49 protein-coding genes and 2 CRISPR repeat arrays (1 of these 51 only partly in view) are annotated in these 57,671 nt (G+C 56.1%); of the genes, 24 read left to right on the plus strand and 25 right to left on the minus strand.

The genetic code is table 11. From position 1 onward, the window contains the following. From sfsA to panD, 8 genes are all read left to right on the plus strand, one after another. Window positions 1–315: the 3' end of a DNA/RNA nuclease SfsA gene (gene sfsA, locus OXR04_RS08140; RefSeq protein ID WP_058957914.1), read on the plus strand. 390 nt of this gene lie to the left of the window's left edge; only the last 315 of its 705 coding nucleotides appear in the window; the start codon falls outside the window, past its left edge; the stop codon is at window positions 313–315. Between the two features lie 247 nt (window positions 316–562). Beyond that, a complete protein-coding gene (dksA, locus tag OXR04_RS08145; protein ID WP_008925615.1) occupies window positions 563–1,018 on the plus strand; it encodes an RNA polymerase-binding protein DksA in 456 nt (151 codons plus the stop codon). Between the two features lie 73 nt (window positions 1,019–1,091). Next, complete coding sequence (gene gluQRS, locus OXR04_RS08150) at window positions 1,092–1,970, plus strand: tRNA glutamyl-Q(34) synthetase GluQRS (protein ID WP_267369816.1); 879 nt, start codon at window positions 1,092–1,094, stop codon at window positions 1,968–1,970. Window positions 1,971–2,058: 88 nt separating this feature from the next. After that, the gene (pcnB, locus tag OXR04_RS08155; RefSeq protein ID WP_208971008.1) at window positions 2,059–3,477 is read left to right on the plus strand and encodes a polynucleotide adenylyltransferase PcnB; all 1,419 of its coding nucleotides are present in this window, start codon (window positions 2,059–2,061) and stop codon (window positions 3,475–3,477) included. Further along, window positions 3,474–3,959, plus strand: coding sequence for a 2-amino-4-hydroxy-6-hydroxymethyldihydropteridine diphosphokinase (gene folK / locus OXR04_RS08160; RefSeq protein ID WP_058957912.1), 486 nt, complete (start codon window positions 3,474–3,476; stop codon window positions 3,957–3,959). The genes pcnB and folK overlap by 4 nt, the downstream gene beginning before the upstream one ends. Before the next feature lie 83 nt (window positions 3,960–4,042). Then, window positions 4,043–4,837 carry a 3-methyl-2-oxobutanoate hydroxymethyltransferase gene (gene panB / locus OXR04_RS08165; RefSeq protein ID WP_046101245.1) on the plus strand — a complete coding sequence of 265 codons (795 nt, stop codon included), beginning with the start codon at window positions 4,043–4,045 and terminating at the stop codon, window positions 4,835–4,837. 15 nt (window positions 4,838–4,852) lie between these two features. Then, complete coding sequence (gene panC, locus OXR04_RS08170) at window positions 4,853–5,707, plus strand: pantoate--beta-alanine ligase (protein WP_046101244.1); 855 nt, start codon at window positions 4,853–4,855, stop codon at window positions 5,705–5,707. A gap of 47 nt (window positions 5,708–5,754) precedes the next feature. Continuing rightward, window positions 5,755–6,135 (plus strand): aspartate 1-decarboxylase, encoded by a 381-nt coding sequence (gene panD / locus OXR04_RS08175; protein ID WP_009092050.1) that lies wholly within the window; start codon window positions 5,755–5,757, stop codon window positions 6,133–6,135. Between the two features lie 55 nt (window positions 6,136–6,190). Here the strand turns inward: panD and OXR04_RS08180 are convergent, their stop codons facing one another. From OXR04_RS08180 to OXR04_RS08190, 3 genes are all read right to left on the minus strand, one after another. After that, window positions 6,191–7,204, minus strand: a complete 1,014-nt coding sequence (locus OXR04_RS08180) for an acyltransferase family protein (RefSeq protein WP_009092052.1) — start codon at window positions 7,202–7,204, stop codon at window positions 6,191–6,193. Window positions 7,205–7,623: 419 nt separating this feature from the next. Beyond that, window positions 7,624–8,394 carry an ABC transporter permease gene (locus OXR04_RS08185; protein WP_009092055.1) on the minus strand — a complete coding sequence of 257 codons (771 nt, stop codon included), beginning with the start codon at window positions 8,392–8,394 and terminating at the stop codon, window positions 7,624–7,626. Then, window positions 8,391–9,320, minus strand: coding sequence for an ABC transporter ATP-binding protein (locus OXR04_RS08190; protein WP_009092057.1), 930 nt, complete (start codon window positions 9,318–9,320; stop codon window positions 8,391–8,393). Before OXR04_RS08190 ends, OXR04_RS08185 begins: the two co-directional genes overlap by 4 nt. 108 nt (window positions 9,321–9,428) lie before the next feature. Between OXR04_RS08190 and can the strand changes: the two genes are divergently transcribed. Next, a complete protein-coding gene (gene can, locus OXR04_RS08195) occupies window positions 9,429–10,085 on the plus strand; it encodes a carbonate dehydratase (RefSeq protein WP_033736612.1) in 657 nt (218 codons plus the stop codon). Window positions 10,086–10,165: 80 nt separating this feature from the next. On the opposite strand, the gene hpt is transcribed toward can, so the two are convergent. Continuing rightward, window positions 10,166–10,702, minus strand: a complete 537-nt coding sequence (gene hpt / locus OXR04_RS08200) for a hypoxanthine phosphoribosyltransferase (RefSeq protein WP_009092060.1) — start codon at window positions 10,700–10,702, stop codon at window positions 10,166–10,168. A 235-nt stretch (window positions 10,703–10,937) separates the two neighbouring features. On the opposite strand from hpt, the gene OXR04_RS08205 reads away from it, so the two are divergent. Continuing rightward, window positions 10,938–12,221 carry a cystathionine gamma-synthase family protein gene (locus OXR04_RS08205; RefSeq protein ID WP_267369815.1) on the plus strand — a complete coding sequence of 428 codons (1,284 nt, stop codon included), beginning with the start codon at window positions 10,938–10,940 and terminating at the stop codon, window positions 12,219–12,221. Here the strand turns inward: OXR04_RS08205 and cueO are convergent, their stop codons facing one another. Beyond that, on the minus strand, window positions 12,222–13,853 hold the full coding sequence (gene cueO / locus OXR04_RS08210) for a multicopper oxidase CueO (protein ID WP_267369814.1): 1,632 nt from the start codon (window positions 13,851–13,853) through the stop codon (window positions 12,222–12,224). It abuts the gene before it with no gap. 181 nt (window positions 13,854–14,034) lie between these two features. Between cueO and OXR04_RS08215 the strand changes: the two genes are divergently transcribed. The 3 genes from OXR04_RS08215 to speD all read left to right on the plus strand — a co-directional run bounded on the left by OXR04_RS08215 (window position 14,035) and on the right by speD (window position 16,184). After that, on the plus strand, window positions 14,035–14,382 hold the full coding sequence (locus OXR04_RS08215) for a YacC family pilotin-like protein (protein ID WP_009092068.1): 348 nt from the start codon (window positions 14,035–14,037) through the stop codon (window positions 14,380–14,382). 100 nt (window positions 14,383–14,482) lie between these two features. Then, entirely contained in the window at window positions 14,483–15,346 is an 864-nt protein-coding gene (gene speE, locus OXR04_RS08220; protein WP_046101240.1) for a polyamine aminopropyltransferase, read from the plus strand. 22 nt (window positions 15,347–15,368) lie between these two features. After that, on the plus strand, window positions 15,369–16,184 hold the full coding sequence (gene speD, locus OXR04_RS08225) for an adenosylmethionine decarboxylase (RefSeq protein WP_009092072.1): 816 nt from the start codon (window positions 15,369–15,371) through the stop codon (window positions 16,182–16,184). A 47-nt stretch (window positions 16,185–16,231) separates the two neighbouring features. On the opposite strand, the gene OXR04_RS08230 is transcribed toward speD, so the two are convergent. Genes OXR04_RS08230 through OXR04_RS08240 form a run of 3 tightly spaced genes read right to left on the minus strand, consistent with a single transcriptional unit; the run spans window position 16,232 to window position 19,229 of the window. Further along, on the minus strand, window positions 16,232–16,993 hold the full coding sequence (locus tag OXR04_RS08230; RefSeq protein WP_267369813.1) for a DeoR/GlpR family DNA-binding transcription regulator: 762 nt from the start codon (window positions 16,991–16,993) through the stop codon (window positions 16,232–16,234). 6 nt (window positions 16,994–16,999) lie between these two features. After that, window positions 17,000–17,980, minus strand: coding sequence for a D-threonate 4-phosphate dehydrogenase (locus OXR04_RS08235; protein WP_058957908.1), 981 nt, complete (start codon window positions 17,978–17,980; stop codon window positions 17,000–17,002). After that, window positions 17,973–19,229, minus strand: coding sequence for a four-carbon acid sugar kinase family protein (locus OXR04_RS08240; RefSeq protein WP_267369812.1), 1,257 nt, complete (start codon window positions 19,227–19,229; stop codon window positions 17,973–17,975). Before OXR04_RS08240 ends, OXR04_RS08235 begins: the two co-directional genes overlap by 8 nt. Before the next feature lie 187 nt (window positions 19,230–19,416). Here OXR04_RS08240 and OXR04_RS08245 point away from each other — a divergent pair, with 187 nt between their 5' ends. From OXR04_RS08245 to OXR04_RS08265, 5 genes are all read left to right on the plus strand, one after another. Continuing rightward, window positions 19,417–20,565 (plus strand): iron-containing alcohol dehydrogenase, encoded by a 1,149-nt coding sequence (locus OXR04_RS08245; RefSeq protein ID WP_009092080.1) that lies wholly within the window; start codon window positions 19,417–19,419, stop codon window positions 20,563–20,565. An 11-nt stretch (window positions 20,566–20,576) separates the two neighbouring features. Beyond that, window positions 20,577–21,461, plus strand: coding sequence for a dihydrodipicolinate synthase family protein (locus OXR04_RS08250; RefSeq protein WP_154928413.1), 885 nt, complete (start codon window positions 20,577–20,579; stop codon window positions 21,459–21,461). 79 nt (window positions 21,462–21,540) lie between these two features. Further along, window positions 21,541–22,956 (plus strand): sodium:solute symporter family protein, encoded by a 1,416-nt coding sequence (locus OXR04_RS08255; RefSeq protein ID WP_009092082.1) that lies wholly within the window; start codon window positions 21,541–21,543, stop codon window positions 22,954–22,956. Between the two features lies 1 nt (window position 22,957). Beyond that, the gene (locus OXR04_RS08260; RefSeq protein ID WP_267369811.1) at window positions 22,958–24,154 is read left to right on the plus strand and encodes an exo-alpha-sialidase; all 1,197 of its coding nucleotides are present in this window, start codon (window positions 22,958–22,960) and stop codon (window positions 24,152–24,154) included. Between the two features lie 8 nt (window positions 24,155–24,162). Beyond that, window positions 24,163–24,834 (plus strand): SDR family oxidoreductase, encoded by a 672-nt coding sequence (locus OXR04_RS08265; RefSeq protein WP_267369859.1) that lies wholly within the window; start codon window positions 24,163–24,165, stop codon window positions 24,832–24,834. A 63-nt stretch (window positions 24,835–24,897) separates the two neighbouring features. Here the strand turns inward: OXR04_RS08265 and yacL are convergent, their stop codons facing one another. The 3 genes from yacL to OXR04_RS08280 form a co-directional block, all read right to left on the minus strand. Further along, window positions 24,898–25,278, minus strand: a complete 381-nt coding sequence (yacL, locus tag OXR04_RS08270; protein ID WP_009092085.1) for a protein YacL — start codon at window positions 25,276–25,278, stop codon at window positions 24,898–24,900. 190 nt (window positions 25,279–25,468) lie between these two features. After that, window positions 25,469–28,066, minus strand: coding sequence for a bifunctional aconitate hydratase 2/2-methylisocitrate dehydratase (gene acnB / locus OXR04_RS08275; RefSeq protein WP_009092086.1), 2,598 nt, complete (start codon window positions 28,064–28,066; stop codon window positions 25,469–25,471). Between the two features lie 419 nt (window positions 28,067–28,485). Then, window positions 28,486–28,995, minus strand: a complete 510-nt coding sequence (locus OXR04_RS08280; RefSeq protein WP_009092087.1) for a phenolic acid decarboxylase — start codon at window positions 28,993–28,995, stop codon at window positions 28,486–28,488. 105 nt (window positions 28,996–29,100) lie between these two features. Between OXR04_RS08280 and OXR04_RS08285 the strand changes: the two genes are divergently transcribed. Further along, on the plus strand, window positions 29,101–30,000 hold the full coding sequence (locus OXR04_RS08285) for a LysR family transcriptional regulator (RefSeq protein ID WP_267369810.1): 900 nt from the start codon (window positions 29,101–29,103) through the stop codon (window positions 29,998–30,000). 44 nt (window positions 30,001–30,044) lie between these two features. After that, window positions 30,045–32,636: a CRISPR direct-repeat array (repeat unit 29 nt; unit sequence CGGTTTATCCCCGCTCGCGCGGGGAACAC). A gap of 84 nt (window positions 32,637–32,720) precedes the next feature. On the opposite strand, the gene cas2e is transcribed toward OXR04_RS08285, so the two are convergent. The 12 genes from cas2e to pdhR form a co-directional block, all read right to left on the minus strand. Continuing rightward, window positions 32,721–33,014 (minus strand): type I-E CRISPR-associated endoribonuclease Cas2e, encoded by a 294-nt coding sequence (cas2e, locus tag OXR04_RS08290; RefSeq protein WP_267369809.1) that lies wholly within the window; start codon window positions 33,012–33,014, stop codon window positions 32,721–32,723. Between the two features lie 2 nt (window positions 33,015–33,016). Continuing rightward, complete coding sequence (cas1e, locus tag OXR04_RS08295; RefSeq protein WP_267369808.1) at window positions 33,017–33,934, minus strand: type I-E CRISPR-associated endonuclease Cas1e; 918 nt, start codon at window positions 33,932–33,934, stop codon at window positions 33,017–33,019. Window positions 33,935–33,978: 44 nt separating this feature from the next. Next, a complete protein-coding gene (gene cas6e / locus OXR04_RS08300; RefSeq protein ID WP_267369807.1) occupies window positions 33,979–34,575 on the minus strand; it encodes a type I-E CRISPR-associated protein Cas6/Cse3/CasE in 597 nt (198 codons plus the stop codon). Further along, window positions 34,562–35,230: a type I-E CRISPR-associated protein Cas5/CasD gene (gene cas5e, locus OXR04_RS08305; protein WP_267369806.1), complete on the minus strand. Its 669-nt coding sequence runs from the start codon at window positions 35,228–35,230 to the stop codon at window positions 34,562–34,564. The genes cas6e and cas5e overlap by 14 nt, the downstream gene beginning before the upstream one ends. A gap of 1 nt (window position 35,231) precedes the next feature. Further along, window positions 35,232–36,332 (minus strand): type I-E CRISPR-associated protein Cas7/Cse4/CasC, encoded by a 1,101-nt coding sequence (gene cas7e / locus OXR04_RS08310; protein WP_267369805.1) that lies wholly within the window; start codon window positions 36,330–36,332, stop codon window positions 35,232–35,234. A gap of 17 nt (window positions 36,333–36,349) precedes the next feature. Further along, the gene (gene casB, locus OXR04_RS08315; protein WP_267369804.1) at window positions 36,350–36,802 is read right to left on the minus strand and encodes a type I-E CRISPR-associated protein Cse2/CasB; all 453 of its coding nucleotides are present in this window, start codon (window positions 36,800–36,802) and stop codon (window positions 36,350–36,352) included. Then, a complete protein-coding gene (gene casA / locus OXR04_RS08320) occupies window positions 36,786–38,309 on the minus strand; it encodes a type I-E CRISPR-associated protein Cse1/CasA (protein ID WP_267369803.1) in 1,524 nt (507 codons plus the stop codon). Before casA ends, casB begins: the two co-directional genes overlap by 17 nt. Continuing rightward, window positions 38,309–40,948, minus strand: coding sequence for a CRISPR-associated helicase/endonuclease Cas3 (gene cas3 / locus OXR04_RS08325; RefSeq protein ID WP_267369802.1), 2,640 nt, complete (start codon window positions 40,946–40,948; stop codon window positions 38,309–38,311). The genes casA and cas3 overlap by 1 nt, the downstream gene beginning before the upstream one ends. A 364-nt stretch (window positions 40,949–41,312) precedes the next feature. Next, window positions 41,313–43,049: a CRISPR direct-repeat array (repeat unit 28 nt; unit sequence GGTTTATCCCCGCTCGCGCGGGGAACAC). A 162-nt stretch (window positions 43,050–43,211) separates the two neighbouring features. Further along, window positions 43,212–44,636, minus strand: coding sequence for a dihydrolipoyl dehydrogenase (gene lpdA / locus OXR04_RS08330; RefSeq protein WP_046101230.1), 1,425 nt, complete (start codon window positions 44,634–44,636; stop codon window positions 43,212–43,214). Window positions 44,637–44,796: 160 nt separating this feature from the next. After that, on the minus strand, window positions 44,797–46,698 hold the full coding sequence (gene aceF / locus OXR04_RS08335) for a pyruvate dehydrogenase complex dihydrolipoyllysine-residue acetyltransferase (RefSeq protein WP_267369801.1): 1,902 nt from the start codon (window positions 46,696–46,698) through the stop codon (window positions 44,797–44,799). Between the two features lie 14 nt (window positions 46,699–46,712). Beyond that, the gene (gene aceE, locus OXR04_RS08340) at window positions 46,713–49,379 is read right to left on the minus strand and encodes a pyruvate dehydrogenase (acetyl-transferring), homodimeric type (protein ID WP_009092095.1); all 2,667 of its coding nucleotides are present in this window, start codon (window positions 49,377–49,379) and stop codon (window positions 46,713–46,715) included. 103 nt (window positions 49,380–49,482) lie between these two features. Continuing rightward, the gene (gene pdhR, locus OXR04_RS08345) at window positions 49,483–50,247 is read right to left on the minus strand and encodes a pyruvate dehydrogenase complex transcriptional repressor PdhR (protein WP_009092096.1); all 765 of its coding nucleotides are present in this window, start codon (window positions 50,245–50,247) and stop codon (window positions 49,483–49,485) included. Between the two features lie 515 nt (window positions 50,248–50,762). On the opposite strand from pdhR, the gene aroP reads away from it, so the two are divergent. The 4 genes from aroP (at window position 50,763) to OXR04_RS08365 (ending at window position 55,032) form a co-directional block, all read left to right on the plus strand. Next, the gene (gene aroP, locus OXR04_RS08350) at window positions 50,763–52,118 is read left to right on the plus strand and encodes an aromatic amino acid transporter AroP (protein WP_009092097.1); all 1,356 of its coding nucleotides are present in this window, start codon (window positions 50,763–50,765) and stop codon (window positions 52,116–52,118) included. A 124-nt stretch (window positions 52,119–52,242) separates the two neighbouring features. After that, the gene (locus OXR04_RS08355; protein ID WP_009092098.1) at window positions 52,243–52,488 is read left to right on the plus strand and encodes a hypothetical protein; all 246 of its coding nucleotides are present in this window, start codon (window positions 52,243–52,245) and stop codon (window positions 52,486–52,488) included. A 175-nt stretch (window positions 52,489–52,663) separates the two neighbouring features. Then, window positions 52,664–54,076: an MFS transporter gene (locus OXR04_RS08360; protein ID WP_111208295.1), complete on the plus strand. Its 1,413-nt coding sequence runs from the start codon at window positions 52,664–52,666 to the stop codon at window positions 54,074–54,076. Further along, complete coding sequence (locus OXR04_RS08365) at window positions 54,073–55,032, plus strand: family 43 glycosylhydrolase (protein WP_267369800.1); 960 nt, start codon at window positions 54,073–54,075, stop codon at window positions 55,030–55,032. Before OXR04_RS08360 ends, OXR04_RS08365 begins: the two co-directional genes overlap by 4 nt. Here OXR04_RS08365 and ampE read toward each other — a convergent pair. Beyond that, window positions 55,014–55,868 carry a beta-lactamase regulator AmpE gene (gene ampE, locus OXR04_RS08370; protein ID WP_058957895.1) on the minus strand — a complete coding sequence of 285 codons (855 nt, stop codon included), beginning with the start codon at window positions 55,866–55,868 and terminating at the stop codon, window positions 55,014–55,016. The two genes, OXR04_RS08365 and ampE, sit on opposite strands and share 19 nt — an antisense overlap. Window positions 55,869–55,884: 16 nt before the next feature. Then, on the minus strand, window positions 55,885–56,436 hold the full coding sequence (gene ampD, locus OXR04_RS08375) for a 1,6-anhydro-N-acetylmuramyl-L-alanine amidase AmpD (RefSeq protein WP_009092102.1): 552 nt from the start codon (window positions 56,434–56,436) through the stop codon (window positions 55,885–55,887). A gap of 196 nt (window positions 56,437–56,632) precedes the next feature. Between ampD and nadC the strand changes: the two genes are divergently transcribed. Beyond that, complete coding sequence (gene nadC / locus OXR04_RS08380) at window positions 56,633–57,529, plus strand: carboxylating nicotinate-nucleotide diphosphorylase (RefSeq protein WP_009092105.1); 897 nt, start codon at window positions 56,633–56,635, stop codon at window positions 57,527–57,529. Window positions 57,530–57,671: the final 142 nt, after the last annotated feature.

Genomic DNA, 57,671 nt, shown 5'->3' on the forward strand with positions numbered 1-57,671 from the left:
AACTGCTATATTGAGGTGAAATCCGTAACCCTTTTACATGAAGGTAAAGGTTATTTTCCGGATGCGGTGACGATTCGAGGACAGAAACACCTGCGTGAACTGGCGACGGTTGCGGCAGAGGGTCATCGGGCCGTTTTGTTGTTTGCCGTTCTGCACTCGGGGATTGAGGACGTTTCCCCGGCACGCCACATTGATGCGGCGTATGCAGAACAACTGGCTCAGGCGCAGCGAGAGGGCGTAGAGGTTTTCGCGTATCAGGCAGACTTATCCGCGGCGGGAATAGTTCTTAAAACGCCGGTTAACGTAACCTTGTAATATCTTTTGCAATTTTATGTGGTAAGAATGCTCAAAATCGGGGACCAACTACGCTGTTCCTCACAGGCTTGTCAAGGTGTGTTCACGAAGAATTGCCAACCCTGACTGCTTCTGTTATTTATAGCGGCCTGTTTTTTTCCCCAATGGGGGATCGATGTACCCCGCAGATGTCAAATGCAGGCTGGCAGCAACGCCCCTGCGAGACGCAAGTCGAAGGGTATAGTGCGTGTTATCCAGGAGAAGCAACATGCAAGAAGGTCAAAACCGTAAAACATCGTCCCTGAGTATTCTCGCTATCGCCGGCGTCGAACCTTACCAGGTGAAACCGGGCGAAGAGTATATGAACGACGCGCAGCTGACCCATTTTCGCAAGATTCTGGAAGCCTGGCGTAATCAATTGCGGGACGAAGTCGATCGTACCGTATCGCACATGCAGGATGAAGCTGCTAACTTCCCGGACCCGGTAGACCGTGCCGCGCAGGAAGAGGAGTTCAGCCTGGAGCTGCGTAACCGCGATCGCGAACGTAAACTGATTAAAAAGATCGAGAAGACGCTGAAGAAAGTGGAAGATGACGACTTCGGCTATTGCGATTCCTGTGGCGTAGAGATCGGTATCCGCCGTCTCGAAGCGCGTCCTACCGCCGATCTCTGCATCGACTGTAAGACCTTAGCAGAAATTCGTGAGAAACAAATGGCCGGCTGATGCCGCGTCCAGCCTGTTGCCACGCAGCGGTACACCTGTTGTCCTGTCCGCTGCGTGGTCACTTCTGAAACCTATGTCATCCTCCTGTATCGGCCGCTTCGCCCCCTCTCCTTCTGGTGAACTCCATTTCGGCTCGCTGATTGCTGCGCTGGGCAGTTACCTGAGCGCGCGTGCGCAGAACGGGCTCTGGCGGGTGCGGATTGAAGATATCGACCCGCCACGCGAAGTGCCGGGGGCTGCAGATCGTATCCTGCATCAGCTGGCGCACTATGGACTGGCGTGGGATGGCGAGGTGCTGTGGCAGTCGCAGCGTCATGAAGCCTACCGGGAGGCGCTGGCCTGGCTGCAGCAGCATCGTCAGAGCTATTTCTGCACCTGCCCCCGGCGCCGCATTCAGGAGATTGGCGGTTTCTATGATGGCTACTGCCGCGATCGACATCGCGGGCCGGAGAATGCTGCGCTGCGTTTACGTCAGCATGCCCCGGTTTTTGCCTTTGAGGATCGGCTGCGCGGTCACGTTGAGGCGGACAGGGGGCTGGCACAGGAAGATTTTATTATTCACCGGCGCGACGGGCTGTTTGCCTATAACCTGGCGGTGGTGGTTGACGATCACTTTCAGGGAATTACCGAAGTGGTGCGCGGCGCCGATCTTATTGAGCCGACCGTGCGGCAGATTACGCTTTATCAGCAGTTCGGCTGGACGGTGCCCGCCTGGCTGCACCTGCCGCTGGCGCTTAATCACGACGGTAATAAGCTGTCGAAGCAGAATCATGCGCCGTCGCTGCCGGATGGCGACGCCCGGCCGCTGTTAGTGGCGGCGTTGCGCTTTCTCGGACAGCCTGTTCCACCCGGCTGGCAGGACTTAACACAGGACAAACTGCTGTCTGATGCGGTGTCGCAGTGGAATATCGCTTTGATGCCGCAGGAGAACGCCCTGAAACCGGATGCATAGACAACAGCATTCTCAAACGGTTCTCAACAGGCTATGATTAGCCGCTGATTTTACCTACACCCTTTTTATGCCACTGTCGAGGTGTCCCATTTTTACCCGAGTAGCTAATTTTTGCCGGAAAGTCCTGAAGCGTGATGAAGAGGAAGCCCCAGCAGAGGTTGAACCAGAGCGTCTTATGACCATCATCCCTCGTGAAAGCCATACCATCTCACGTAAAGACATCAGCGAAAATGCCCTCAAAGTGCTCTATCGCCTCAATAAAGCCGGTTATGAAGCCTATCTGGTAGGCGGTGGCGTGCGCGATTTGCTACTGGGGCAAAAACCGAAAGATTTCGACGTGACGACCAACGCCACACCTGAGCAGATGCGCAAGCTGTTCCGCAACTGCCGTCTGGTCGGTCGCCGTTTCCGTCTGGCACACGTGATGTTTGGCCCGGAAGTGATCGAAGTTGCCACCTTCCGTGGACATCATCAGGCGGAAGAGATGGCTGAGGATCGCAACAGTTCGCAGCGTGCCCAGAGCGGCATGCTGCTGCGCGACAACATTTTCGGTTCGATTGAAGATGATGCTCAGCGCCGCGATCTCACCATCAACAGCCTCTACTACAGCGTGGCGGATTTCACCGTGCGTGACTACGTGGGCGGCATCAGCGATCTGGAACAGGGCATCATCCGCCTGATTGGCGATCCGGAAACCCGTTACCGCGAAGACCCGGTCCGTATGCTGCGCGTGGCGCGCTTTGCTGCGAAGCTTAATATGCGCATTGCGCCGGAAACGGCAGAGCCGATCCCGCGTCTGGCCTCGCTGCTGCGTGATATTCCACCGGCTCGCCTGTTTGAAGAGTCGCTGAAGCTGCTTCAGGCGGGCTACGGCTACAGCACCTATCTGAAGCTCTGTGAATATCAGTTGTTCCAGCCGCTGTTCCCGACGCTGGCGCGCAACTTCACGGAAAACAGCGACAGCCACATGGAGCGCATGCTGGCGCAGGTGCTGAAAAACACTGATAACCGCATTCAGAATGATATGCGCGTGAATCCGGCGTTTCTGTTTGCCGCGATGTTCTGGTATCCGCAGCTGGAAGCGGCAGAGCGTATTGCGCAGGAAAGTGGCCTGACCTACTTTGAAGCCTTTGCGATGGCGATGAATGATACGCTGGATGAAGCCTGCCGTGCGCTGGCGATTCCGAAGCGCATCACCTCGCTGATCCGCGATATCTGGCTGCTGCAGCTACGCATGTCGCGCCGTCACGGTAAACGCGCCTGGAAACTGATGGAGCATCCGAAATTCCGCGCCGCTTACGATCTGCTGGCGCTGCGGGCGGAAGTGGAAAATAACCCGGAACTGCTGCGTCTGAGCCAGTGGTGGGGCGAATTCCAGGTCGCCGCGCCGCCGCAGCAGAAAAACATGCTGAACAACCTCGGCGACGATCCGGTGCCGCGCCATAAGTCGCGTCGTCCGCGCCGCCGTTCTTCCGCGCCGCGTCGTGACAACCAGAACGCCTCATGACCCGGGTTTACCTGGCATTAGGCAGTAACCTGGCCGACCCGCTGCATCAGGTTGATGCAGCGCTTCGCGCCCTGGATGCGTTGCCGCAGACGCAGCGCATTGCCACCTCGCCCTTCTACCGCACGCCGCCCTATGGCCCGCCTGATCAGCCCGACTTCCTGAATGCCGCCGTGGCGCTGGAGACCGATCTCAGCGCAGAAGCGCTGCTGGACCACACCCAGCGGATTGAGCAGGAGCATGGCCGGGTGCGAAAGGCGGAGCGCTGGGGACCGCGCACGCTGGATATCGATCTGATGCTGTTTGGCGAGGCGGTAATCAACAGCGAACGCCTGACGGTGCCGCACTATGACCTGCTGAATCGGGCGTTTATGCTGGTGCCGCTGCTGGCGATTGCGCCGGATGTTCGCCTGCCGGATGGCCGCGCGCTCAGCACGATTCTGACCACGCTCGACAGCCGCAGCATCACCCTGTGGCCGCGCTGAGCAGACAAACACAACTCTCTGATTCCGCTCTCTGACGCTATCCAGTAAACTGCGCCCATCAGAATTCCTGAGTTGAGAGCGCCATGAAACCCACCACGATTTCACATCTGCGTCAGGCGAAAGCCAGCGGTAAAAAATTCGCGACGCTGACCGCCTACGATTTCAGTTTTGCCCGCCTGTTTGCCGATGAAGGCATTCAGGTGCTGCTGGTTGGCGATTCGTTAGGTATGACGATTCAGGGGCATGACTCAACGCTGCCGGTGACGGTCAGCGACATCGCCTATCACACCGCCGCCGTGCGCCGTGGCGCGCCGCAGGCGCTGCTGCTCGCTGACCTGCCCTTTATGAGCTATGCCACGCCGGCACAGACCTTTGACAACGCTGCGCAGCTGATGCGCGCCGGAGCCAACATGGTCAAACTGGAAGGCGGCAGCTGGCTGGCTGAAACCGTCCGGATGCTGACCGAGCGGGCGGTGCCGGTGTGTGGTCACCTGGGGCTGACGCCGCAATCGGTCAATATCTTTGGCGGTTATAAAGTCCAGGGGCGTGATGAAGCGGGAGCCGAGCAGCTGCTGGCCGACGCGCTGGCGCTGGAAGCCGCGGGTGCACAGCTGATGGTGCTGGAGTGTGTGCCGGTCTCGCTGGCCCGGCGGATCACCGCCGCCCTCACTATTCCGGTGATCGGCATTGGTGCCGGTAACGTCACCGATGGACAGATTCTGGTGATGCATGACGCCCTGGGCGTGACCGGCGGCCACATCCCTAAATTTGCCAAAAATTTCCTGGCGGAGAGCGGCGATGTTCGCGCGGCGATACGCCACTATATCGCTGAAGTTGAAGCCGGCACCTACCCGGCGGCCGAGCACAGTTTCCAGTAATTCGGGAGAGTCACCGTGTTGATCATTGAAACGCTGCTGATGCTGCGCCAGGAAGTCCGTCGCTGGCGTCAGCAGGGTAAACGTATTGCGCTGGTGCCGACCATGGGCAACCTGCATGAAGGGCATCTGACGCTGGTGGATGAGGCGCGGGCGCGCGGCGACATCGTGATTGTGTCGATCTTCGTGAATCCGATGCAGTTTGACCGGGCAGACGACCTGGCTCGCTATCCGCGCACGCTGCAGGAGGATTGCGAAAAGCTGAACCGCCATCAGGTGGATGTCGTCTTTGCCCCCTCTCCGGCTGAAGTCTATCCGCAGGGCGCGCAGAATCAGACCTTTGTTGAGGTGCCGGTGCTCTCCTCTCTGCTTGAGGGCGCGACCCGTCCGGGCCATTTTCGCGGCGTGGCCACCATCGTCAGCAAACTCTTTAATCTGGTGCAGCCCGACATTGCCTGTTTCGGTGAAAAGGATTTTCAGCAGCTGGCTATCATTCGTAAGATGGTGGCCGATATGGGCTTCGACATTGAAATTGTCGGCGTGCCTACCGTACGGGCTGCGGATGGTCTGGCGCTGAGTTCGCGCAACGGCTACCTGACGGCCGATGAGCGTCAGCTGGCCCCGGTGCTGAGCCAGGTGATGCGTCAGATGGCGACGCGGCTGGAAAACGGCGAGCGCCATGTTGAAGAGATTATCGAGGCGGCCAGTGAGGCGCTGGTCGCGCAGGGATTGCGTCCTGATGGCCTGGCGATCTGCGATGCGGAAACGCTGCAGCCGCTGACGGTGGACAGCCAGCGCGCTGTCGTGCTGATGGCCGCCTGGCTGGGCAATGCCCGCCTGATTGACAACCAAACCGTTGACCTGACGCTGTAAGCTCACCCGCTACAGATTACTTTATTTCTCTGACAAGGTTTCTGGCTATGATTCGCACTGTTCTGCAAGGCAAATTACACCGCGTGAAAGTGACGCAGGCGGACCTCAATTACGAAGGTTCCTGCGCAATCGATCAGGATTTCCTGGATGCTTCCGGCATTCTGCAATATGAAGCGATCGATATTTATAACGTCACCAACGGTCAGCGTTTTTCCACCTATGCTATCGCGGCTGAGCGTGGCTCAAAGATCATTTCGGTAAATGGTGCGGCCGCCCGCTGCGCCTGCCAGGGCGATATTTTAATTATCTGCTCCTATGTGCAGGTTGAAGATGCGGAAGCGCGTCAGTGGCAGCCTAAGGTCGCCTATTTTGAGGGTGACAACCAGATGAAGCGTCTGGCAAAAGCGCTGCCGGTACAGATCGCCTGATAAAAAAAGGGCCGCCCGTGATACGGACGGCCCTTTTTCTTTACGGTTATTTCCGTTAAACCGGTTTGGCCGCCAGCGGCTTCGACGGTTTTTTCATCGTAAAGAGGAAATTAAACCAGCCACGCTTTCTCATCAGGCAGAGCGTCCAGGGTAACGCCAGCGCCACCAGGAAAGCTGAAATAAACTTCAGATCGTTAACCCAGGCGGACGGGCTTTCAAATTTCACAATCTTACTGAAGAACTGAATCGCCAGATAATGCGACAGGTAAAAGACGATAGAATTGACGCCGATATAATAAACCAGTTCAGACTTCAGCTTCAGCGCAATCCAGACAAAGAACGGAACCGACAGCAGTGCCAGCGGTGAGAGTAATGCCTGCGAATGACGATCCAGCACAAAAATATTCAGGCAGGAGAGCAGCGCAAAACTGGCCACCGAAATGAGCAGGGTCGGACCGTGCTGCACTTTCTCCGCGATATCCACCTGCTTTCTCACCACGTAATCGCCCAGATAGAAGAAAACAAACAGATAAAGGGATTTATTAATGTGGCTGTTATCGAAACTGGCAAACACGCCGTCCGGGTCAATGGCTGGCAGTGCCCAGCTCAGCGCCATACAGATGCCGAACACCAGCAGGAACGGCAGATGGCGGGCAAAGATAATTACAATAAAGAAGATAAACAGCGAATGCAGGAACCAGGTCATATCGCCGCCACCGGTCAGGTGAGAGAGAATAATATTCATCGGCGATTGCGGCGTATTGGCCATTGAGCTGAACAGAATTTTCAGCCCGCCATAAACCGCCACCCAGACCACAAACGGATAGAGAATACTGCGCACCTTGTTATTAAAAAAAGGACCCAGGCCTTTTCTTAATCCGGCATCGACAAATAAGCCCGACACAAAAAACATCAGCCCCAGCCTTACCGGTGCCAGCATCTCATTTAGCAGGCTGCTGAAGGCGGTAAAATGACCGGCATTGTTATGGACAGCGATAGTACTGTGCAAAAAAATGATTGCGAGAATACTCAATCCCCGCAGATTGTCGATCCACGTTATACGATTCATCTTTTCCTGCCTTTGATTAAAAACTGGCCCTGAATGTGCGACCATTCTTCTTATTACAGACACTCCATTCCCGCCCTTTCGTCCCTGAGCAGAGGAATAACCTTATTCGGCGGTATTCTGATCACTCGCGCTGAAATAAACAACAGTCGGGGCTTAAGGCTAATCTTAAAAAAAATTTAACAGTGGAGAATCATTAAGATAGAAACCGGTTCCACTTTAATATCAGATAATGCTTAGGGTTATTTTTTATCAGGAGGGTGAAAAAGGCGGCTATTTCCCGCAATCGCGTGAAAAAAGAGAGGCGGAACAGAAGAAAGGATCGTTTTTTAAGGCCAGTGACAACCGGAAAAGGCGGCTATTTTTTATCCACAATAAAAAAGCCACGCGCGTTTCGCTGCGTGGCTTCGGTAAAGGTTTCGTCAGGTGCGTAATCCGCGTCCGCGCTGAATCAGCGCATAGACCAGCCCGTAAAAGACCAGAATAAACGCGATCAATACCGAAAGCGTAAAGGCCAGCGGCACGTCATTAATGCCCAGGAAGCCATAGCGGAACCCGCTGATCATATAGACGATGGGGTTCAGCTTCGAAACGGCCTGCCAGAATGGCGGCAGCAGACTCAGCGAATAGAACACGCCACCCAGATAGGTCAGCGGCGTCAGCACAAAGGTCGGGATCAGGCTGATATCGTCAAAGGTCCGGGCAAACACGGCGTTCAGCAGACCGGCCAGTGAAAACAGAATCGCGGTCAGCAGCAGCGTCACCGCCACCATCGTCCAGGAGTGAACGTGAAACGGCACGAAGAAGAGCGAAATGGCCGTGACCAGAACCCCGACGCAGACGCCACGCGCCACGCCGCCGCCGACATACCCCGCAATAATGATGTGGGTCGGCACCGGCGCGACCAGCAGCTCTTCAATGTTGCGCTGGAATTTGGCACTGAAGAATGAGGATGCGACGTTAGCATAGGCGTTGGTAATTACCGCCATCATGATCAATCCCGGCACGATAAACTGCATATAGCTGAAGCCGTGCATCTCACCAATGCGTGACCCGATCAGGTTACCGAAGATGATGAAATAGAGCGTCATGGTGATCACCGGCGGCACCAGCGTCTGGATCCAGATGCGGGCAAAACGGTTAATCTCTTTGGCCCAGATACTTTTCAGCGCCACCCAGTACAAATGTGTCATGCTTTTGCTCCTGTTTTTCCCTGCGTCGTCAGGCCAACGAACAGCTCTTCCAGACGGTTCGCTTTATTTCGCATACTCAGTACCTGCACCCCCTGCGCACTCAGCTGGCTGAAGACGCTGTTCAGCCCCTGCTCACGCAGTACTTCCACCTCCAGCGTGGAGGTATCCGTCAGGCGATACTGGAATCCTTCCAGCGCGGGCAGCGGACTGCGCGGCGCCAGATCGAGGATAAAGGTTTCTGATTTCAGCTTGGACAGCAGCCCTTTCATCGAGGTGTTTTCCACCAGCTCACCGCTCTGGATGATGCCGATGTTGCGGCACAACATCTCCGCCTCTTCCAGATAGTGGGTGGTGAGAATGATGGTGGTGCCTTTGGCATTCAGATCTTTCAGGAACCCCCACATTGAGCGCCGCAGTTCGATATCGACCCCCGCCGTCGGCTCATCCAGAATCAGCAGTTTGGGCTCATGCATCAGCGCGCGGGCGATCATCAGACGGCGTTTCATCCCGCCGGAGAGCATGCGCGCCCGTTCACTGCGTTTTCCCCACAGATCGAGCTGTTTCAGGTACTTCTCCGCCCGCTGATTGGCCTCACGCCGTCCGACGCCGTAGTAACCCGCCTGGTTAACGACGATCTGCATCACCGTCTCAAACGGGTTAAAGTTAAACTCCTGTGGCACCAGGCCGAGCTGGCGCTTGGCATTCACCACATCTTTTTGCAGGTCGTAGCCAAACACCCGCACGCTGCCGCCGGACTTATTGACCAGCGAACTGATAATCCCGATGGTGGTGGATTTACCGGCACCGTTTGGCCCCAGCAGCGCATAAAAGTCACCCGCTTCAACGTTAAGATCGATGCCCTTCAGCGCCTGTACGCCGCCGGGATAGGTCTTGGTCAGCTGAGAAAGTTCCAGTGCATATGTCATTCTGCATCCATACCCTGTTTTGGTGGCATCGTAATGCCGTTTAAATTTAGTCAGCCCTGGCATATAGTACGCGCGCGCACCTTGCGCAGTAACCGGTCGCTCAACGCCATGACAGACATTAACACCCTGATCAGTAACAACCGCGAATGGTCAAAATTACTGATTGAAGAAGATCCCGGCTTTTTTGAGCGGCTCGCCCAGGCACAAAAACCGCGCTTCCTGTGGATCGGCTGCTCAGACAGTCGTGTTCCTGCCGAACGCCTGACCGGACTGGAACCGGGCGAACTCTTTGTTCACCGCAACGTCGCCAATCTGGTGATCCACACCGATCTGAACTGTCTGTCCGTGGTGCAGTACGCTATTGAAGTGCTGGAAGTTGAACACGTCATCGTGTGCGGCCACTACGGCTGCGGCGGCGTGCAGGCCGCGATGGATAACCCGGAGCTGGGGTTGATCGACAACTGGCTGCTGCACATCCGCGACCTCTGGTACAAGCATAGCGTGTTGCTGGGGGAACTCCCGCCGGATAAGCGCCTGGACAAACTGTGTGAAATCAACGTGATTGAACAGGTCTATAACCTGGGACACTCGACCGTAGTGCAATCTGCCTGGAAACGCGGGCAGAAAGTCTCACTGCACGGCTGGGTTTACGGCATTCAGGACGGCTGCCTGCGTAACCTTGATGTCACGGCAGACAGCCGGGAGATCCTGGAACAGCGCTACCGCAACGGCATCGCCAGTCTGCAGATGAAGGTCGAAGCCTGAACCGATCGCGGCGCAAAACGCGACATAGCCTACACCAGTCGGAGGGTGCAGGCCTTGGAAGAATGTGCGGTTATGTGCTGTCAGGATTCCAGCGGCACCACTTTGCCGATGTAAGGCAGATGGCGATAGTGCTGGGCGTAGTCGATACCAAAGCCCACCACAAATTCATCGGGAATGGCGAAGCCAACATACTCAACGTTAACCTCGACTTCGCGGCGTTCAGGCTTATCCAGCAGGGTGCAGATCGCCAGTGATTTTGGCTGACGCAGCTGCAGGATCTCCCGCACTTTGCTCAGGGTGTTGCCGGAGTCAATGATATCTTCGACGATCAGCACATCCTTGCCGCGAATGTCCTCGTCCAGATCTTTCAGGATTTTCACATCACGTGAGCTGGACATGCCGCTGCCGTAGCTGGAGGCGGTCATAAAATCGACTTCATGCGGCACCTCAATGGCGCGACACAGGTCAGCCATGAACATGAATGAGCCGCGCAGCAGCCCCACCAGCACCATATCGCTGCCGCTGTCGCGGTAGTGATCGGTAATCTCTTTGCCCAGTTCAGCGATGCGCGTGGCGATTGCCTGTTCAGGGATCATCACTTCAACAGTGTGTTTCATTGCGTTCAGCCCGGTTACGTCAGAAAAGCCCCGAAGTCTATCACAGACGCCGCCGCGTCGGCTGCGCCGCAGCGCAGGCAAACGATTACGTCGCGAAAATTGTTCACGGTCGTCTGCGGCTGGCTCAAATGCGCATTACCTTAGAACATTACGGCATTTACCAGCATGATTCGCTGCATGGTAGCCTTTATCCAACATATCGTTACCCTACTCGCGCCGCAGGCCGGAGATCACAATGACTTCACCTTCAAGCAAGAAAACGCATATCGGCGACAGGCCGCTGCACCCTGAAACGCAGATGCTGAACTATGGCTACGATCCCCGCCTGTCAGAAGGCGCGGTGAAGCCGCCGGTCTTTCTGACCTCCACCTTTGTCTTCGACAGCGCCGAAGAGGGACGCGATTTCTTCGATTACGTCTCCGGCCGGCGCGAGCCGCCAGAGGGCAAATCGGGCGGGCTGGTCTACTCCCGCTTTAACCACCCTAACAGCGAAATCGTGGAGGATCGGCTGGCCGTCTATGAGCAGGCGGAGAGCTGTTCGCTCTTCTCCTCCGGCATGGCCGCTATCGCCACCACCATGCTGACCTTTGCCCGTCCCGGCGAGGTGATCCTGCACTCCCAGCCGCTGTATGGCGGCACCGAAACCCTGCTCAGCAAGACGCTGCACAATCTGGAGATTGGCGCGGTCGGCTTCAGCGACGGCAATGATGAGGCCAGAGTGCGTGAAGCGGCACAGCAGGCGATGGCGCAGGGCCGCGTGGCGATCATCCTGATTGAAACCCCGGCGAATCCCACCAACAGCCTGGTCAACATTCGTCTGATGGCGCGTATCGCTGATGAGATTGACCAGCAGCAGGGCTCCCGACCCATTATCGCCTGTGACAACACGCTGCTCGGCCCGCTGTTCCAGCAGCCGCTGACCCTGGGCGCGGATCTCTCGCTCTACTCGCTGACTAAATATGTGGGGGGACATTCGGACCTGATTGCGGGGGCGGCGATGGGCAGCAAAGCACTGATGGCAAAAGTTCGCGCCCTGCGCAGCGCCATCGGCACCCAGCTGGACCCGCACTCAAGCTGGATGCTCAGCCGATCGCTGGAAACGTTGTCGCTGCGCATGGAAAAGGCCTGGCAGAATGCGGAAGCCGTGGCGGCGTTTCTGCGCGATCACCCGAAAGTGGCGAAGCTGCACTGGCTGCCCTATCTCGACGCGGAGAGCGCCGAGGGCAAAACGTATCGCGAGCAGTGCAGCGGCGCCGGTTCGACCTTCTCGTTCGATATCGTCGGCGGCCAGCCTGCGGCGTTCCGTTTCCTCAACGCGCTGTCGCTGTTCAAGCAGGCGGTGAGTCTGGGCGGCACCGAGTCGCTGGCCAGCCATCCGGGCAGCACCACCCACTCCGGCGTGCCGCAGGCGGTGCGTCAGCGAATCGGTATCACTGACGCCACGGTGCGGCTGTCGATTGGCATTGAGAACGCGGGCGACCTGATTGAAGATGTGAAGCTGGCGCTGGAGCAGGCGTAATCAGCTCACGGTAAAGCCCAGCATCATGCCGGTATCTTCATGCTCCAGCAGATGACAGTGGGCCATATAAGCGTGTTCGGCGGCGGCGACATAGTTGAAGCGCACCAGCACTTCACTGCGCCAGCCGTCGACATTGACCATATCTTTCCAGCCCTGCCGATGGAGTGCCGGCGGTTTGCCATTCTCGGAGAGAATGCGGAACTGCGTGCCGTGAATATGAAACGGATGCAGCATCGCATCGCCTTCGCCGGAGATCGTCCACTTCTCATAGTCACCCAGCTTCACCGCAAACGACGGTTTCGTCATATCAAACGCCTGACCGTTGATTTTATTGCCGTTTCGGAAATCATAACCCGCTGGCTGCGCCATACCCGCCATACCGTGCATGCTGTGATCCATCGGCGCGGCGGATGAGCCGTGCGCCTGCGCCATCGCCGGATGGTCGCCCGTCTCCCCGGCTTTGCCCTGCCTCTGCGGCATCGCGTGATGCCCGCCTTTGCCCATCGCTTTCTCGCCATAGCGCTGCATCAGCGCCTGCATCCCCTGCTGGTCCAGCTGCGGATCCATCATCAGCTGCAGCCAGCGGGTGTGCAGCCCCTCTGTCGCGGGCAGAGCGGGTAGCGTCGCCAGCCGATCCGGCAGCGTGGCGCTGGCCATCACCCGCAGCGGCAGGATCTGCACCAGCGGCAGCGGCTGATCGAATGGCGGCAGCGTCATCCCCATCTGATCGGTGGGCAGCGTCACCAGATCAAAGGCTTTGCCGTCGGAGGTGTCGATCATCACCTCAAAGCGCTCGCCTGGCAGGATCGGCAGCGCCTCGACGCTGACCGGCTCCGCCAGCAGACCGCCGTCGCTGGCGATCACATAGAGAGGACGTTTATCACTGGCGGCAACGTGCAGCGACCGGGCATTACAGCCGTTGAGCAGGCGCAGACGCAGCCAGCCGCGCGGCACCGCATGCTGCGGATAGTGCGCCCCGTTAGTCAGCATCATGTCACCAAACCAGCCTACCGCCGCGCGCATCACGTCGAGCTGATAGTCGATATGGCGGCCATCCTGAGTCAGCTGCTTATCCTGAAAAATCAGCGGCACATCATCCACGCCCCACTGCACAGGCAGCCGCAGTGTGCCGCTCTCTTTATCTTCCAGCAGGATCAGGCCCGCCAGCCCCTGCGCCACCTGATGCCCGGTTTTGGCGTGCAGATGAGGGTGATACCAGCAGGTTGCGGCGGGCTGATCGGGCGTGAAGGAGACCTGACGCGAGCCGCCGGGGGCTATCGCCGCCTGCGGTCCGCCATCCACCGCGCCAGGGATTTCCAGCCCGTGCCAGTGCAGCGTGGTCGCTTCGCTGAGCCGGTTATGAATGTTCACCGTCACCGGCTGGCCGCGCTGTAGCCGCAGTACCGGCCCCAGCAGGCTGCCGTTGTAGCCCCAGGTCGGCACCGCTTTGCCGTTCCACTGCGTGCTCCCCTGCATCGCGGTGAGGCTGTATGTGCCTCTGGCGTCGGGTTCCAGCAGAGAGGGAATCGGCAGCAGCGGACGGGGTGCCGCCATCAGCGAACGGCTCCAGAGCGGTAACGCTCCGGCTGCACTCAGTGCGGCGGTGAGTTTCAGGAAGTGGCGACGTTGCATGGTGATCATCCTTGTGGCATCAGAGCGCACAGCCTAAACCCTGACCTTATGGGAAGGTCAAGCGCTACCCGTGAGAATCTGACGAAAAAAGGCGACGCAGCGGCTCACCACGGCAAATTAATCGAAAACCTGAGAGCAACTGTGCTAACGTCATTAACAATATCCATTGAAGAGAACGACTATGAAGCAAAGCATCAAGATCCTGCTGCTGACGGGACTCCTTGGCTTCTCCTCCACCAGTTTTGCCCTGAGTGAATCCGAAGCGGAAGATCTGGCGGATCTCACGGCGGTTTTCGTCTATCTGAAAAATGATTGTGGCTATCAGGATCTTCCGGACGCGCAGATTCGCAAAGCGCTGGTCTTTTTTGCTCAGCAGAACCGCTGGGATTTAAGCAACTACAGCAACTACAACATGAAAGCGCTGGGCGAAGAGAGCTATCGCGACCTCAGCGGCATCGCCATCACCAACGACAAAAAGTGCAAGTCTCTGGCCCGCGATTCACTGAGCCTGCTGGCTTACGTCAGGTAACGCCCCCGCCCTCTGCTGCCGGACATTTGACCGTGCAACCACGGTCAGTGTTAGCTATGATGTGCCGCCCATCTTCATGGCGACATCAGAGGAGAGCACCATGGCCCACAATGAAACGTGGCATGAAACCCTTCATGCCGGTTTTGGCCAGTATTTTACGGTAGACAAAGAGCTGTACCGTGAAAAGACTGCGCATCAGGATTTAATCATTTTCGAAAATGCCGCGATGGGTCGCGTCATGGCGCTGGACGGTGTGGTTCAGACGACCGAGCGTGACGAATTTATCTATCATGAAATGATGACTCACGTTCCCCTGCTGGCGCACGGCGCCGCGAAGAGCGTGCTGATCATTGGCGGTGGTGACGGTGCGATGCTGCGTGAAGTATCGCGTCATTCGCAGATCGAAAAGATTACCATGGTGGAGATCGATGCGGGCGTCGTGACCTTTTGCCGCCAGTACCTGCCGAACCACAGCGCAGGCGCCTACGACGATCCGCGCTTTACGCTGGTGATCGATGACGGGGTAAACTTCGTCAATCAGACGCAGGAAAAATTCGATGTGATCATCTCCGACTGTACCGATCCGATTGGTCCGGGCGAGAGTCTGTTCACCTCTGAATTTTATGCCGGCTGCAAAGCGGCCCTTAATGAAAATGGCATCTTTGTGGCACAGAATGGCGTCTGTTTCCTGCAGCAGGATGAGGCGGTAAACAGCCATCGCAAGCTGGGTCACTACTTTGCGGATGTCAGCTTCTATCAGGCCGCGATCCCGACCTACTACGGCGGCATCATGACGTTTGCCTGGGCGAGCGACAATCCGGCGCTGCGCCACCTGGATACCGCCACGCTACAGGCGCGTTTCGAGGCCGCTGGCCTGGCCTGCCGTTACTACACGCCAGCCATCCATACCGGCAGCTTTGCCCTGCCACAATATCTGTTGAATGCGCTGTCTGCCGCGTGCTGACAGCACATTTCTAAGGGGGTGAATGAAATTGCAAAAGCTAAAACTACATGGCTTCAACAACCTGACGAAAAGCCTGAGTTTTTGTATTTACGATATCTGCTATGCGAATACTGAAGCTGAACGCGATGGGTACATCGCCTATATCGATGAACAATATAACGCGAATCGCCTGACGGAGATCCTGACCGAGACCTGCTCCATCATCGGTGCCAACGTGCTGAACATCGCGCGTCAGGATTATGAGCCGCAGGGAGCCAGCGTCACGATTCTGGTCAGCGAAGAGCCGATCGATCCGAAAGATATCGATAACTCAGAACATCCGGGTCCCCTGCCCAACTCGGTGGTGGCCCATCTGGATAAGAGCCATATCTGCGTGCACACCTACCCGGAGAGCCACCCTGAAGGCGGACTCTGCACGTTCCGCGCGGATATTGAAGTCTCAACCTGTGGCGTGATCTCACCGCTGAAAGCGCTGAACTACCTGATCCACCAGCTGGAGTCAGACATCGTCACCGTCGATTACCGGGTACGCGGCTTTACCCGTGACGTGAAAGGGATGAAGCACTTTATCGACCACGAGATTAATTCGATTCAGAACTTCATGTCTGAGGATATGAAGGCGATGTATGACATGGTGGATGTGAACGTCTATCAGGAAAACATCTTCCACACCAAGATGTTGCTGAAAGAGTTTGAACTGAAGCACTACCTGTTTAACACCCGTCCGGAAGATCTCAGCCCGCAGGAGCACAAACGCATCACCGACCTGCTGTGGAAAGAGATGCGTGAGATCTACTACGGCAGAAACATCCCTTCTGTCGGTCTGAAGACGCTGTAATCACCCGGCGCGCAGCGTTACCGGCGGTAACCTGCGCGTGCTGTCTCTCAGGCCGTCAGCGCGAGCGCAATGCCGCACTCGCGCAGCGTGCGGCAGACCGCGTCCTCTAAACCGCTGTCCGTCACCACATCGGTCAACTCATCCAGCGGTGCCGCGCAGAACAGCGACCAGGAACCATATTTGCTGCTGTCCGCCAGCAGAACCCGGCGAGCCGCATTGGCCAGCAGGTCATGTTTCAGCCCCGCTTTCTCCTCGGTCGGCGTGGTGATGCCGCGCTCCAGGCTCCAGGAGTTACAGCTGACGAAAGCGATATCGGGATTGATGCTGCGCAGCAACCGGCGTCCATGTTCCCCCACGCAGGACTGACTGGAGTCATCAATCCGCCCGCCGATAATCGTCACTTCAATCTGCTTAAATTCCGACAGAAACAGCGCAATGTGCAGATCGGCCGTGATCACCCGCAGCGGCAGATGTGTCAGCTGACGCGCCAGTTCCAGCATGGTGGTGCCGGCATCCAGCACGATGGCATCGCCTGCCCGGACAAAGCTGGCGGCGCACTCCGCAATGGCCTGCTTCTCCGCCAGGTGACGCTGCATCTTCTCCAGGGTGGTCGGCTGGGCGGGAATAAACCGATTCAGGGTGACACCACCGTGACTGCGGCTGATCACGCCCTCTTTATCCAGCTTGATCAAATCACGGCGAATCGTGGCGGGTGAGGCGGAGATCGCACTGACCAGTTGCTCAACAGTCACCAGATTATGGCTTTTCAGATAATCCATAATCTGGTCAAGACGGCTCTGTCCCTTCATATTTCCCTATGCGAGCTGCATCGCGAGTTTGATAGAGATCGCCATGCTCTCAGACTTCGCTTTACCTGTCCAGGCGATATCAAAGGCGGTGCCGTGGTCCGCAGAGGTGCGGATAAACGGCAGGCCGGCGGTAATGTTGACGCCGTCATAGAAGCCCAGCAGCTTCAGCGGGATATGCCCCTGATCGTGGTACATCGCGACCACCATGTCATAGTGCCCCTCCTGGCATTGCAGGAACACCGTGTCCGGCGGGCACGGCCCGGCGACATCAATCCCCTGCGCTTTCATCGCCTGAATGGCAGGTGCAACGGTGGTGATCTCCTCATCGCCAAACAGCCCGTTCTCTCCGGCATGGGGATTGACGCCCGCCACGGCGATGCGCGGAGCCTGATAACCGACGCGCCGCAGGAAAGTGTCCGCCATACCAATGACCGTTTTAATGCGCGACTGGTTCAGCGTGTCGAGGAACTTACGTAGTGCAATGTGGGTGGTGACGTGAATCACCTTCAGCTTATCGGTGTAGAGCACCATGGCGTAATCCCGGGTGTCAGTGAGGTGGGCCAGCAGCTCCGTGTGCCCCGGATAGAGATGGCCGGCCGCATGCATCGCCTCTTTGTTCAGCGGCGCGGTGGCAATCGCCTGCACGTCGCCCGCCAGCGCCAGCGCCGTAGCACGTTTCACACAGCGCCACGCCAGATCGCCCGCCTCTTTCTGCACCACGCCGGGTTTCAGCGCGTCGGGGTCAGCCAGCGGCTCGTCAATCACGTTGATGATGCCCGGAGCAAAGCGTGCATCCTGCACCCGGTCAAGAACCCGCAGCTCGGCCTGGGGCGTAATGTTCATCGCCAGAATGCGGCGCAGCGTACTGGCGCAGCCAATCACTACGGCAGGAATGCCATTCAGCTCACCTTCAGAGAGCGATTTAATGATGATTTCCGGACTGATGCCCGCCGGGTCGCCCATGGTGATCGCAATAATTTTACTCACTCGACTTCTCCTCAATAAAATCAATGGCTGCTACCAGGGTGTTTTCATCACCAAAGCCACCCGCTTTGGTCATCACCGGCAGAGTAAATTCACTGTTAAGCAGAGCCCCGTGCGGCACACAGCCCGCCACCAGACCCTGAATGGTAAAGCCGCTGGCACCCAGTGCCCGGGCGACGGCCATCGCCACATCCCCTCCCGACAGATAGAGCGCATGCGGCTGCGCAGTGCGGCAGAGCCGGTAGGTGATCTCGCCGAGAAACTGACAGATCGCCTCCCCCAGCTGCTGGCGCGTCATGCTGAAGTGCTGACAGAGCTGCGCAATCTCGTGCCGCTGCGCCTCGTGCTGGCAGGTGGTGATCACCGTATGGCGACCGGCCCGCAGTGCCGCAGCCGCCTCGTCGATCCAGCGATCCCGATCGGGCCAGGCGGGCTGCCGGAACAGCTGCCGGATATCGACATCCACTCTCGCGGCGTCACGCTGGCTGAGCAGCGTGGCAACCTGCTGCTGCCCGCTCTCGCTCATCGATCCCACCACCGCCAGCACCGGCCGGGGCGTTCGCACCCGGAGCGCGGCACCCAGCGCATCGCTTAATCCGGCGGCACCGACCAGCAGCGGCGTCTCGCGCAGCCGCGCAGCCGCGGCGATCAGTCGCGCCAGGTCCGCCCCGGTTTCGGCATCCACCACGACGATGCCGTGCGCCGCCGCCAGCACCGCATCAAGCCGGTCGCTGCGCAGCGTGGCAAGATCGAGCACGCTGCCGGCGATCTGCATCTGTTCAAGAACGCTGGCGCTGGCGATCGGGGTTTTCGGATCGCTGGCAAATTCGGTGTCCGTGAGCAGACGCTGATGGACCCGGACGTGACCTCCGCACGTGGTGCGGCCCAGTCGGGGCACCGCCGGTGCAACCAGCGCCAGCGTTTTCGCACTGGCCTTCAGTGCCGCCGCCGTTTCAGCGCCGATATTGCCGCGCAGCGTGGAGTCGATCTTTTTGAACAGCCAGCCGTGCTGAAACTGCGCCGCGAAGTGCCGCACCGCCTGCGTAACGCGCTCTGCCGCCTGGGTGGCGCTGATCGCCCGACTCTCCGTGCTGACGACCAGCACATCTGCCGTCTCTGGCAACGCGCCCTGGGTGTCGAACAGCACCTGAACGCCTGCGCCGGCCTGCGCCAGTCCGCTTCCCGCATCGTTGGCACCGGTAAAGTCATCGGCGATGACCAGTACCGGCGTTTTCCATAATGATGAGCCCATCCTCACTCCTGTCAGGCGATTACCGCTGCCATTGATTATATTCAATCATAATTGATTATATGTGAGCAACTTCAAATTAATCGAAATCGATATGCCCTATAAAATGAGCCATACAGAGTGACTGACCTCGCATTGAGATGAGCAAAGTTAATCATCTGCTCAGACGCGATCGATATAAGGGTATGAAATGAACATTAACAGCACGGTGATCAGCGGCTATCAGGCGTTAAACGACATGCGCTATCTGCTGGAGGGGGTTTCATCCGCGGTAGTGGTAACTGACCGGAACATTGAAGCGATTCCGGCTGTGCAGGCGCTGCTGGGGCAACTCCGGGAGCAGATCCCCCACATCAGCGTGGTGAACAGTGTTCCCCCCGAGCCGAGCCAGCATGATGTGGCCGCCCTTCTTGCCGCACTCACGTCACGCAGGGCTGACATGGTGATCGGTATCGGCGGTGGCAGCGTGCTGGATGTGGCAAAGCTGCTGTCGGTGCTGTGCGTGGATGCGGCCCCGTCGCTGGAAGCCCTGCTGGCGGGGGAGAAACCGCAGCACCGCACCCGCTCCATGCTGATTCCGACCACCGCGGGTACCGGCTCAGAAGCCACGCCCAATGCGATTCTGGCGATCCCGGAGAAGGAGACCAAAGTCGGCATTATTTCCCCGATTATGCTGCCCGATGTCGTCGCGCTGGTGCCGGAACTCACCACCAGCATGCCCGCACACATCGCCTCCTCAACCGGTATTGATGCCCTCTGCCACCTGATCGAGTGCTTTACCGCCTGCGTCGCCAATCCGGTCAGCGATAACTATGCGCTGATCGGGATGAAGAAGCTGTTCGCCAATCTCGAAACCACTCTGCGGGAGCCGGAGAATCTGCAGGCACGACTGGAGATGTTGTGGGCCTCTTATTATGGCGGCGCGTCGATTGCCCATGCCGGCACGCATCTGGTGCACGCCCTCTCCTACCCGCTCGGCGGCAAATATCATCTGCCGCACGGCGTGGCGAATGCCATTCTGCTGGCCCCCTGCATGCGCTTTGTCCGTCCGGCGGCGGTGAGTAAATTCGCTCAGGCCTATGACCTGCTGCCTGATGCTGACCACCGTTTAAGTGATGAAGCGAAATCCCATGCGCTGGTCGACTACTTCACCGCACTGGTGGCGCGTCTGCAGCTGCCTGCCAGTCTGGAAGCGCTGGGCATCGGCCCGGATCACCTGCCCTATCTGGTGGAAGCCGCGCTCGACGTGCAGCGCCTGATGAAAAATGTCCCGATGGCGGTCACCGCTGACGATGTGCGCGCGGTCTATCTGACCCTGTTTCCTTCCTGCCAGGCGTAATGAGGATTGTCATGAATAAGAAAATAAGCGGCGTACTGACTGCCATCGTCACCACCTTCGATCGTGACGGCGCTTTTGATCCGGTGAGACAGCGTGAGCAGGTCAGACGACAGCTCCGGGCCGGTAACGGCATCTTCTGCGGCGGCACCAACGGCGAATTCTTTGTGCTGAACGAGCAGGAAAAGCTCGCCGTCACCGCCACCTGCGTGGATGAAGTCAGCGGCCGCGCGGCGGTGGTGGCGCATATCGGCGAAATCTCGACGCGTGAAACGATCCGGCTCGGCACACAGATCGCCCGCCTGGGCGTGGATGCCGTCTCCGCGATCACCCCCTGGTTTGTGCCGCTGAAACAGCAGGAGCTTATCGATCACTACCGGCGCGTGGCTGACGCGCTGACGGTGCCGCTGTTCCTCTACAACATCCCGGCGCGCACCGGCAATACGCTGCAGCCGGAGACGGTGCGCACGCTGGCCGCCCATCCCAACATCATCGGCATCAAAGATTCGGCGGGCAGTTATGACAGCCTGCGCGGCTTCCTGCAGGCCACCGCCGACTGTGACGGTTTTGATGTGCTGAATGGCCCCGACTCGCTGATCCATCAGGGGTTTGTTGAGGGCTGCTCCGCCGCCATTTCCGGGCTGGCCAACGTGGCCCCGGAGGCGATTAACGCTATCTGGGCGCGCTTCGCTGCCGGCGATATTGCCGGTTCGCAGCAGGCTCAGGAGAACGTCACCGGTCTGCGCACGGCGCTCTACAGCATCGGTTTCTCACCGGCCGCCGTGAAAAAAGCGGTCAGCCTGCTGGGCTTTGAGGTGGGCGAAAGCCGCTATGCGGTGCAGTTCAGCGCCGAAGAGCAGCAGCAGATCCGTCAGATCGTCACCCACTACCTGCAATAAACGCCATCGCCTTTGTCTCCTACCGGCCAGATGAGAACGAACCTGATGGTCGCCATCTGCCAGCACAATCGAGGTTATGATGAACGCATTTTCAACTGAGAGCACCTTACTGATCGTAGGCATGGTGGTCGCCTATATCCTGTTCACCACCTGGCTGACCTGGCGGCTGCGCAGTAAAAGCAGCGGTGACTTTATGGAAGGCTCCCGCGCCATGCCCGCCTTTATCGTCGGCATCATGCTGATGTCGGAATATATCGGGGCAAAATCCACGATCGGCACTGCGCAGGCCGCCTTTGAAAATGGCTTCGCCGCTTCCTGGTCAGTGATCGGCGCGGCGATTGGCTTCCCGCTGTTTGGTCTGATCCTGGTGAAGCGCATCTACAACACCGGTAAGATCACCATCTCCGGGGCGATTGCCGAAAAATATGGCAGTTCGACCAAAAACATCATTTCGCTGATCATGATCTATGCGCTGCTGCTGGTGAACGTCGGCAACTACATCAGCGGCGCGGCGGCGATCTCTACCGTGCTGAAGATCGACCTGACCCAGGCGGCCTTTATTACCGCGGTGGTGAGTACCTTCTACTTCGCGTTTGGCGGCATGAAAGGAGTGGCCTGGGTGACGCTGCTGCACAGCGCCATTAAGTACATCGGGATCCTGATTATCCTCTACGTGGCGCTGAAGATGACCGGCGGCGTGGCTCCGATGATCGAGAAAATGCCCGCCTTCTACTGGACGTGGGATGGTCACGTCGGGGCCAGTACCATTGTGGCCTGGCTGATCGGAACCGTGGGCTCGATCTTCTGCACCCAGTTTGTGATCCAGGCGATCTCCTCGACCAAAGATGTCAAATCCGCTAAGCGTGCCACGTGGGTCGCCTTCTTCTTCTGCCTGCCTATCGGCCTGGCGATGGCACTGATCGGCGTGGCGGCGAAGTTTGCCCATCCCGATATCAAGAGCCTCTATGCGCTGCCGGTGTTTCTGCAGGATATGTCCCCCTGGCTGGCTGGCATCGTGACGACCTCGCTGGTGGCCTCGATTTTCGTCAGCGTCGGCACCGTGGCGCTGGCCATCGCCTCGCTGGTGGTGAAAGATTTTTATGTTCCTTACCGTCACCCTACGCCAGAGCGCGAGTTCAAAGTGACGCGCTGGTTCTCGATTGCCATCGGCTTCTTTCCGCTGCTGTTTGTGCTGTTCTTCCCGGAAGTGCTGAAGCTCTCCTTCTTTACCCGCGCGATTCGCCTGTCGATCACCGTCGTGGCGATCATGGCGTTCTATCTGCCGTGGTTTAAGAGCACACGCGGCGCTAACGCCGGTCTGATTGGTTCCTGTCTGGTCACCTCCGTCTGGTTCCTGATGGGGAATCCGTTTGGCATCGATAATATGTATGTGGCGCTGGCCACGCCGGCGATCATTATGGTGATTGATCGCTGCATCCCGTCACGCCAGTCTCAGCCTCAACCGCAACGCAATGCACAAAAGAGTGGAGCCTAATATGACTCAGGAAACCGTCACCGCCGAACGTACCGGTCAGCTTGCGCCGCATCCGCAGGATAGCGCGCAGCAGGTTGCGATGCTGCCCTCCTCCTGCCCGCAAAACCATGCGGCTAACCTGCTGCCGCTGCCGGATGGCGATCTGCTCTGCGTCTGGTTTGGCGGCACCCAGGAGGGGATCGCCGATATCTCTGTCTGGTGTTCACGGCTGCAGAAAGGCAGCGATCGCTGGAGTGAGGCGCAGAAACTCTCTGAGGATCCGACGCGGTCCGAGCAGAATCCGGTGCTGTTCCTCGATCCCGATCAGGTCCTGTGGCTGCTCTGGACGGCGCAGAAGTCCGGTAATCAGGACACCGCCATCGTGCGCTATCGTCAGTCTCACGATCTGGGCCGGAGCTGGGGCGCGATCGACACCCTGCTGGATAAGCCTGGCACCTTTATTCGTCAGCCGATCGTGGTGCTGCCGAATGGTAACTGGCTGCTGCCGGTCTTTTACTGCCTGACGCCGCCCGGTGAAAAATGGGTGGGTAACTATGATGTCAGCGCCGTGAAGATCTCGGAGGATAAAGGCCGGAGCTGGCGCGATGTCAGCGTGCCTGACAGTACCGGCTGCGTCCATATGAACGTCACCCTGCTGGAGGATGGCTCGCTGCTGGCGCTCTACCGCAGTCGCTGGGCCGATCACATCTACCAGAGCCGCTCGTTTGATCAGGGAGAGAGCTGGAGTGCACCCGAAGCGCTGTCGCTGCCAAATAACAACTCCTCTATTCAGGTCACGACGCTGCGCAACGGTCATCTGGCGCTGGTGTTTAACGCCATGAGCGCTGAAGGTGCCAGCGAACGTCGCCTGTCGCTCTATGACGAAATTGAAGATGATGAAGAGGACGATGAGGTGGCGGTTGCCGCCGAAGCGGTGGTTCACAGCGGCCGCACTGCCTTCTGGGGTGCGCCCCGAGCGCCCATGACGCTGGCGATCTCAACCGATGGCGGCAAAAGCTGGCCGCTGCAGCGCAATCTGGACGAAGGCGATGGCTACTGTATGACCAATAACTCGCAGCAGAAGTTAAACCGTGAGTTCTCCTATCCCAGCATCAAAGAGGGTCTGCATGGCGAACTGCATATCGCCTATACCTGGTATCGTCAGGCGATCAAATATGTGCGGATTGAGGAGTCATGGGTGCAGGGAGGTGACGCGTGAATGAACGGATGGCGCTGGTGACCGGTGCCAGCTCCGGCATCGGTCAGGCGATTTGTGACCGCTTACTGAGTGACGGCTGGCAGGTGATCGGCCTGAGCCGTTCGGCGGTCAGCCGCACAGAACCGGGCTGGCAGAGTCATCAGATCGACATCAGTGACAGCGCTGCCCTGCAGGCGCTGCTGGAACAACTGCCTGTGCCGCAGGCGGTGATCCATGCCGCGGGTATGATGCAGGCCGCGCCGCTGGGGGAACTGGATTTGGCGGCCAGCGCCCGTCTGTGGCAGCTGCACGTCGCCGCTGCGGAACAGCTGGCGAACCATTTTGCACCGCGGATGGCGGCAGGCGGGAGAGTGCTGCTGCTGGGGAGCCGTACGTCAGGCGGCGCCGCAGGCCGCAGTCAGTACGTGGCGACCAAATCAGCGATGATCGGCATGGTGCGCAGCTGGGCGGCAGAACTGGCTCCGCGTGGCATTACCGCCAATATCGTGGCCCCCGGTGCGACCGAAACCCCGATGCTGAACCAGCCGGGCCGCGCCAGTTCACCGCCGCGCCTGCCGCCGATAGGCCGCTATATTCAGCCGCAGGAAGTGGCCGATCTGGTGGCGTTCCTGCTCTCTCCCTCAGCAGCGGCAATCACCGGGCAGCAACTGGTGATCTGCGGTGGCGCCTCGCTGAGCTAAGCTGCCTCTGACGCCGGGCGGTTTCACATCCCGGCCGGACGTGAAGCGCCACCTGTCCGGCATTTAGCGCCGGACGGGATTGCCATACTGGTTCACAAACTGGCGGTACGCGGCGATGACCAGCAGAAAATCTTCAATGCCGCAGAATGAGAGGCTCTCTTCGTCGTAGTAGTTCATCCCCTCCTCCATGCCGTCATCTTCCAGCGCCAGCAGGTTGGCGCGAATCATCACCTCCTCCTCATCCACCAGGATGGTGTATTCGCTGCCGATGCGCTGCCACTGTCGCACGCTGCCCTTGACGTCTTCGATAGCGGCTTCGACTTCATCCAGCAGACCCGGATCGTTTTTCACCTCTTCGTTGAACCAGTGGCCGACCGCTTCATGATCCATCGACATGCGGACCTTAATCTGTCCGGTCACATCGCGTAAAAATTCATATTCCATCGCCCGTTCCTCTCAACGTCGTCGCGTCACTCAATGAGTGTCACGGCTGGCTTTGCAGCATAATGTGACACGTCGCGCATTATTACAGGCTGTCAGGCGAAATCCAGCTTTTGATCGTGCCGGTGACCGGCGCGAAGACGAAAAAAAGGGGCGAATCATCGCCCCTCATACATGCTTACAAGGTGAAAGATCAGACTGCGGTCTGGAAAATCACGCCTTCCGCTTTGTCGGTGTACTGCGCCAGCTGGTCGAAGTTGAGATAGCGATAGGTGTCGCTGGCCGTTTTATCGACCTGCGCCATAAATTGCTGATACTCATCAGGCGTAGGCAGCCGGCCCAGCAGTGATGCAACGGCAGCCAGCTCAGCAGACGCCAGATAGACGTTTGCGCCGGTCCCCAGACGGTTCGGGAAGTTACGGGTCGAGGTGGAAACCACTGTCGAACCGTCTGCCACACGTGCCTGGTTACCCATGCAGAGTGAACAGCCCGGAATCTCGATACGCGCACCGCTTTTACCGAAGACGCTGTAGTAGCCCTCTTCAGTCAGCTGTGCGGCATCCATCTTGGTTGGCGGCGCCACCCACAGACGGGTTGGCAGCTGACCTTTGTGGCTGTCCAGCAGCTTACCGGCAGCACGGAAGTGACCGATGTTGGTCATGCACGAGCCGATAAACACTTCGTCGATCTTCTCGCCCTGAACGTCCGAGAGCAGACGGGCATCGTCTGGATCGTTAGGGGCACAGAGGATCGGCTCTTTGATATCAGCCAGATCGATCTCGATCACGGCGGCGTATTCCGCATCCGCATCGGCTTCCAGCAGCTGAGGATCGGCCAGCCATTTCTCCATGCTCTCCACGCGACGCTCCAGCGTACGACGATCGCCGTAACCTTCTGCGATCATCCACTTCAGCAGCACGATGTTGGAGTTGAGATATTCGATGATTGGCGCTTTATCCAGCTTGATGGTACAGCCCGCCGCAGAACGCTCTGCTGACGCATCGGACAGCTCAAACGCCTGCTCAACTTTCAGATCCGGCAGACCTTCAATCTCCAGAATGCGACCAGAGAAGATGTTTTTCTTACCTTTCTTCTCAACGGTCAGCAGGCCCTGTTTGATGGCATAAAGCGGAATGGCGTGAACCAGATCGCGCAGCGTAATACCGGGTTCCATCTTGCCTTTGAAGCGCACCAGGACCGATTCCGGCATGTCGAGCGGCATGACGCCCGTTGCCGCGGCAAACGCCACCAGGCCCGAACCGGCCGGGAAAGAGATGCCGATAGGGAAGCGGGTATGGGAGTCACCGCCGGTTCCTACGGTATCCGGCAGCAGCATACGGTTCAGCCAGCTGTGGATAATGCCGTCACCCGGACGCAGTGAGACACCGCCACGGTTCATGATGAAGTCTGGCAGCGTGTGGTGCGTGTTCACATCGACCGGCTTAGGATAGGCGGCGGTGTGGCAGAAGGACTGCATCACCAGATCGGTCGAGAAGCCCAGGCAAGCCAGATCTTTCAGCTCGTCACGGGTCATCGGACCGGTGGTATCCTGCGATCCCACGGAGGTCATCTTCGGTTCGCAATACGCGCCCGGACGCACACCGGTCACGCCACAGGCGCGGCCGACCATTTTCTGCGCCAGTGAGAAGCCACGGGTGCTCTCCGCAACATCTTTCGCCTGACGGAATACGGTGCTGTGCGGCAGACCCAGCGACTCGCGCGCTTTGGTGGTCAGGCCACGGCCAATGATCAGCGGAATACGGCCACCGGCGCGCACTTCATCAATCAGCACTTCGGTTTTCAGTTCGAAGCTGGCCAGCAGGTCGTTGGTTTCGTGGTTACGCACTTCCCCTTTGTAGGGGTAGATGTCGATCACATCGCCCATGTTCAGGTCGTTGACGTCCACTTCGATAGGCAGTGCGCCCGCATCTTCCATGGTGTTGAAGAAGATAGGCGCAATCTTGCTGCCCAGCACCACGCCGCCGCCTTTTTTGTTTGGCACGTTCGGGATGTCGTCGCCCATGAACCACAGCACCGAGTTGGTGGCGGATTTACGGGATGAGCCGGTTCCGACCACGTCACCGACGTAAGCCAGCGGATAGCCTTTGGCCTGCAGCGCTGCGATCTGTTTGATCGGGCCGATATTGCCCGGCTCATCAGGCTCAATGCCTTCGCGGGCATTTTTCAGCATCGCCAGGGCGTGCAGCGGGATGTCAGGACGTGACCAGGCATCCGGGGCCGGAGAGAGGTCGTCGGTGTTGGTTTCGCCCGTTACCTTGAATACCGTGACCGTGATCTTTTCGGCCAGCTCAGGACGTGACAGATACCATTCCGCATCGGCCCAGGATTGCATGACCTGCTTCGCGTATTCATTGCCCGCTTTAGCTTTCTCTTCGACATCATAGAAGTTGTCGAACATCAGCAGGGTGTGTGAAAGGGCTTTGGCCGCGATGGGGGCCAGTCGGCTGTCGTCCAGCGCCTCGATCAACGGATGAATGTTATAACCGCCCTGCATGGTACCGAGCAGTTCGACCGCTTTTTCAGGAGAGATCAGAGGAGAGGTTGCTTCGCCTTTGGCAACAGCCGCCAGGAAACCGGCTTTGACATACGCCGCTTCATCGACGCCAGGTGGGACTCGGTTGACCAGTAAATCGGTCAGAAATTCTTCTTCACCCGCAGGTGGATTTTTCAGCAGTTCAACCAGCGCGGCCATCTGGGAAGCCTCTAAAGGCTTAGGAACAATTCCCTGGGCAGCACGCTCGGCAACGTGCTTACGGTATTCTTCTAGCACGACGTTATCCTCGCTCTCATTATGTAGGGCTTTCCGACCACCTTGCTCACTTATGGAGAACAACCTTCCCTTTTCTTGTCCAGGTTGAGGTGCCCGGTTTCGCGGAGGGCAGAATAGCAGGATTTCGTCTGTTTGTTAATCTGTTTACAAAAATACAACATAATCGACTACGCCCATTCTGCCCGTCCGGTTCGCCGTCTGCGCGGGCTGACTGTGCGTAAACGGACGGTCCCGAGCGTACCGCATGCCGGGGAAATTAGCCCTGGAAAATGTCTGGTTTATCGCGGTTTAAGAGAAGTATCAGTGCGGAATCGATAACGGACAGGAATAGAAAGGTGCGGTTTGTGGGACTGGCCATCGATGCCACCGGCCAGACACAGCGGTGCAGAAGAGGCCTTAATGGCCTCTTCTGCCTGCTATCAGTTTTTCAGATTTTCCGGGAAGTCAGCGGGCAGCTGATCGGGCGGGCAGTCGATCACGCTTTCGTTATTTTCGCCCACATCGCGGATCACGGTCAGCGTTGCGAACTCGTCAATGACTTCGGTTGGGTAAGCCGGACCCGCTTCGCGGAAGGCAGCCATCTCTTCCAGATGGTCATTCTGGAAACAGACGGTTTTTTCCGGATTGTTCATTACCCAGCGCGGGAAGAAGATGGTGCCGTGGAAGATTTTATCCGCCAGGTTCACGGCCAGGCTGACATCGGTGCCGGTAGGTTCGGTCCAGGAAACTTTATAGACATCCTGCGCCAGACGGACGACATAGACATGCTGGTTTTTAACCCAGCGATTACCCACCATGCCGCTGTGGATGCGATAGTCGATAGTGCTGGCATTTTTGATGTAGAGCTCGTAATTCCAGCCGTTGTCGTAGGTGTAAACCAGGTGTTTGCCAACGATGCCTGACAGATCATGTTTATCAAAAGTGCTCATGGTCAATTCCTCATTTATTTGCCTTGAGGAGATTATTACGCGTTACAGATGAGATGAATAACGCTATTTTTAGCACTTAATAATCCAATTTTTCGATGAGTTGCCATGTATAAAACGACACTGGAACAGTGGGCGCTGCTCGACGCGGTGGTGAATGAAGGAAGCTTTGCGCTGGCCGCAGAAAAGCATCATCGCAGCCAGTCTTCACTGAGCTATCAGCTTAGCCTGCTTCAGCAGCGGCTGGGTCTGACACTGCTGCAACAGGAGGGGCGTCGCGCCGTCCTCACTGCCGAGGGACATCAGCTACTGGCTCAGGTTCGTCCATTGCTGGAGGGGTTCGGCGCGCTTGAAGCTAAGGCGCATGCGCTGCAGCGGGGCGAACGTTCGCGCATCGATCTGATGGTGGACGCGACGCTGCCTAAACCTCTGCTGTTTGATGTGCTGCAGACCTTTCAGCAGCACTACCCCCATGTCCGCATCTGGTTCAGCGAAATCGTTCGCAGCGAAACGCCGGAAAGGCTGGCTGAGCAGCAGGCTGACCTCTGGCTGGTTGCGCAATATGGCGATGCCCCTGTTGCCGGCGAGAGCCTGATGAGCGTCGATTTCGTGGCCGTTGCCCATCGGGATCACCCCCTGCACAGTGAACCCGCCCCACTGAGTGCCGCCACGCTGGCTCGCTGGCCCTGCATCACCATCCTGGATCGGCAGCAACAGCACCAATCCGAAGTCAGTGGCGATCAGGCGGAGAACTGGTCCTTCACGACGCTCTCCGCCGCGATTGAAGCAGTCCAGCATCAGCTGGGCTATGGCTGGTTACCGGAACAGAATATCGCCGGGCTGCTAAAGAGCGGTGAACTGCGCCCTCTGCCGCTGTTGCAGGGCCGCCGACGCAGCAGTTCGCTGGTGATGTATATCAATGAAGAGAGGCTGCCCGGCAACAGCGCCATTGCGGCCCTGGCGCAGATGTTTGTGGAGCGGGTGGCGGTATGGGGAGCGCGTCGCTGAGCGGTGATCAGAAGGTTTACAGGACGCCGTGGAGGAGAGGTGATGGGGTTATTTCCACTGACGCGGGGAACACCTGATCCGTAAACGTCTGGAACAGCGTCAGATCGGTTTATCCCCGCTCGCGCGGGGAACACCATCACCGGCGCAGGATTACGTCGAGAGCCGCCGGTTTATCCCCGCTCGCGCGGGGAACACGGTTGCGGCGTCATAATCCGGCGCGTTTGCGTCGGTTTATCCCCGCTCGCGCGGGGAACACGGAGTGAAAGAGTGTTCAAAAGAGATGCCATCCGGTTTATCCCCGCTCGCGCGGGGAACACGCTGTTAGACAGAATCTGTTCATCTGAAATTTCGGTTTATCCCCGCTCGCGCGGGGAACACCGTCAGTGTCAGCACCATCGTTATGGTGATCTCGGTTTATCCCCGCTCGCGCGGGGAACACTTCACTGGCACCGGTTTCCAGCAGCGATCCCGCGGTTTATCCCCGCTCGCGCAGGGAACACAACAAAGCCAGTACCATCATTTTCGGAGTCGCCGGTTTATCCCCGCTCGCGCGGGGAACACTGCAATCGGGCAGGTACATAAACGCCGTAACCCGGTTTATCCCCGCTCGCGCGGGGAACACGATTTTGTGTTTTTACTAACCATGATAGCCACCGGTTTATCCCCGCTCGCGCGGGGAACACGTTTGTCTTGATGAAATTATTATATTACTTTGCGGTTTATCCCCGCTCGCGCGGGGAACACTCTTTCCTGCTGCTACCGATCCAGATTAGCGGCGGTTTATCCCCGCTCGCGCGGGGAACACCGTGGCGCAAAAAATAAACGTCGACAATATGACGGTTTATCCCCGCTCGCGCGGGGAACACATTTATCGAATCAGGGGGGGTGATTTATCGAACGGTTTATCCCCGCTCGCGCGGGGAACACATTTATCGAATCAGGGGGGGTGATTTATCGAACGGTTTATCCCCGCTCGCGCGGGGAACACAGAAACAGCAACTGCGCATTTTTTTCCCGCGCCGGTTTATCCCCGCTCGCGCGGGGAACACAAATGTGTGAGCTATGGATGGCCGGGGCCGACCGGTTTATCCCCGCTCGCGCGGGGAACACTTTCGGCCTTCTGAGCGCGCTTATCTGTCTCGCGGTTTATCCCCGCTCGCGCGGGGAACACACGCACCGAGAATTTAACGCCCGGAAATTTTGCGGTTTATCCCCGCTCGCGCGGGGAACACTTGCGGATGTTGGCGGGCGTTGCCGCCCAGCCCGGTTTATCCCCGCTCGCGCGGGGAACACGTGTCAAAAAAATTATAAATTTTCTCATTTTTCGGTTTATCCCCGCTCGCGCGGGGAACACTATGGCCAGCGTTCCCGACAGTATCTGGCCAACGGTTTATCCCCGCTCGCGCGGGGAACACAGTACCCGTATATAAACCCGCCTATATAAACACGGTTTATCCCCGCTCGCGCGGGGAACACCATTTCATCGGCACAAAACATCGTGCCACGCTCGGTTTATCCCCGCTCGCGCGGGGAACACACAAGCAAGCTATGACGGTGATCAGGTTGGCGCGGTTTATCCCCGCTCGCGCGGGGAACACTTGTACCTGTGGTTCTTCCACTGGAGCAGGAACGGTTTATCCCCGCTCGCGCGGGGAACACAGATGATAGGGCGTTCACGCATGGTCAGCCTCCGGTTTATCCCCGCTCGCGCGGGGAACACTGTTCACTAGCCTGCTTCTCCAGCTCTGCCAGCGGTTTATCCCCGCTCGCGCGGGGAACACATTCTCCAGATACCCCGATTTACCAAATACACCGGTTTATCCCCGCTCGCGCGGGGAACACTATGAGACTGGCAAAGCAATGCCATCGTCTGACGGTTTATCCCCGCTCGCGCGGGGAACACATACGGGCGGTAAAGCGCAGGCTGTTAACAGCCGGTTTATCCCCGCTCGCGCGGGGAACACTGAACCAGTTTTTCGAAATAATCCATAACCGGCGGTTTATCCCCGCTCGCGCGGGGAACACCACATCGCCATGCTGATAGGTTTTTCCACCAACGGTTTATCCCCGCTCGCGCGGGGAACACTTTTATTCCGGTATGGGAAAAGTGGTGTGTGTCGGTTTATCCCCGCTCGCGCGGGGAACACAAGTTATCAACAATAATTTCTCTCATTGGCGACGGTTTATCCCCGCTCGCGCGGGGAACACCATGCCGCTATCGGTACGGCTTATAATTTTTTCGGTTTATCCCCGCTCGCGCGGGGAACACGTGCTCTCCGTCTCGCCAGTATTCCCGGCAGGCGGTTTATCCCCGCTCGCGCGGGGAACACGACATCAGCTGAGAATCCGAGAAGAGATAGGGCGGTTTATCCCCGCTCGCGCGGGGAACACGACCCTGCCCGAGCGGGTGAAACGTTCGCGGCCGGTTTATCCCCGCTCGCGCGGGGAACACAGCAGCTGCCGTGATGAGAAAAAAACGCATAACGGTTTATCCCCGCTCGCGCGGGGAACACCCAGTAATGCAGCGCCAAAAAAAAGCCGGTCTCGGTTTATCCCCGCTCGCGCGGGGAACACGATCTGGCTGAACGGCAAAATTTGCACACCGTCCGGTTTATCCCCGCTCGCGCGGGGAACACTCTAAATGTATGCATTTGAAATATGATGATATTTTAGTTACTAAAAATTCCACCAACTTATCTGCATTTTTAAAGAGCCATAATCTATTGATTATTAATGGGTTGAAAAGAGACTAAGCGGATACCATCCATCTCCACCGGCAAACGCCTGTTTTCTCCTAGAGTCTGAAACTCAAAACCAGATTCATTATTACTCGCCCATGCCATTACGACATTGCCCGTTTCAGATAGCTTACTAATCTGTTGCCAGATCATCTCTCTGCTGCGACGAGAAACATCACCCACATAAACGCCGGCACGTACCTCCAGCAGCCAGATGGCCAGCCGGCCCCTTAAACGTGGTGGTACATTCTCAGTAACAACCATCAACATACTCATGATCATGCACTCCGATGTCCGACATCCCCAAAGGGAGTCGGTTCAGGAATGGCTATTGGCTGAGCATCCTGAGGAGGCGGTGGCGGTGTAATACCACCAGCAGAAAGCACCTCCTCAATTAAAGGAATAAGCCTGGCAACAGTTTTATTGGTTCGGAAGAGATCACGGCACGCCATCCTGACCTGTTTTTCCACTTCGTCAGGACGGCGGGCTGCTATCTCAAAAGCAGCAGGTACAACAGTTTCAAATTTAATAATATCGGCAATGTCATAGACAAAAGAGAGTGGTTTGCCGCTGTGTAAAAATCCAATCGCGGGTGCATATCCAGCTGCAAGCACTGCGGCTTCAGTGATGCCATAAAGACAGGCAGTTGCCGCGCTGATGCACTGATTAATAATGTCTCCTTTCTCCCAGTCTTTAGGATCGTAACGGCGTCCCTGCCATCTGACGCCATATTGCTTTGCCAGAAGTTGATAAATACCTTTAACACGAACGCCTTCAATGCCTCTCAATTGTTCAACAGAACGTCGGGATGGGGCCTCTTCGCCAAAACGAAGTTCAAACATTTTGCGAACAACTTTAAGCCGCAGATTTTCATCAAGTGCAAGTCGCGCCTGATAAAGTAGCTTATCGGAACGCGCTCCTCCTGGCTGTCCTGCGGCATATAACCGCACACTGGCTTCACCCACCCATACCAGTAATGTGCCGACCATGGCGGCCAGTTTTATCGCAGCATGTGAAACACGGGTCCCAGGTTCCAGCATAATGCAGGCTACATTACCTATCGGGATGTGAGTACGTATACCTGATGCATCGATAAGGACGAAAGCACCATCAAGGACGTCAACCTGACCATACTTAAGGAAAATTATTGAAATGCGATCTTTAAGAGGAAGTGGAACCAGAGGCACATAAGTCATTATCACATCCTGTAAAAGCGGCATTGCGCCGCTTTATCCTTATTTCATATCCGCCCTGGAGAAAGTAGGCCGCATCCCATACTTTTAGCAGGACCAATACCGGAATGGAGCAGCGAAGCAAATGCCTCTGCATCCCTGATGCTGAGGATGCCATCAAAACAGATTGTCTGAATTTTGCCGCTCGTCTCTTTTTTATTGAACACCATCACCGGTTCTTTAACCATTTGAGCCGATTCCAGCTGTGCCGCATGACCGAGTTTGCGTACCAGCCATTTCATGCACTCTTCGTCTCCGAGTAACGGAACCCGACAGTTTTTTATTTCCCCACGTGCATTTAAACGCCCTTGCTCATCTTTAATGCATTTGATGGGATTGGCCCGCAGCCGGAAGCGATATCTGCCATACGGTAAAACCGGATTAAAAGATTTCGTTGCCAGCACCGTGACTGCTTTTGCCGGCTGCAGAGAGTGAGATGATTGCAGTAACACATTGAGACCCTGTCTGGCCTCTCCACTTTCAACTCTGAACAGAAAGTCGCGCTGCTCCTGAGGACGATCAGGAAATAACTGCCACAGCGCACGATGAAGCTGGTAAGGATCTTTAGCCCAGCGCCAGTTAACAAGCACTTTACTCAGGAACATTTTTGTCTCCCTGAATGACAAACCACGATCGTCTGGCGAACTGCCGGGGCAGATCGATGATAGGGTCATCACGTACTGACAAACAGCGTTCATTACCGGTTAGTGGTTCCTCGCTGTAAATAACACCGTCACCAGGAACGCCTGCTGCTAAAGCCGCAAAAGGATTTTTCGCCTGCTGAACAGAATTGAAGAGTGGTCGGGAAAGTGGACAGCACCTTCTTCCAAGATAAGGGGTATAGCAAGGACGCTGAACCGCATCAATAAGCTCAGACAGTGTATAGCATTGCTCTGGTAAACCAGCAGTCCAGACCGCTACTGTAAAGCTGGCGTCATACAGATATTCACGACGGGTGATAATGGTATCATTCATTTTCAGGCTTCCCGGTTTTTCCCTGGCATCCTTGACGGTATGAAAATCGGAGATGTTTACGGGATGATAGCTGGTACGGTTATCACAACGGACAGCAAACCGTGTGCCTGCTGAAAGCTTCTGCAGTGATGTGCGATCGTTGCGCTTAATACCAAGGCATGCGCCAAGTAACCCCAGCAACCCACCACGGCCTGGGAAAGGCGCACTCGGCCGGATGCCCTCAAAGGTAGGTAACCCCCATGATTGCATCGGTCCACTTAGTTGCAAAATCAAAAAATCCTGCATCTCAGACCTCACCGTTATTACCTATCCATTGCTTAAGTGCTTTCAAATCGGGCATCTTCATTACCCCTTCTGCTGAAGCAACGTCATCGAGCACGAACTGAGCCACCGGGCCTGCCAGACCATAACCTCGGGAGACTTTCGTCCAGTAACTGTTAAAAGTTTCAAGGGAAGGACGCAGGAAACCCTCTTTGCTGGCGGGTACCGGTTTTTCAAAAGCATTTGCCATCGAAACTGGCAAATCAGAAAAATTAACCATTACCATGTCAGCTGGGTTAAACGCCGCAAAGCTGTGCTGCTTACCGCCGGGAATCTCTGTTGCCAGCATGTGGGCCAGATGGGCAGCAATCTTCAGCACCTGCTGACGAGTGGCTCCACCAAGGTTTTCCTGAAGCTGAGCCAGGTTCAGGCTGGCATAACGGTAGAACACGCCTGAAGAAAACTCCTGAGTGCCCAGATGAGCCGCACCAGTGCTTTCATGCAGATCGTCAACAGCAGTAAACCAGTCGATGTCAGATTCAACAACATGCGTCGTGATGGCATGTGCCAGTGACATTGCACCATCAACTTTACCCAGTTCGCTCATCAGGCCACTGGTCGCCATCCGGCCGCTCAGCGCGATGTCCACCGCGCTGCTGAGCATGGAACGTAGCCCCGTGATCTGATCTTTTAACGCTTTGGTCCATTTTTTCTCATCTGTACCCAGAGCACTATTTTGCGGGTCATTAATTTGCTGGCAAAACCACTCAATCTCATCCAGTACCCATGGAGAAACGGCTCCTCCGTCGATTTTCTCTTCCTGAGCAATATTTTTGCCACTGAGCAGACTCAGCGTGGTGTTAATGACTTCAGCAGGATATTTTTCTGACAATTTCTGATGCACAACGTCCCGCAGCCGTTCCAGATGAATTGTCCGGATACTGGATTCGCCAATATGACGTTGGTAGTAGCGGCTTTTGCGTATTGCTCTCTTCAGACTCTGGCTGGAGATGCGCACGCGACGTCTGCCGCCAAAGATTGCATCCTTCTGCATGTTCATATCATCGCGGTTAAGACAGGAGGGGCTATGAGAAATCAAAACATGAAAGTTAAGAAAATTATTCATCGGCTATCCTTACACAGTTATTTTTTAGGAGAAGAGAGAACAAAACTTTCAATCAGGTTCCGGCGTTCATGTTTGCCCCACCACTTCAATTGTGCTGCCAGCAAAGGCCAATGCACTACGGGCTCAGCATGAATTAACATGCGTCTTAGCTGAACCATATCATTAGGATATTCCTGCCGGACAAGTTGCATTACGCGCACTAGTGAAATTTTTTTACTTTGTGCCAGCGCCTTACCCAAAGTTAGTGATTCATCATCGCTGTGTTTAATAGCTCCTGTAGCCAGGCAATAGATCATTCTTTGCAATGCGAAACGTTCTTCCGGCCAGCCAAACTTACCTGCTAATACGTAGAAATCAGGGATCTCCAGTAGTTTGTCGGGTGAGTCAGCCCGTCTTAATTTTGCCTGGCTGCCTTTATCCAGGCTGGACCAGGCGTCATAGAGCGCCTTAGTTTCAAGGTGTGGGTTCATCAGCTTGCTCTCCTTGCATTTTTAAAGCGGATAACTGTGCTATTAATACGCGACGGGAAATTGCCAGGGTCTGGATTAATTTCACATGGTGATCATAGGGATCGGTAGCGGCTTCAAACAATGATTGGCATAAAGCGGAAAGATAAAGATGCAGCGATTCCAGTTCTTTTAAAGGCTGCTCATAATTTATTGTCGCCAGCAGCCGGGTAATATAGATGTCGCTTTCACGATAAAAACGACGTTCAGCGACCTCATGAACCGGAATACGCGAGCCAATGATATCGTTATCCTTCATACCCTCAACAAAAAGATAAAGTGCTTTGCGTAGTGCAAGTCGATACCCCTGACCAGTATGGATAATTTCATTGATGATATCCTGATGGCGATCCCAGCCCTGGCTGAATACCATTACCTCATGTCGCCGCTCCACTATTGCCGCCTGATTATTACGATAACCACCAATACTCATATATAGCGGTTTACCGTTAGCAAGTTGTCTTGCCTGCTCAATGACCAGTGCCGCACGTCGACCTTCCTGGTTCTTTTCTAACTGCTGAGAGATTAATAGTCGTCCAACCTGCGTCCAGCAAGGGATCGGTAATGTGAAGCCGATATGACGTTTTTCAGGTATTCTCTTTTTGGTCTGTTCCACGCAAGGAGAGTGCGGGTGCAACCAGAAGCCTTCAACGGTGTAGTTAAATTTGGCTTTAAGAAAGCTCAGATAACGTTTATCAGCCTGGCACCCACAAGCGCTGCACTGCCCTGCTGCCGAGGGAGGTGAAAGTTCAATATGTGCGGGCTGCCAGAACAGACCGCGTGCCAGCCCGATGCTATGCGACGGGATCTTTTCATTACTGACAATCGGTTTTTGCCAGGTAAAACCCTGACAGTGCTGTTTCTGCCATTCAGGGTAATCCCTTTCCAGGCTTTCAGCGTTAAGTACATTGGCCCAGAGTGTCGAGCGCAGGCATCTCTGTTGGATTAGCGTAGTTATGGGCGCAACGCCTCGTAAACCACTTTTAAATCCACCGCCAAATCCAGGCGCATTGCAAGCCTGATTAAATAGTGCGATGGCAGCACATCCGCCACAAAGTGCTTCGCCCTGACCAGGCTGATTCACAAAGGCACAGCTGGTGGAGCCGGTCAGGCCAACCATGAGCTTGTCCATGCCAGTGGTTTCTTTGGCAATGACGCCTTTAACCTGCATAAATGGATGCTCAGGATGATTAAGAATAAAACTCTCTTCCCAGCCAATGAGACCTGCTAAAAACTCCTCTTCTGTAAGCGGAGTTTGTATGCGCTGGATACTCTGTTCCATGTTCGTCGGGGGCCAGAGTAGCTGAACGATGCAAACAAGTAGCTGGCAGGCTGCCATTTCCATGTCATCACGCGGGAGAGAAAGTGCTCGCTGATGGGGTTCACATAGCAATGTTTCCAGGCTTATCTGCTCCACTCCGCAGCCCGCAACCGGCCTGACCGGGATCCAGCGATCCGTAAGTAAATTCATTAAATTCCTCCCTGAAAATTGAACTGAATAAGACTCATCCCCACTTCTTTCGAATAAACCAGATAGTAATCAACCATCTCTGCTGTCCACTGACCATTTTTCAGTGTTCCGGCTATCCACACCATCCCCTCCTCATCTGGCTCAAGCCTGTATCTCCGTTGCCAGCTACCCGGCACATTAACCCGGTTAAGTGCCAGTGCCTCAGGCAGTGAAAACTCAGACAGCTGACTGAGATATTGTCTGTCGCAAAGCTGCTTTCCTCTGGCTGTCTCTACGTAAGGAACGACTGGCAGACTCATTTCACCATCACGGGTAACCGCGCGGATACGTACATCGTCATCAGCAAAGGGGGTGACTCGTGTCGCCTGATTTAATGAAAGTCGGGCGTTATAACGCTTCGATTGCTCCTGTGATTCGAAGCGAGCCAATCCCTCTGCAACCCAGTCAGGTTCTGACTCGTCCGTTTCATCCCGATAGACATGGTCAATCCAAAGTCGGTATGCCTGAGGGAAACAGAGAGCTGACTGGCCCTGTTGCTCAAGCAACTGCTGGGTTCGCCACATGGCACGCGTATTGGTGTAGACGTAATTACTGTTACCATAATCATGACTGGCAGGAAGCAGCACGGTCAGTTTCGGCTGCTGATAGCCTTCAGGTCTGCATTGACGGGAATGACGATGCAGTCGTCCGGCACGCTGGAACAGCAAATCTACGGGACAAAGTTGCGTTATAAGCCAGTCAAAATCGACATCCAGAGACTGCTCCACGACCTGAGTGCCCACAAGGATACGTCCGATGCTGCGATCGCCTGACGCGCCAAAATAGCGCAGCGTCAGCTCTTCTTTCGTTGCCCGGTCGGTCAAGGTGAAGCGAGAATGAAAAAGGATGATCTCAAGCGCTGTGCTGGCGCACAACCGCTGATAAACCTGCTGGGCAACATCCACAAGATTACAGATCAGACAGACCTGAGCCCCCGCCTGAGCGGCAGCGATCATTTGCTCAAGCAGGCCAGCATCAGGCTGCATTTCATTGAGATAACAGCACTCGATATTGAGCTGAACAACTGGCGGTAGATGCTCTGGAGCAGCGCTAAGATCAAAGCAACGCTGGAGATCCTGCTGTTGCCATATGACCAGAGGATATTCATCCGATGGAGAGGTTGTAGCTGAGTGACCGTAAGTTTTAAGTAGGCGTTGTTTTAAAGATGGAGGCAAAGTAGCGGATAACAGTAACGCACTTTGTCCGGCCATGGCCTGCTGTCGTAATACCTCTTCCAGCAGGCTGTGCATGTAGGTGTCGTAAGCATGGACTTCGTCAACCAGCAACACGCTGCGGGCAACACCGAAGCCACGAATGAAGCGATGCTTCACTGGTAACACGGAGATCAGCACCTGATCGATGGTGCAGACGCCAATCTGTCCCAGAAAAGCACGTTTATTACTCCGACTCAACCACTCGCAGCATTGAGCCCAGGCTTCCTGTTCCTGCACACTTTTGCTGCGCGATTTAATGGCATTAAAATCCGAGCTAAAACGTGAGTTGCCGTGAGCAAGAATCAGGTTAGGCTTATCAAATAGCGTTGAAGCCAGCTTCTCAAGTCGATTAAGCATTGCGTTGGCGGTCGCCTGGGTAGGAAGGGCAAAAATTATGCTGTCGGCATAACCACTGGCTAATAGTCGCCAGGCATAGGCCAGTGCAGTTTCCGTTTTCCCAGACCCTGTCGGAGCTTCAATAATTATCAATCCCGGCTCATCCGGCAACGCCTCAACCAGCGTCTGAAGCTGACGTGGCTTATAGCCCTTATTGAGTAAGGCAGCGGTACCCCCCCAGGGGTTAATCTTGCTCAGCAAGCCACTTCGCTTCATTACTACTGGTGCATCAACAGCATAACGGCGCAAATAATAGTCGTGTAAAGGTTCCGGCGTTGACTGAAATTGAAACGTTTCTTCACTATTCCAGGATCCCAGCCAGTCCGATATTGAACAAAAACCTGCCAGTAAGGATGAGCAGGATGGCGGATTATCATCAAGCGATAGCCCGACCGGGTGCAGAAAGAGGACAGCCAGTGCATCAAGCCATGCCAGACGAGCCTTTTTATCTCTCTCGCCCTGAAGCTTTAATTGAACGCTTAACGCTAAATCTGATGTGGTAAGATTGATATGCTGATAAATATAACCATGATGCCCTGTAACGGCCTCCACCCAGGGAAACCATTTCTCTTTAGGATGCAGACTATGCGTAATAAAAGCGCCGTCATAATCGCTATCCTGATCGAAATCTTGTTTAAACCAGTAAAGACCACCCTGACCGTGATCCCACGTTTTACCAATCACATTTTTTCCTGAGGTGACGCTATTTAATGCCTCCCAGGCACGCCAGCATTTAGCCTGGAATCGTATGTCCCATTTACCCAGGTCATGCAGAGCAATAAAAAAAAGTAACCAGCCGCGATATTCTGCCTGGTTCTCTTTCTGAGAAAAGCTCTTTCTTAATGCAGGGGCGTGATCCCACCAATAGGCTGCTACAGCTGCAACATCCAGGCAATGATAAGGTAATAAATGAGACACTGGCGGAGCATTCGCGTCACTGCGATTTGCCTTCCCCCAATAGTGGTAAAGTTCGTCCTTTGCTAACACCATAAAATTCCTTATTCAGGGAATCAGCTAAATTCTTTCCTAAAATACGCCCCAGGAATAGAATTCCAACATTTTTCGAAGATTTTTGTGTTTTTTTTGATTTGAATTCGATTTTGATGGCGATGTTAAAAAACACTCCCTGATAAGGTTAATTTATATTAAGTATTTCTCTGCTTGCCCGGCTGTTACTGTAAAAAACTTGCTTTGAATTTAAAGTTAACGGCGCAACCGATTATGTATCCGGCGTTTTATCCTGCATACGCGGGGGACACTCTGCTGTCATATATCCAGTAAAGATTTATTGGGGGAATTATCCCTGTTCATACAGGGAATACCGTTTAGCCCTCTACCATCGTGAACAGCTGGACGGTTCATCCCCGCTCCGGCGGAGAACACGGTCTCACGGCGAGGACTTCAGAGAAACATCACGGTTTATCCCCGCTGGCGCCGGAAACACTCGTTATTATCGCCAGCATCCGGCTTACGAGCCGGTTTATCCCCGCTCGCGCGGGGAACACCTATGACGGCCTCATTTACAGCCCTGCCATTTCGGTTTATCCCCGCTCGCGCGGGGAACACTTGTTTGGCGTCGAATTGCGTCATCGCGGCGGCGGTTTATCCCCGCTCGCGCGGGGAACACGGTTTTGAAAAAGAGTGCGCGGCGGAAATCAGCGGTTTATCCCCGCTCGCGCGGGGAACACCCAGCAGTTATCGTAGCCAATGGTTCATACAGCGGTTTATCCCCGCTCGCGCGGGGAACACGCAGACAGGCAGTAGCGAGGGGTTACAGATGACGGTTTATCCCCGCTCGCGCGGGGAACACGAATAGCGGGCTTCGCATACGGCATGGCATTACGGTTTATCCCCGCTCGCGCGGGGAACACTGTTGTTGCTGCAATCGCTGCTAAATCTGGCGCGGTTTATCCCCGCTCGCGCGGGGAACACATAATACAAAGAGGAATCATTGGTTGTTGTACAGGTTTATCCCCGCTCGCGCGGGGAACACCAAGTTGCATCACATCAGTATGGCGGTACAACCGGTTTATCCCCGCTCGCGCGGGGAACACAATTTTAGGCTGGCGGGTTCGGTTATGGGTGACGGTTTATCCCCGCTCGCGCGGGGAACACTCCACAATATACAGGCCGGCCAGGCGGCACGCCGGTTTATCCCCGCTCGCGCGGGGAACACTTTCTATGCTTCTTTCGGTACGTGGTTGCCATCGGTTTATCCCCGCTCGCGCGGGGAACACTTAATGAAGAGTCTGCAAACGCTCTAAGTTTTCGGTTTATCCCCGCTCGCGCGGGGAACACACCAAACCCGTATGTTCCTCCGGGGTCACGACCGGTTTATCCCCGCTCGCGCGGGGAACACGATCTGTTTGAGGAGGTGATTTGCAGTGTCCTGGGTTTATCCCCGCTCGCGCGGGGAACACTTCCCAGATGTTTATGTTTTCATTCGGGCCAGCGGTTTATCCCCGCTCGCGCGGGGAACACCGTGTGAACTGGAAAAGTCCGCCAGCGCCAGCCGGTTTATCCCCGCTCGCGCGGGGAACACTCTATCGCGATAACCTAAGGCAAGATCAATCTCGGTTTATCCCCGCTCGCGCGGGGAACACCAGCTCGCCCTCGGCTCGCCCTCTGCGAATGGCGGTTTATCCCCGCTCGCGCGGGGAACACAAACCGCCTTTCCATTTTCCCCCGTCAAAAATCGGTTTATCCCCGCTCGCGCGGGGAACACGTGCTCTCCGTCTCGCCAGTATTCCCGGCAGGCGGTTTATCCCCGCTCGCGCGGGGAACACACGGTGTCCCTCTACTATCCACACACCACCATCGGTTTATCCCCGCTCGCGCGGGGAACACAATCACGAGGCGGCTATAAATGGCGGTGAGGTGGGTTTATCCCCGCTCGCGCGGGGAACACGGCTTTTCGGGTCACCATGTGTCGGCTGAGGCCGGTTTATCCCCGCTCGCGCGGGGAACACTCGCTGTACTGCCGGGCATCAGCCTCCTCGCGCGGTTTATCCCCGCTCGCGCGGGGAACACCCATCAGCACAACACTGATACCCACCGGAGGGCGGTTTATCCCCGCTCGCGCGGGGAACACTCTAAAATTATCTTGATGATTAAAATAGATTTTTTCGGACACCAAAAATCTACCAGATTTTACACCCTGACTTACCCCAGATACATACTAAATATACTGCTCAGAATCCAGGCCAAAAAAAAGCCCCCATAACGGGAGCTTTCTCTTTGCAGCAGCGGAAACTTACTTCTTCTTCGCTTTCGCGTTAGGCAGATCGGTGATGCTGCCTTCGAAGATTTCTGCTGCCAGACCGACTGACTCATGCAGGGTCGGGTGAGCATGGATGGTCAGCGCGATATCTTCCGCATCACAACCCATCTCAATCGCCAGACCGATTTCGCCTAACAGCTCGCCGCCGTTAGTGCCGACAATCGCGCCACCGATAACACGGTGCGTCTCTTTGTCGAAAATCAGTTTGGTCATACCGTCTGCACAATCTGAAGCGATAGCACGGCCAGAGGCAGCCCACGGGAAGGTGGAGGTCTCGTAGCTGATGCCCTTCTCTTTCGCTTCTTTCTCGGTCAGACCGACCCAGGCAACTTCTGGCTCAGTATAGGCAATGGATGGGATCACTTTCGGGTCGAAGTAGTGCTTCAGACCGGAGATCACTTCCGCCGCAACGTGGCCTTCATGCACGCCTTTGTGCGCCAGCATTGGCTGACCGACGATGTCGCCGATAGCATAGATGTGTGGCACGTTGGTACGCATCTGCTTGTCGACGCGGATAAAGCCGCGATCGTCCACTTCCACGCCCGCTTTACCAGCATCCAGACCTTTACCGTTCGGCACACGACCGATAGCCACCAGCACTGCGTCATAACGCTGCGCTTCACCCGGTGCCTTTTTGCCTTCCATTGAAACGTAAATGCCATCGTCTTTTGCTTCAACGGCGGTCACTTTGGTTTCCAGCATCAGGTTGAACTTCTTGCTGATTTTCTTAGTAAAGACTTTGACGACATCTTTATCCGCAGCCGGGATAACCTGGTCAAACATCTCAACCACATCGATCTCTGAACCCAGCGCATGATACACCGTCGCCATTTCCAGACCGATGATACCGCCGCCCATAACCAGCAGACGCTTCGGCACTTCTTTCAGTTCCAGCGCATCGGTTGAATCCCAGACGCGGGGATCGTCATGAGGAATGAAAGGCAGTTCGATTGGGCGTGAACCCGCAGCGATGATGGCATTATCGAAGTTGATGGTGGTCGCGCCGCCTTCACCTTCCACCACCAGGGTGTTAGCACCGGTGAATTTGCCGAGGCCATTAACCACTTTGACTTTACGACCTTTTGCCATTCCTGACAGGCCGCCAGTCAGCTGGTTAATCACCTTCTCTTTCCAGCTGCGAATCTTGTTGATATCAGTAGAGGGCTGACCAAACACAATGCCGTGCTCTTCAAGGGCTTTCGCCTCTTCGATCACTTTGGCAACGTGCAGCAGCGCTTTAGAGGGGATACAACCGACGTTCAGACACACACCGCCAAGGGTGCTGTAACGCTCTACCAGTACGGTTTCCAGACCTAAATCCGCACAACGGAAGGCTGCAGAGTAACCTGCAGGACCTGCCCCAAGTACCACGACCTGGGTTTTAATCTCTGTACTCATCATGACCTCTTATTTGATATCCGGCGGGTCAGACGTTCTTATAATGCCCTTGTTCCACCGGGACTTTCACCGCAAGAGTTTACAGAATTGTTAACAAACTGCCAACCGTGACGCGACGAAACGTTAAAGGAAGGCCGGCATCCGCCGGCCTTCTTCACATTTACATAACTAAACGACGTATGTCAGAGAGCATATTGCCAATAATGGTGATGAATCTTGCACCATCAGCTCCGTCGATCACGCGGTGGTCGAAGGAGAGAGAGATTGGCATCATCAGACGCGGCGCAAACTCTTTACCGTTCCACACCGGCTCCATCGCCGATTTAGAGACACCCAGGATAGCCACTTCCGGCGCGTTAACAATCGGCGCGAAGTGCGTGGTTCCCAGGCCGCCAAGGCTGGAGATGGTGAAGCATCCGCCCTGCATATCGCCCGCAGTCAGCTTACCGTCACGCGCTTTCTTCGACACCGCCATCAGCTCACGCGACAGCTCGGTAATGCCCTTTTTGTTCACGTCTTTGAAGACCGGAACCACCAGACCATTTGGCGTATCGACCGCCACACCGATGTTGATGTATTTCTTCAGCGTCAGCTTCTGCGCATCTTCGGAAAGCGAGCTGTTGAAGCGTGGCATCTGCTCAAGCGCGGCAGCGACAGCTTTCATGATGAACACCACCGGGGTGTACTTCACATCCAGCTTACGCTTCTCTGCTTCGGCATTCTGCTGCTTACGGAACGCTTCCAGATCGGTGATATCGGTTTTGTCGAAATGCGTAACGTGCGGGATCATCACCCAGTTACGGCTCAGGTTCGCACCCGAAATTTTCTGGATACGACCCAGTTCGACTTCTTCAACTTCACCGAACTTGCTGAAGTCCACTTTCGGCCATGGCAGCATGCCTGGCAGGCCGCCACCGCTTGCCGCAGCCGGTGCCGCTTCAGCGCGTTTCACCGCCTCTTTCACGTAAGTCTGCACGTCTTCTTTCAGAATGCGACCTTTACGGCCGGTGCCTTTGACTTTCGCCAGGTTCACACCGAACTCACGCGCCAGGCGACGGATCACCGGGGTGGCGTGAACGTACGCATCGTTCTCGGCAAACTCACCTTTGCTGTCCGCTTTGGCTGCCGGAGCAGGCGCCGCAGATTTAGCTTCTGGTTTTGCAGCCGGGGCCGGTGCGGCTTCCTGCTTCGCTGCCGCCGGGGCCGGTGCGGCACCTTCAACTTCAAACACCATGATCAGTGATCCGGTGCTGACTTTGTCGCCGGTCGCCACTTTCAGCTCTTTGACGGTACCCGCGAATGGCGCAGGCACTTCCATTGACGCTTTATCGCCTTCCACCACGATCAGTGACTGCTCAGCGTCAACTTTGTCGCCCACTTTCACGAGGATCTCGGTGACTTCTACTTCATCACCGCCGATGTCCGGGACATTAACCTCTTTTACGCCCGCCGCTGCGGCGGGTGCCGATGCCGCTTCTTCTTTCATTTCTGGCTTCGCGTCAGCGGCCGGTGCAGCCCCTTCCGCTTCAAAGACCATGATGGCAGAACCGGTGCTGACTTTGTCGCCGGTCGCAATGGTGATCTCTTTAACCACACCCGCGAACGGAGCCGGCACTTCCATTGACGCTTTATCACCTTCCACCACAATCAGTGACTGTTCGGCTTCAACTTTATCGCCAACCTTCACCAGAATCTCAGTGACTTCGACTTCGTCACCGCCGATATCCGGCACAGCCACTTCTTTGCTGGCGGTGGCTGCTGCCGCGGCGGGTGCAGGTGCTGCGTCCGCTTTCTTCTCTTCGGCGGCGGCAGGTGCCGCTTCTGCGGCCCCTTCTGCGTCAAACACCATGATCAGCGAGCCGGTTTCTACTTTGTCACCGGTGGCGATTTTGATCTCTTTCACTACGCCAGCCTGCGGGGAAGGCACTTCCATTGAGGCTTTGTCGCCTTCCACGGTGATCAGCGACTGCTCGGCTTCCACCTTGTCGCCAACTTTCACCAGAATCTCGGTGACTTCAACTTCGTCAGACCCGATATCCGGTACCTTAATTTCGATAGCCATTACTCTCTTACCTCTTAAGCCAGACGCGGGTTAACTTTATCGGCATCGATGTTGAATTTGGTAATGGCATCCGCCACCACTTTCTTCTCGATCTCGCCGCGTTTAGCCAGCTCACCCAGCGCAGCAACCACCACATAAGATGCATCAACTTCAAAGTGATGACGCAGATTCTCACGGCTGTCAGAGCGACCAAAGCCATCGGTACCCAGCACGCGGTAATCGCTGGCTGGAACATAGCTGCGAACCTGTTCAGCGAACAGTTTCATATAGTCGGTTGAGGCAACCGCTGGCGCGTCATTCATCACCTGAGCGATGTAAGGCACGCGTGCTTCTTCTGTCGGATGCAGCATGTTCCAGCGCTCACAATCCTGGCCATCACGCGCCAGTTCGGTGAACGAGGTGACGCTGTAGACATCAGAGCCGATACCGTAATCTTTCGCCAGGATCTGTGCCGCTTCACGTACGTGACGCAGGATAGAACCTGAGCCCAGCAGCTGCACTTTGCCTTTGCTGCCTTCTACCGTTTCCAGCTTGTAGATACCCTTACGGATACCCTCTTCCGCACCCTGCGGCATGGCTGGCATATGGTAGTTTTCGTTCAGCGTGGTGATGTAGTAGTAGATATTCTCCTGCGCTTCGCCATACATACGCACCAGACCATCATGCATGATGACAGCCACTTCATAGGCGTAAGACGGGTCGTAAGAGATACAGTTCGGGATGGTCAGCGACTGAATATGGCTGTGGCCATCTTCATGCTGCAGGCCTTCGCCGTTCAGCGTGGTACGACCGGAGGTTCCGCCGACCAGGAAGCCGCGCGCCTGCTGGTCACCCGCCAGCCACATCAGATCGCCGATACGCTGGAAACCGAACATCGAATAATAGATGTAGAATGGGATCATCGGCAGGTTGTTGGTGCTGTAAGAGGTCGCCGCTGCCAGCCAGGATGAACCTGCGCCCAGCTCGTTGATCCCTTCCTGCAGAATCTGGCCTTTCTCATCTTCTTTGTAGTAAGCAACCTGCTCACGGTCCTGCGGAGTGTACTGCTGGCCGTTCGGGCTGTAGATACCAATCTGACGGAACAGACCTTCCATACCGAAGGTACGCGCTTCATCCGCGAGGATCGGAACCAGACGATCTTTGATCGACTTGTTCTTCAGCATCACGTTCAGGGCACGAACGAAGGCGATGGTGGTGGAGATCTCTTTGTTCTGCTCTTCCAGCAGCGCACCGAACTCTTCCAGCGCTGGCATTTCCAGCTTCTCGGTGAACTTCGGCTGACGCGTTGGCAGGTAGCCACCCAGCTTCTCACGCTGACCGTGCAGGTAAGTGTGCTCTTCTGAGCCTTTTTCGAAGGTCACGTACGGCAGATCTTCGATTTTATCGTCAGCAACCGGCACGTTGAAGCGATCACGGATATAGCGCACGCCATCCATGTTCATCTTCTTCACCTGGTGAGCAATGTTTTTGCCTTCCGCGGTGTCGCCCATACCATAACCTTTGATGGTATGCGCCAGGATCAGCACCGGCTTGCCTTTGGTGTCCTGCGCTTTTTTCAGTGCCGCGTAGATTTTCTTCGGATCGTGGCCGCCACGGTTCAGTGCCCAGATTTCATCATCGGACATGTCTTTAACCAGCGCGGCGGTTTCCGGATATTTACCAAAGAAGTGCTCACGCACATAGGCGCCATCACGGGATTTAAAGGTCTGGTAGTCACCGTCGACGGTTTCGTTCATCAGCTGAATCAGCTTGCCGCTGGTATCTTTGCGCAGCAGCTCATCCCAGCGACCGCCCCAGATGACTTTGATCACTTCCCAGCCAGCACCGGCAAAGATGCCTTCCAGCTCGTTGATGATCTTGCCATTACCGGTGACCGGGCCATCCAGACGCTGCAGGTTGCAGTTGATGATGAAGACCAGGTTATCCAGTTTTTCACGGGTCGCGATGGTGATCGCACCTTTGGATTCTGGCTCATCCATCTCACCATCACCCAGGAAGGCGTAGACGGTCTGAGCAGAGGTATCTTTCAGGCCACGGTGTTCCAGATATTTCAGGAACTTCGCCTGATAGATCGCTGACAATGGACCCAGACCCATAGAAACGGTCGGGAACTGCCAGAACTCCGGCATTAATTTCGGGTGCGGATAAGAAGAGAGACCTTTACCGTCAACTTCCTGACGGAAGTTGTTCATCTGCTCTTCGGTCAGGCGACCTTCAAGGAACGCACGGGCATAGATGCCCGGAGAGATGTGGCCCTGGAAATAGACCAGATCGCCGCCATCTTTGTCATTACGCGCGCGGAAGAAGTGGTTGAAGCACACTTCATAAATGGTCGCAGAAGACTGGAAGGAGGACATATGGCCGCCGAGTTCCAGATCTTTCTTCGATGCGCGCAGCACCGACATGATGGCGTTCCAGCGGATAGCGGAACGGATACGACGTTCAAGAGAGGTGTTGCCCGGATAGTCGGGTTCATCTTCAACGGCAATAGAGTTGATGTAGTTGCTGATAGCAGACGAACCTGCAGCAACGTTCACGCCGCCTTTGCGGGCTGCACCCAGTACCTGATCGATCAGATACTGTGCACGTTCAACACCTTCTTCACGGATGACCGATTCGATCGCCTGTAGCCAGTCACGAGTTTCAATCGGATCCACGTCATTGTGTAAACGTTCTGACATGGGTGTGTTCCTTATCTGTGTCTAATACGTTGAATAATCGGGAGCCTGTCAAAGCACAAGCAGGCAGGCTCGTCGCACATGTCCGTACGATCTTTGTCGCACGTTATTCCTTACGTTGCTGTAAACGACGCAGGGAGCGTTCTCGACGGCTCTGCTCCCGACTTCTGTCCAGCAAGATTTCCTCTATGAACGCCAGGTGACGGTGTGAAGCCTCGCGCGCTTTTTCTGGCTCACGGGCCACAATCGCCTCAAAGATTCTGGCGCGGTGACCGCTCACTTTTGCCAGCATTTCCCGGCGAGAGTAGAGCAATTCGAAATTCTGACGGACGTTTTGTTCCAGCATAGGGCCCATTGAGCGTAGCAAATGCAAAAGCACCACATTATGGGCCGCTTCTGTGACAGCGATCTGATACTGCATCACGGCGTCCGCTTCGGCGTCTAAATCGCCGCTATCCTGCGCCTGCTGGATGTGCACATGGCAGTCGCGAATGCGCAGCAGATCTTCTTCTGTGCCGCGCAGCGCCGCGTAATAGGCGGCGATGCCCTCTAAGGCATGACGCGTTTCCAGCAGGTCAAACTGTGATTCCGGATGGTCTGCGAGAAGCTCAACGAGTGGATCACTCAGGCTTTGCCAGAGATGCTCCTGTACGAATGTTCCGCCGCCCTGACGGCGCAGCAACAATCCTTTCGCTTCTAAGCGCTGGATCGCTTCGCGGAGAGACGGACGTGAGACATCGAATTGTTTGGCGAGTTCGCGCTCAGGGAGCAGCTTCTCTCCCGGACGCAGTGTCCCTTCCATAATCAGGGATTCGAGCTGTTGCTCGATAGCATCTGAGAGCTTGGGTTGGCGAATCTTACTGTAAGCCATCATCCCTTCTTATTAAGCCAGTCGTCCGGAGTAAATTGGTAATACCAATTGTACAGAGGTGGCGGTAAAGTAACAAAGTATTCACCTTGTGTCTATATGGTGTCTGTGACATTCCCCTGCCTCTGAAGCCCGCCCTGACGCTAACTTGCGGTTAAAAAAATGAAAAATTCGCGTTGGGCTGAATGTTAAATAAATTCACTTTTACCAAACCTTACACCTGCTTAGCCCCGAAGCGCAGCGGCATCCATAAGTGAAAGCTATTCGTCATGAACCGCATTTCATGGCAGAAATTTCTCTGGCCTGACGTGACCGGGACGGCGTTTTTTCAGTCAACTCTCAGCACGAAAGGCGAAAGCAGGTGCAAAGCGATTCGCTTATCACTATTCTTGTCGCCAGGGTAGCGCATGGCAGCACTCGGCACGCCAGATACCGTAAAATAATCAATACGTTAATGTAACTACTTCCTTACAGCGAACCGCGCTGGGAACGAAGAATAAAAACATCACGAGGTTTGTATGGAACAACAGCAAGGCGAGGCGCTGAAACGTGGTCTTAAGAACCGCCATATTCAGCTCATCGCGCTGGGTGGAGCAGTAGGAACCGGCCTGTTTCTGGGCAGCGCATCGGTCATCGAATCCGCCGGTCCGGCCGTTATTCTGGGCTATGCCATTGCCGGTTTTATTGCCTTTTTAATCATGCGCCAGCTGGGCGAGATGGTCGTTGAGGAGCCGGTTGCCGGCAGCTTCAGCCACTTCGCCTATAAATACTGGGGCAACTTTGCCGGCTTCGCCTCGGGCTGGAACTACTGGGTACTTTACGTGCTGGTCGCCATGGCAGAGCTCACTGCCGTCGGCAAATATATTCAGTTCTGGTGGCCCGACTTTCCGACCTGGGCCTCGGCAGCCATCTTCTTCGTCATGATTAACGCCATCAACCTGACCAACGTGAAAGTCTTTGGTGAGATGGAGTTCTGGTTCGCCATTATTAAAGTGGTGGCGGTCATTGGCATGATCCTGTTCGGCGGCTGGCTGCTCTTCAGCGGCAACGGCGGTCCGCAGGCGACGGTGCGTAACCTCTGGGAACAGGGCGGCTTTTTCCCGCACGGCATTGGCGGTCTGGTGACGGTCATGGCGATCATCATGTTCTCATTCGGTGGGCTGGAGCTGGTGGGGATCACCGCCGCTGAAGCCGATAATCCGGAAGTCAGCATCCCGAAAGCGACCAACCAGGTGCTGTGGCGCATCCTGATTTTCTACATTGGTTCACTGGCGGTGCTGCTGTCACTGATGCCGTGGAGTCGTGTCACCTCTGAAGTCAGCCCGTTTGTCTTTATCTTCCACGAGCTGGGCGATGCCATGGTGGCGAATGCGCTGAACGTGGTGATCCTGACGGCCGCCCTGTCGGTCTACAATAGCTGCGTTTACTGCAACAGCCGTATGCTGTTTGGTCTGGCTCAGCAGGGCAACGCGCCCAAATCGCTGCTGAAAGTTGACCGTCGCGGCGTTCCGGTCTTAACCATTCTGGTTTCTGCGGTCGCCACGGCGCTCTGCGTGCTGATCAACTACCTGATGCCCGGTGAAGCGTTCGGCCTGCTGATGTCACTGGTGGTTTCTGCACTGGTCATCAACTGGGCGATGATCAGCCTGGCGCACCTTAAGTTCCGTCGTAAGAAAGATCAGCAGGGCGTGACCACCCGCTTCAAAGCGCTGCTCTATCCGGCCGGTAACTGGATTTGCCTGATCTTCCTGGCGGCAATTCTGGTGCTGATGGCAACCACGCCGGGCATGGCCATCTCTGTCTGGCTGATCCCGGTCTGGCTGGTGATTCTGGCGCTGGGTTACTTTATTAAGAACCAGACGCAGAAAGTCTGATCCCTTCTCATATCCGGTGCGCCTGCTCAGGCGCACCGGCCACTTTCGTTTTGTTACTATTTTTATTGCTGACGGGTAGTGATAATTTTTTCCTGCTTCTCACCCAATAAAGGAAAAAATAACTATGCGTGAACTCGCACCTTCAGAAATTATGGCCGTCAGCGGATGTGGCCTGATTCAGGATATCACCACCGCCGTCGGCCAGCAGGCCGGTTCGCTTTTGGGCAGCGTGATGGGTTCCCTGATACCGATTCCCTTTCTTAACGGCGTGATCTCCTCGGTGGCCAGTACGCTTTTCAGCACCATTGGTGGCTGGATTGGCAGTCTTCTCGGTGGCCTGGTTGAAGGGCAGAATAACAGCGCAGCTTAACGATTCTCTGCCGCCCTGCCCCGCTTAATGTGATGTGAACGGGCCCGCGCCTGCGTGCCAGTTCACATTTTTTTGCGCCCGCCCGTTTTGTCCATCTCTGTGACTCAATACTGCCACGCCGTGAATGACTTAAGCGCTGATAATCATTAGCTTCATGGTTTGCAGGAGAAGCACAATGAAGCCCGCGGCACTCACATTCAAAGAAAAACTGGGTTATGGCATGGGCGATGCCGGATGCAACATGATTGGCGGTGCCATCATGCTGTTCCTCAACTACTTCTATACCGATGTGTTCGGCCTGGCTCCGGCGCTGGTGGGCACGCTGCTGCTCTCGGTCAGGGTGCTGGATGCGGTCACCGACCCGATTATGGGCGCGATTGCCGATCGCACCCAGAGTCGCTGGGGCCGTTTTCGTCCCTGGCTGCTGTGGGTTTCCGTTCCCTACGTGCTGTTCAGCGTACTGATGTTTACCACGCCAGACTGGACCTATCACAACAAGGTGATCTGGGCATTTGTCACCTACTTCCTGATGTCACTGACCTACACCGCCATTAATATTCCTTACTGTTCACTGGGCGGCGTGATTACCAGCGATCCCGGCGAGCGCGTCTCCTGCCAGTCCTACCGCTTTGTTATGGTGGGCATCGCCACGCTGACCCTCTCCCTGTCACTGCTGCCGATGGCGGAGTGGTTTGGCGGCGCGGATAAGGCGCGCGGCTATCAGATGGCGATGGCGGTGCTGGCCACCCTGGGCCTGGCGATGTTTCTGTTCTGCTTTGCTACGGTGCGTGAACGCATCCGCCCTGCCGTTCCCAGCAATGATGACCTGAAAAAAGATCTGCGTGACGTCTGGAAGAATGACCAGTGGGTCCGGATCCTGCTGCTCACCTTCTGCAACGTCTGTCCCGGCTTCATTCGCATGGCGGCGACCATGTACTACGTAACCTGGGTCATGGGTCAGTCAACGCACTTCGCCACCCTGTTTATCAGCCTGGGGGTAATCGGCATGATGGTGGGCAGCACGCTGGCGAAAGTGCTCACCGACCGCTGGTGCAAACTCAAAGTCTTTTTCTGGACCAATATCGCGCTGGCCCTTTTTTCCAGCGGCTTTTACTGGATCGATCCACACGCCACTCTGATGGTCGTGGTGGCTTATTTTGTGCTGAATATTCTGCATCAGATCCCCTCCCCCCTGCACTGGTCACTGATGGCCGATGTGGATGACTACGGCGAATGGAAAACCGGTAAACGCATTACCGGCATCAGCTTCTCCGGCAACCTCTTTTTCCTCAAGGTGGGTCTGGCTGTCGCGGGGGCGATGGTCGGTTTTCTGCTCTCAATGTATGGCTACAACGCGGGCGCAAAACAGCAGTCAGCCGAGGCGATTAACGGCATCATGCTGCTGTTTACCGTTATTCCGGGCGTCGGCTACCTGATCACCGCCGGCGTAGTACGGCTGATGAAGGTTGACCGCAAAATGATGCTCACCATCCAGCAGGATCTGGCGCTGCGTCGCGAAAACTTCCACGACTTACACACTGTTCGTCTGCACAACCGTGCTGCCACGCCAACCGGAGATGTAAAATGAGCCCAACCTGGCCGAATCCTTTTATTGAGCAGCGCGCTGACCCGTTTATTCTGCGCCATGAACAGCACTACTATTTTGTCGCCTCAGTACCGGAATATGACCGGCTGGAGATTCGCCGCGCCACCACGCTGGCTGACCTGCGCAGCGCAGAACCGGTGGTGGTCTGGCGCAAGCCGGAGAGCGGCCCCTGCAGCGAACTCATCTGGGCACCCGAGCTGCACTATATCGACGGGCTGTGGGTGATCTATTTCGCGGCGGCACCGACGCGCGACATTAAAGAGGGATTATTCCAGCATCGGATGTACGCACTGGTGTGCGAGGCCGGCGACCCGCTGCAGGGCGAATGGCAGCCCTGCCGGCGCGTCTTCAGCCAGCTTGACAGCTTTTCACTGGATGCCACCCACTTCGTGCATCAGGGTAAAAACTGGTATCTCTGGGCACAGAAAGATCCCGCCATTCCCGGTAACTCCAACCTCTATCTGGCGGAGCTGCTTAATCCCTGGACGCTGAAAGGCACGCCGGTAATGCTGAGCCGGCCTGAATATGAGTGGGAGTGTGCAGGATTTAGCGTGAATGAAGGACCGGCGGTCATTCGTCATGGTGACAGGCTGTTTGTTACCTACTCCGCCAGCGCCACCGATGAGAATTACTGCCTGGGCATGCTGTCGATTGCCGCAGAGGCGGACCCGCTCGACGTGACCGCATGGCAGAAATCGGCGCGGCCGGTGTTTGTTTCCAGCTGGGACAATCATCAGTATGGGCCGGGGCACAACAGTTTTACGCAGGATGAGTCGGGGCGGGACGTGCTGGTCTACCATGCACGAAACTACACGGAGATTGAGGGCGATCCGTTATGGGACCCGAACCGCCATACCCGACTGAAATACTTCAGCTGGCGCAGCGATGGCACGCCCGATTTTGGCGTGCCCCCTGCTGATCACACCAGCGTGCCATAAATCGTCAGCAGCGCTACGGCCACCACCAGCACCAGTGAGGTCCGTTTCGCCAACGCCACGGCCACCCGTGGCGTTTCAACTTTATCCGTGTGCGGATCGCGGGACAGCGAGAACTGCGCCAGGGTGGTCAGCACCTGATACTGAGAACGGTGACGATCGGTCAGTGAGACAAACCAGGCGGGCAGCGCCTTTTCACCGTGGCCCAGCAGAGCGTAAGCCACCCCCGCCAGCCGGACCGGTATCCAGTCGAGCAGATGCAGAATACCGTCGACCCCCGATTGCGCCCGCGCCATCGGTGTGCCGTGCTTTGCCAGCCAGCCCTGCCAGGCTCGCAGGAAGGCGTAACCCACCAGCAGCACCGGTCCCCAGGGGCCACCCACCACCAGCCAGAACATCGGGGCCAGATAGAAACGGAAGTTTATCCAGATCAGCGCATTCTGCAGCTCGCGCAGAAATTCGCGTTCGCTGCACTCCACCGGCACACCATGAATCAGCGTCAGCTCCGCCGCCATCGCCTGATGCGCCGCATCGTCGTCATGACTGGCCGCCTTCAGATAGTGATGGTAGTGCTGCCGCACTGAACCGGCCCCGATACAGAGCAGCCCGACCACAATCCAGAACAGCAATAGCACCACGCCAAACAGCACGCCTTTCAGCGTCACCAGCACCAGTGCCGTCAGCGCCATCGCCAGCACGGTCATCAGCAGCGTCCGCATCATGGAGAAGTGGCGGCGATGGCGAAAAATCGGCTCCAGCCGGTGTTCGAGCTGCCAGTGCTCACCCAGTTTAAACAGGCGCTCCCAGCCCAGAACCAACAACAAGGTAAACAACGTCATACTGACCCCGCAAAAATCAGGATTTTTGCTGCGTTAACAGCTCTCTGTAGTACTCCCAGTCAAAAGCAGGACCAGGATCGGTTTTGCGCGCCGGAGCGATGTCGCTATGCCCGGTAATACGTGCAGGCGTGACCGGATAGTGCTGCAGCAGCAACTGCGTAACCTGCTGCAAAGCCCGATATTGCGCCCCGGTATAAGGCTCGCTGTCAGTTCCTTCCAGCTCGATGCCAATAGAGAAGTCATTGCAGTTTTCCCGGCCCTCAAACTGCGAAACCCCCGCATGCCAGGCGCGCTTATCAAAGGGAACATACTGCACAATCTCGCCGTCACGGCGAATCAGGCAGTGTGCCGCCACTTTCAGTGCCGCGATATCGGCAAAATAGGGATGCGCATCCGGCGGAAGCGTGCCGGTGAACAGCTTATCGATCCACGGTCCGCCAAACTCTCCCGGCGGCAGGCTGATATTGTGAATCACCAGCAGCGACGGCGCCTCATTGTCAGGTCGTTCATTGCAATGTAATGAGGGCACCTGACGTACACCGGTCAGCCAGCCCTGTTTGATTTTCATACCGGATTTCCTTGTTCTGCCTGGCTGAGAATAGCATGAATAATAAAGGATTCTTGCCCCTTAGTGTGTCGGCAGCGTGACATTATCTGATTCCTTGTTAAGGATACTAAACAAAATACGGTTTATGGCTGGCACCGCGTGGCAGTTCAGGCTATTGTGACCGCCTCAGACATCCCCTTTTCTGGAGTGTAAGCCTATGTCTTCTCGTGGTTATGATCCCGACAGCCGCCGTCAGGCGCTGATTAAACGCATTGAAAGTGACATCCCGGATGCCGTTGCGCTGGCGTTAAAGGAGGATCTCGGTGGGGAGATCGACGCCGACCGCGATATCACCGCACAGCTGTTACCGGCCGACACCCAGGCCCATGCGCAGGTCATTACCCGCGAAGCCGGTGTTTTCTGTGGTAAACGCTGGGTCGAAGAGGTGTTTATTCAGCTGGGCGCGCACGCCACCCTGAACTGGCACGTCAGTGATGGCGATCCGATCAAGGCTGACCAGCTGCTGTTTGAAATTGAAGGCCCGGCGCGCCTGCTGCTGACCGCCGAGCGGACGGCGCTCAATTTTGTGCAGACGCTCTCCGGCGTGGCGACCGAAGTCAGCCGCTATGTCGCGCTGCTGGCAGGCAGCCAGACCCAGCTGCTGGACACGCGTAAAACCCTGCCCGGCCTGCGGACGGCGCTTAAATATGCCGTGCTCTGCGGTGGCGGCAGCAATCACCGGCTCGGCCTCTCTGACGCCTATCTGATCAAAGAGAATCATATTATCGCCAGCGGGTCGATTGCTCAGGCGGTGGAAAGAGCGCAGTGGTTACAGCCAGACGTGCCGGTTGAAGTTGAGGTGGAATCGCTGGAGGAGTTACGCCAGGCGCTGGAGGCCGCCGCTGACATTGTCATGCTGGATAACTTCAGCCTGGAGGAGATGCGTACCGCCGTCGAACTGAATCAGGGGCGGACGCTGCTGGAAGTTTCCGGCAACGTTACCGAAGCCACCCTGCCGCAGATCGCCCTGACCGGCGTGGACTACGTTTCGGTTGGCGCACTGACCAAACATGTCCGGGCGCTGGATCTCTCGATGCGTTTTCAGCAAAAGTAAACCGCAGCGGCACGGTCAGTGCCGCTGCCTCTGTCCGCGCACTCTGCTGACCTGCCCGCGCGGCCACACGTTTTGCGACCTCGCTTACAGCGCCATTGCTACTGCGCTGTAACGACGCACATTCTTTCGGTGATCCTTTCCA

Source organism: Pantoea sp. GM_Pan_3 (assembly GCF_026541045.1).
Classification (GTDB): Bacteria; Pseudomonadota; Gammaproteobacteria; order Enterobacterales; family Enterobacteriaceae; genus Pantoea; species Pantoea anthophila.

What these genes read in the sequence shown, in the direction of transcription:
- dksA (WP_008925615.1), top strand. Translation starts at nt 563, where the DNA reads ATGCAAGAAGGTCAAAACCGTAAAACATCGTCCCTGAGTATTCTCGCT.
- cas3 (WP_267369802.1), bottom strand. Translation starts at nt 40,948, where the DNA reads ATGGTGTTAGCAAAGGACGAACTTTACCACTATTGGGGGAAGGCAAAT.
- ampE (WP_058957895.1), bottom strand. Translation starts at nt 55,868, where the DNA reads ATGACGTTGTTTACCTTGTTGTTGGTTCTGGGCTGGGAGCGCCTGTTT.
- pdhR (WP_009092096.1), bottom strand. Translation starts at nt 50,247, where the DNA reads ATGGCTTACAGTAAGATTCGCCAACCCAAGCTCTCAGATGCTATCGAG.
- OXR04_RS08245 (WP_009092080.1), top strand. Translation starts at nt 19,417, where the DNA reads ATGAACATTAACAGCACGGTGATCAGCGGCTATCAGGCGTTAAACGAC.
- cas6e (WP_267369807.1), bottom strand. Translation starts at nt 34,575, where the DNA reads ATGTTCCTGAGTAAAGTGCTTGTTAACTGGCGCTGGGCTAAAGATCCT.
- lpdA (WP_046101230.1), bottom strand. Translation starts at nt 44,636, where the DNA reads ATGAGTACAGAGATTAAAACCCAGGTCGTGGTACTTGGGGCAGGTCCT.
- can (WP_033736612.1), top strand. Translation starts at nt 9,429, where the DNA reads ATGACAGACATTAACACCCTGATCAGTAACAACCGCGAATGGTCAAAA.
- yacL (WP_009092085.1), bottom strand. Translation starts at nt 25,278, where the DNA reads ATGGAATATGAATTTTTACGCGATGTGACCGGACAGATTAAGGTCCGC.
- panD (WP_009092050.1), top strand. Translation starts at nt 5,755, where the DNA reads ATGATTCGCACTGTTCTGCAAGGCAAATTACACCGCGTGAAAGTGACG.
- casA (WP_267369803.1), bottom strand. Translation starts at nt 38,309, where the DNA reads ATGAATTTACTTACGGATCGCTGGATCCCGGTCAGGCCGGTTGCGGGC.
- aroP (WP_009092097.1), top strand. Translation starts at nt 50,763, where the DNA reads ATGGAACAACAGCAAGGCGAGGCGCTGAAACGTGGTCTTAAGAACCGC.
- OXR04_RS08185 (WP_009092055.1), bottom strand. Translation starts at nt 8,394, where the DNA reads ATGACACATTTGTACTGGGTGGCGCTGAAAAGTATCTGGGCCAAAGAG.
- OXR04_RS08255 (WP_009092082.1), top strand. Translation starts at nt 21,541, where the DNA reads ATGAACGCATTTTCAACTGAGAGCACCTTACTGATCGTAGGCATGGTG.
- aceF (WP_267369801.1), bottom strand. Translation starts at nt 46,698, where the DNA reads ATGGCTATCGAAATTAAGGTACCGGATATCGGGTCTGACGAAGTTGAA.
- OXR04_RS08250 (WP_154928413.1), top strand. Translation starts at nt 20,577, where the DNA reads ATGAATAAGAAAATAAGCGGCGTACTGACTGCCATCGTCACCACCTTC.
- casB (WP_267369804.1), bottom strand. Translation starts at nt 36,802, where the DNA reads ATGAACCCACACCTTGAAACTAAGGCGCTCTATGACGCCTGGTCCAGC.
- gluQRS (WP_267369816.1), top strand. Translation starts at nt 1,092, where the DNA reads ATGTCATCCTCCTGTATCGGCCGCTTCGCCCCCTCTCCTTCTGGTGAA.
- OXR04_RS08265 (WP_267369859.1), top strand. Translation starts at nt 24,163, where the DNA reads ATGGCGCTGGTGACCGGTGCCAGCTCCGGCATCGGTCAGGCGATTTGT.
- OXR04_RS08180 (WP_009092052.1), bottom strand. Translation starts at nt 7,204, where the DNA reads ATGAATCGTATAACGTGGATCGACAATCTGCGGGGATTGAGTATTCTC.
- nadC (WP_009092105.1), top strand. Translation starts at nt 56,633, where the DNA reads ATGTCTTCTCGTGGTTATGATCCCGACAGCCGCCGTCAGGCGCTGATT.
- OXR04_RS08280 (WP_009092087.1), bottom strand. Translation starts at nt 28,995, where the DNA reads ATGAGCACTTTTGATAAACATGATCTGTCAGGCATCGTTGGCAAACAC.
- OXR04_RS08205 (WP_267369815.1), top strand. Translation starts at nt 10,938, where the DNA reads ATGACTTCACCTTCAAGCAAGAAAACGCATATCGGCGACAGGCCGCTG.
- OXR04_RS08260 (WP_267369811.1), top strand. Translation starts at nt 22,958, where the DNA reads ATGACTCAGGAAACCGTCACCGCCGAACGTACCGGTCAGCTTGCGCCG.
- cas7e (WP_267369805.1), bottom strand. Translation starts at nt 36,332, where the DNA reads ATGAATAATTTTCTTAACTTTCATGTTTTGATTTCTCATAGCCCCTCC.
- OXR04_RS08365 (WP_267369800.1), top strand. Translation starts at nt 54,073, where the DNA reads ATGAGCCCAACCTGGCCGAATCCTTTTATTGAGCAGCGCGCTGACCCG.
- cas5e (WP_267369806.1), bottom strand. Translation starts at nt 35,230, where the DNA reads ATGCAGGATTTTTTGATTTTGCAACTAAGTGGACCGATGCAATCATGG.
- folK (WP_058957912.1), top strand. Translation starts at nt 3,474, where the DNA reads ATGACCCGGGTTTACCTGGCATTAGGCAGTAACCTGGCCGACCCGCTG.
- cas1e (WP_267369808.1), bottom strand. Translation starts at nt 33,934, where the DNA reads ATGACTTATGTGCCTCTGGTTCCACTTCCTCTTAAAGATCGCATTTCA.
- cueO (WP_267369814.1), bottom strand. Translation starts at nt 13,853, where the DNA reads ATGCAACGTCGCCACTTCCTGAAACTCACCGCCGCACTGAGTGCAGCC.
- speE (WP_046101240.1), top strand. Translation starts at nt 14,483, where the DNA reads ATGGCCCACAATGAAACGTGGCATGAAACCCTTCATGCCGGTTTTGGC.
- OXR04_RS08360 (WP_111208295.1), top strand. Translation starts at nt 52,664, where the DNA reads ATGAAGCCCGCGGCACTCACATTCAAAGAAAAACTGGGTTATGGCATG.
- OXR04_RS08190 (WP_009092057.1), bottom strand. Translation starts at nt 9,320, where the DNA reads ATGACATATGCACTGGAACTTTCTCAGCTGACCAAGACCTATCCCGGC.
- panB (WP_046101245.1), top strand. Translation starts at nt 4,043, where the DNA reads ATGAAACCCACCACGATTTCACATCTGCGTCAGGCGAAAGCCAGCGGT.
- OXR04_RS08240 (WP_267369812.1), bottom strand. Translation starts at nt 19,229, where the DNA reads ATGGGCTCATCATTATGGAAAACGCCGGTACTGGTCATCGCCGATGAC.
- hpt (WP_009092060.1), bottom strand. Translation starts at nt 10,702, where the DNA reads ATGAAACACACTGTTGAAGTGATGATCCCTGAACAGGCAATCGCCACG.
- OXR04_RS08230 (WP_267369813.1), bottom strand. Translation starts at nt 16,993, where the DNA reads ATGAAGGGACAGAGCCGTCTTGACCAGATTATGGATTATCTGAAAAGC.
- cas2e (WP_267369809.1), bottom strand. Translation starts at nt 33,014, where the DNA reads ATGAGTATGTTGATGGTTGTTACTGAGAATGTACCACCACGTTTAAGG.
- OXR04_RS08285 (WP_267369810.1), top strand. Translation starts at nt 29,101, where the DNA reads ATGTATAAAACGACACTGGAACAGTGGGCGCTGCTCGACGCGGTGGTG.
- aceE (WP_009092095.1), bottom strand. Translation starts at nt 49,379, where the DNA reads ATGTCAGAACGTTTACACAATGACGTGGATCCGATTGAAACTCGTGAC.
- ampD (WP_009092102.1), bottom strand. Translation starts at nt 56,436, where the DNA reads ATGAAAATCAAACAGGGCTGGCTGACCGGTGTACGTCAGGTGCCCTCA.
- speD (WP_009092072.1), top strand. Translation starts at nt 15,369, where the DNA reads ATGAAATTGCAAAAGCTAAAACTACATGGCTTCAACAACCTGACGAAA.
- OXR04_RS08355 (WP_009092098.1), top strand. Translation starts at nt 52,243, where the DNA reads ATGCGTGAACTCGCACCTTCAGAAATTATGGCCGTCAGCGGATGTGGC.
- OXR04_RS08215 (WP_009092068.1), top strand. Translation starts at nt 14,035, where the DNA reads ATGAAGCAAAGCATCAAGATCCTGCTGCTGACGGGACTCCTTGGCTTC.